Origin of the sequence: Methyloversatilis universalis EHg5, from assembly GCF_000378945.1 — a bacterium.
In the GTDB taxonomy this organism is placed as follows: domain Bacteria; phylum Pseudomonadota; class Gammaproteobacteria; order Burkholderiales; family Rhodocyclaceae; genus Methyloversatilis; species Methyloversatilis universalis_A.
The window spans coordinates 3112122-3167424 of sequence record NZ_KB900539.1 but is presented as its reverse complement, the minus strand read 5'-3'; the positions used below and the strand labels follow the sequence as shown (position 1 = coordinate 3167424).

54 protein-coding genes (1 of these 54 running past the window's edge) are annotated in these 55303 nt (G+C 65.3%); 32 read left to right on the top strand and 22 right to left on the bottom strand.

The window, feature by feature from the left end:
- The 6 genes from METUNV2_RS0114515 to METUNV2_RS0114490 all read left to right on the top strand — a co-directional run.
- Positions 1–1164, top strand: partial view of a CHASE2 domain-containing protein gene (locus tag METUNV2_RS0114515; protein WP_018230197.1) — the 3' portion only. It extends 1074 nt beyond the left edge of the window; 1164 of the gene's 2238 nt are visible here — the last part of the coding sequence; its start codon lies off the left edge, out of view; the stop codon is at positions 1162–1164.
- 26 nt (positions 1165–1190) lie between these two features.
- A complete protein-coding gene (locus METUNV2_RS0114510; RefSeq protein ID WP_018230196.1) occupies positions 1191–1958 on the top strand; it encodes an MBL fold metallo-hydrolase in 768 nt (255 codons plus the stop codon).
- A 54-nt stretch (positions 1959–2012) separates the two neighbouring features.
- Positions 2013–4388: a GspE/PulE family protein gene (locus tag METUNV2_RS0114505; RefSeq protein WP_026188186.1), complete on the top strand. Its 2376-nt coding sequence runs from the start codon at positions 2013–2015 to the stop codon at positions 4386–4388.
- A gap of 11 nt (positions 4389–4399) precedes the next feature.
- Positions 4400–6034 carry an HD family phosphohydrolase gene (locus METUNV2_RS0114500; protein WP_018230194.1) on the top strand — a complete coding sequence of 545 codons (1635 nt, stop codon included), beginning with the start codon at positions 4400–4402 and terminating at the stop codon, positions 6032–6034.
- A 191-nt stretch (positions 6035–6225) separates the two neighbouring features.
- Complete coding sequence (locus tag METUNV2_RS0114495; protein ID WP_036271385.1) at positions 6226–6681, top strand: pilin; 456 nt, start codon at positions 6226–6228, stop codon at positions 6679–6681.
- Between the two features lie 51 nt (positions 6682–6732).
- A complete protein-coding gene (locus tag METUNV2_RS0114490; RefSeq protein WP_198288862.1) occupies positions 6733–8082 on the top strand; it encodes an O-antigen ligase family protein in 1350 nt (449 codons plus the stop codon).
- Here METUNV2_RS0114490 and METUNV2_RS0114485 read toward each other — a convergent pair.
- From METUNV2_RS0114485 to METUNV2_RS0114470, 4 genes are all read right to left on the bottom strand, one after another.
- Complete coding sequence (locus METUNV2_RS0114485; RefSeq protein WP_018230191.1) at positions 8069–8527, bottom strand: SixA phosphatase family protein; 459 nt, start codon at positions 8525–8527, stop codon at positions 8069–8071. The genes METUNV2_RS0114490 and METUNV2_RS0114485 overlap by 14 nt on opposite strands.
- Positions 8528–8605: 78 nt before the next feature.
- The gene (locus METUNV2_RS0114480; protein WP_018230190.1) at positions 8606–10093 is read right to left on the bottom strand and encodes a CYTH and CHAD domain-containing protein; all 1488 of its coding nucleotides are present in this window, start codon (positions 10091–10093) and stop codon (positions 8606–8608) included.
- Between the two features lie 128 nt (positions 10094–10221).
- Entirely contained in the window at positions 10222–10707 is a 486-nt protein-coding gene (gene moaC, locus METUNV2_RS0114475) for a cyclic pyranopterin monophosphate synthase MoaC (protein ID WP_018230189.1), read from the bottom strand.
- The gene (locus METUNV2_RS0114470; protein WP_018230188.1) at positions 10704–11174 is read right to left on the bottom strand and encodes a response regulator; all 471 of its coding nucleotides are present in this window, start codon (positions 11172–11174) and stop codon (positions 10704–10706) included. Before METUNV2_RS0114470 ends, moaC begins: the two co-directional genes overlap by 4 nt.
- Positions 11175–11345: 171 nt before the next feature.
- Between METUNV2_RS0114470 and METUNV2_RS0114465 the strand changes: the two genes are divergently transcribed.
- The 3 genes from METUNV2_RS0114465 (at position 11346) to METUNV2_RS0114455 (ending at position 13852) form a co-directional block, all read left to right on the top strand.
- Complete coding sequence (locus tag METUNV2_RS0114465) at positions 11346–12821, top strand: M48 family metalloprotease (RefSeq protein ID WP_018230187.1); 1476 nt, start codon at positions 11346–11348, stop codon at positions 12819–12821.
- A gap of 65 nt (positions 12822–12886) precedes the next feature.
- Positions 12887–13114 (top strand): sulfurtransferase TusA family protein, encoded by a 228-nt coding sequence (locus METUNV2_RS0114460; RefSeq protein WP_008062065.1) that lies wholly within the window; start codon positions 12887–12889, stop codon positions 13112–13114.
- A 36-nt stretch (positions 13115–13150) separates the two neighbouring features.
- The gene (locus METUNV2_RS0114455) at positions 13151–13852 is read left to right on the top strand and encodes a glutathione S-transferase family protein (protein ID WP_018230186.1); all 702 of its coding nucleotides are present in this window, start codon (positions 13151–13153) and stop codon (positions 13850–13852) included.
- Between the two features lie 90 nt (positions 13853–13942).
- On the opposite strand, the gene METUNV2_RS0114450 is transcribed toward METUNV2_RS0114455, so the two are convergent.
- From METUNV2_RS0114450 to METUNV2_RS0114435, 4 genes are read right to left on the bottom strand one after another with little or no spacing between them, the layout of a single operon-like run.
- Positions 13943–16885 carry a valine--tRNA ligase gene (locus METUNV2_RS0114450; protein WP_018230185.1) on the bottom strand — a complete coding sequence of 981 codons (2943 nt, stop codon included), beginning with the start codon at positions 16883–16885 and terminating at the stop codon, positions 13943–13945.
- 30 nt (positions 16886–16915) lie between these two features.
- On the bottom strand, positions 16916–17578 hold the full coding sequence (locus METUNV2_RS0114445; protein ID WP_018230184.1) for a hypothetical protein: 663 nt from the start codon (positions 17576–17578) through the stop codon (positions 16916–16918).
- Positions 17575–17994 (bottom strand): DNA polymerase III subunit chi, encoded by a 420-nt coding sequence (locus METUNV2_RS0114440; protein WP_018230183.1) that lies wholly within the window; start codon positions 17992–17994, stop codon positions 17575–17577. The genes METUNV2_RS0114445 and METUNV2_RS0114440 overlap by 4 nt, the downstream gene beginning before the upstream one ends.
- 7 nt (positions 17995–18001) lie before the next feature.
- Entirely contained in the window at positions 18002–19495 is a 1494-nt protein-coding gene (locus tag METUNV2_RS0114435) for a leucyl aminopeptidase (RefSeq protein WP_018230182.1), read from the bottom strand.
- A 126-nt stretch (positions 19496–19621) separates the two neighbouring features.
- Between METUNV2_RS0114435 and lptF the strand changes: the two genes are divergently transcribed.
- Together lptF and lptG are read left to right on the top strand one after the other, a co-directional pair.
- Positions 19622–20704 (top strand): LPS export ABC transporter permease LptF, encoded by a 1083-nt coding sequence (lptF, locus tag METUNV2_RS0114430; RefSeq protein ID WP_018230181.1) that lies wholly within the window; start codon positions 19622–19624, stop codon positions 20702–20704.
- Between the two features lie 2 nt (positions 20705–20706).
- Entirely contained in the window at positions 20707–21780 is a 1074-nt protein-coding gene (gene lptG, locus METUNV2_RS0114425) for an LPS export ABC transporter permease LptG (protein ID WP_026188184.1), read from the top strand.
- A gap of 7 nt (positions 21781–21787) precedes the next feature.
- On the opposite strand, the gene METUNV2_RS0114420 is transcribed toward lptG, so the two are convergent.
- From METUNV2_RS0114420 to METUNV2_RS0114405, 4 genes are read right to left on the bottom strand one after another with little or no spacing between them, the layout of a single operon-like run.
- Positions 21788–22219: an RDD family protein gene (locus tag METUNV2_RS0114420; RefSeq protein ID WP_018230179.1), complete on the bottom strand. Its 432-nt coding sequence runs from the start codon at positions 22217–22219 to the stop codon at positions 21788–21790.
- Between the two features lie 48 nt (positions 22220–22267).
- Complete coding sequence (locus METUNV2_RS0114415) at positions 22268–22720, bottom strand: DUF3106 domain-containing protein (protein WP_018230178.1); 453 nt, start codon at positions 22718–22720, stop codon at positions 22268–22270.
- Complete coding sequence (locus METUNV2_RS0114410) at positions 22720–23145, bottom strand: DUF3619 family protein (RefSeq protein ID WP_018230177.1); 426 nt, start codon at positions 23143–23145, stop codon at positions 22720–22722. The genes METUNV2_RS0114415 and METUNV2_RS0114410 overlap by 1 nt, the downstream gene beginning before the upstream one ends.
- The gene (locus METUNV2_RS0114405; protein ID WP_026188183.1) at positions 23142–23708 is read right to left on the bottom strand and encodes an RNA polymerase sigma factor; all 567 of its coding nucleotides are present in this window, start codon (positions 23706–23708) and stop codon (positions 23142–23144) included. Before METUNV2_RS0114405 ends, METUNV2_RS0114410 begins: the two co-directional genes overlap by 4 nt.
- A gap of 151 nt (positions 23709–23859) precedes the next feature.
- On the opposite strand from METUNV2_RS0114405, the gene METUNV2_RS0114400 reads away from it, so the two are divergent.
- The 5 genes from METUNV2_RS0114400 to METUNV2_RS0114380 all read left to right on the top strand — a co-directional run bounded on the left by METUNV2_RS0114400 (position 23860) and on the right by METUNV2_RS0114380 (position 29997).
- Positions 23860–25569, top strand: coding sequence for an acetolactate synthase 3 catalytic subunit (locus METUNV2_RS0114400; RefSeq protein WP_026188182.1), 1710 nt, complete (start codon positions 23860–23862; stop codon positions 25567–25569).
- Positions 25570–25723: 154 nt separating this feature from the next.
- Positions 25724–26215: an acetolactate synthase small subunit gene (ilvN, locus tag METUNV2_RS0114395; protein WP_018230174.1), complete on the top strand. Its 492-nt coding sequence runs from the start codon at positions 25724–25726 to the stop codon at positions 26213–26215.
- Positions 26216–26282: 67 nt separating this feature from the next.
- The gene (gene ilvC / locus METUNV2_RS0114390; protein WP_018230173.1) at positions 26283–27299 is read left to right on the top strand and encodes a ketol-acid reductoisomerase; all 1017 of its coding nucleotides are present in this window, start codon (positions 26283–26285) and stop codon (positions 27297–27299) included.
- 225 nt (positions 27300–27524) lie between these two features.
- Positions 27525–28310 carry a CDP-diacylglycerol--serine O-phosphatidyltransferase gene (gene pssA, locus METUNV2_RS0114385; RefSeq protein ID WP_036271211.1) on the top strand — a complete coding sequence of 262 codons (786 nt, stop codon included), beginning with the start codon at positions 27525–27527 and terminating at the stop codon, positions 28308–28310.
- A gap of 139 nt (positions 28311–28449) precedes the next feature.
- Positions 28450–29997, top strand: coding sequence for a 2-isopropylmalate synthase (locus METUNV2_RS0114380; protein ID WP_018230171.1), 1548 nt, complete (start codon positions 28450–28452; stop codon positions 29995–29997).
- Positions 29998–30047: 50 nt separating this feature from the next.
- Here METUNV2_RS0114380 and METUNV2_RS0114375 read toward each other — a convergent pair whose 3' ends face one another.
- Together METUNV2_RS0114375 and wrbA are read right to left on the bottom strand one after the other, a co-directional pair.
- Positions 30048–30419: a DUF2069 domain-containing protein gene (locus tag METUNV2_RS0114375; protein ID WP_018230170.1), complete on the bottom strand. Its 372-nt coding sequence runs from the start codon at positions 30417–30419 to the stop codon at positions 30048–30050.
- A 1-nt stretch (position 30420) separates the two neighbouring features.
- Positions 30421–31014 carry an NAD(P)H:quinone oxidoreductase gene (wrbA, locus tag METUNV2_RS0114370; RefSeq protein ID WP_018230169.1) on the bottom strand — a complete coding sequence of 198 codons (594 nt, stop codon included), beginning with the start codon at positions 31012–31014 and terminating at the stop codon, positions 30421–30423.
- Positions 31015–31101: 87 nt separating this feature from the next.
- Here wrbA and METUNV2_RS0114365 point away from each other — a divergent pair, with 87 nt between their 5' ends.
- Positions 31102–31932, top strand: coding sequence for a YihY/virulence factor BrkB family protein (locus METUNV2_RS0114365; RefSeq protein WP_232415682.1), 831 nt, complete (start codon positions 31102–31104; stop codon positions 31930–31932).
- Between the two features lie 12 nt (positions 31933–31944).
- On the opposite strand, the gene METUNV2_RS0114360 is transcribed toward METUNV2_RS0114365, so the two are convergent.
- Positions 31945–33471 (bottom strand): hypothetical protein, encoded by a 1527-nt coding sequence (locus METUNV2_RS0114360; RefSeq protein WP_081618547.1) that lies wholly within the window; start codon positions 33469–33471, stop codon positions 31945–31947.
- A 170-nt stretch (positions 33472–33641) separates the two neighbouring features.
- Here METUNV2_RS0114360 and pyrF point away from each other — a divergent pair, with 170 nt between their 5' ends.
- The 7 genes from pyrF to rplS all read left to right on the top strand — a co-directional run bounded on the left by pyrF (position 33642) and on the right by rplS (position 39508).
- Positions 33642–34373: an orotidine-5'-phosphate decarboxylase gene (gene pyrF / locus METUNV2_RS0114355; protein ID WP_018230166.1), complete on the top strand. Its 732-nt coding sequence runs from the start codon at positions 33642–33644 to the stop codon at positions 34371–34373.
- A 229-nt stretch (positions 34374–34602) separates the two neighbouring features.
- Positions 34603–35442 carry an ABC transporter substrate-binding protein gene (locus tag METUNV2_RS0114350; protein WP_198288861.1) on the top strand — a complete coding sequence of 280 codons (840 nt, stop codon included), beginning with the start codon at positions 34603–34605 and terminating at the stop codon, positions 35440–35442.
- Positions 35439–37364 (top strand): ATP-binding response regulator, encoded by a 1926-nt coding sequence (locus tag METUNV2_RS0114345; protein WP_018230164.1) that lies wholly within the window; start codon positions 35439–35441, stop codon positions 37362–37364. Before METUNV2_RS0114350 ends, METUNV2_RS0114345 begins: the two co-directional genes overlap by 4 nt.
- Positions 37365–37473: 109 nt before the next feature.
- The gene (rpsP, locus tag METUNV2_RS0114340) at positions 37474–37722 is read left to right on the top strand and encodes a 30S ribosomal protein S16 (RefSeq protein ID WP_018230163.1); all 249 of its coding nucleotides are present in this window, start codon (positions 37474–37476) and stop codon (positions 37720–37722) included.
- A 35-nt stretch (positions 37723–37757) separates the two neighbouring features.
- Entirely contained in the window at positions 37758–38282 is a 525-nt protein-coding gene (rimM, locus tag METUNV2_RS0114335; protein ID WP_018230162.1) for a ribosome maturation factor RimM, read from the top strand.
- The gene (gene trmD, locus METUNV2_RS0114330; protein ID WP_018230161.1) at positions 38276–39004 is read left to right on the top strand and encodes a tRNA (guanosine(37)-N1)-methyltransferase TrmD; all 729 of its coding nucleotides are present in this window, start codon (positions 38276–38278) and stop codon (positions 39002–39004) included. Before rimM ends, trmD begins: the two co-directional genes overlap by 7 nt.
- A gap of 123 nt (positions 39005–39127) precedes the next feature.
- Positions 39128–39508 (top strand): 50S ribosomal protein L19, encoded by a 381-nt coding sequence (gene rplS / locus METUNV2_RS0114325; RefSeq protein WP_018230160.1) that lies wholly within the window; start codon positions 39128–39130, stop codon positions 39506–39508.
- A gap of 96 nt (positions 39509–39604) precedes the next feature.
- Here the strand turns inward: rplS and folE2 are convergent, their stop codons facing one another.
- From folE2 to METUNV2_RS0114305, 4 genes are all read right to left on the bottom strand, one after another.
- Positions 39605–40417 (bottom strand): GTP cyclohydrolase FolE2, encoded by an 813-nt coding sequence (folE2, locus tag METUNV2_RS0114320; RefSeq protein WP_018230159.1) that lies wholly within the window; start codon positions 40415–40417, stop codon positions 39605–39607.
- A gap of 130 nt (positions 40418–40547) precedes the next feature.
- Positions 40548–42425 carry a 1-deoxy-D-xylulose-5-phosphate synthase gene (gene dxs / locus METUNV2_RS0114315; RefSeq protein ID WP_198288860.1) on the bottom strand — a complete coding sequence of 626 codons (1878 nt, stop codon included), beginning with the start codon at positions 42423–42425 and terminating at the stop codon, positions 40548–40550.
- A 4-nt stretch (positions 42426–42429) separates the two neighbouring features.
- Complete coding sequence (locus METUNV2_RS0114310) at positions 42430–43326, bottom strand: polyprenyl synthetase family protein (protein ID WP_018230157.1); 897 nt, start codon at positions 43324–43326, stop codon at positions 42430–42432.
- 13 nt (positions 43327–43339) lie between these two features.
- Positions 43340–43588 carry an exodeoxyribonuclease VII small subunit gene (locus METUNV2_RS0114305; protein ID WP_018230156.1) on the bottom strand — a complete coding sequence of 83 codons (249 nt, stop codon included), beginning with the start codon at positions 43586–43588 and terminating at the stop codon, positions 43340–43342.
- Between the two features lie 186 nt (positions 43589–43774).
- On the opposite strand from METUNV2_RS0114305, the gene METUNV2_RS0114300 reads away from it, so the two are divergent.
- From METUNV2_RS0114300 to METUNV2_RS0114280, 5 genes are all read left to right on the top strand, one after another.
- Positions 43775–44878 (top strand): aromatic ring-hydroxylating oxygenase subunit alpha, encoded by a 1104-nt coding sequence (locus METUNV2_RS0114300; RefSeq protein ID WP_018230155.1) that lies wholly within the window; start codon positions 43775–43777, stop codon positions 44876–44878.
- Positions 44879–44969: 91 nt separating this feature from the next.
- Positions 44970–45818 (top strand): DMT family transporter, encoded by an 849-nt coding sequence (locus METUNV2_RS0114295; RefSeq protein WP_018230154.1) that lies wholly within the window; start codon positions 44970–44972, stop codon positions 45816–45818.
- A gap of 59 nt (positions 45819–45877) precedes the next feature.
- Complete coding sequence (locus METUNV2_RS0114290; RefSeq protein WP_018230153.1) at positions 45878–46231, top strand: STAS/SEC14 domain-containing protein; 354 nt, start codon at positions 45878–45880, stop codon at positions 46229–46231.
- Positions 46228–47064 (top strand): sulfurtransferase, encoded by an 837-nt coding sequence (locus METUNV2_RS0114285; RefSeq protein WP_018230152.1) that lies wholly within the window; start codon positions 46228–46230, stop codon positions 47062–47064. The genes METUNV2_RS0114290 and METUNV2_RS0114285 overlap by 4 nt, the downstream gene beginning before the upstream one ends.
- Positions 47031–47330 (top strand): DUF3253 domain-containing protein, encoded by a 300-nt coding sequence (locus METUNV2_RS0114280; RefSeq protein ID WP_018230151.1) that lies wholly within the window; start codon positions 47031–47033, stop codon positions 47328–47330. The genes METUNV2_RS0114285 and METUNV2_RS0114280 overlap by 34 nt, the downstream gene beginning before the upstream one ends.
- Here the strand turns inward: METUNV2_RS0114280 and METUNV2_RS0114275 are convergent.
- Positions 47294–48229 (bottom strand): LysR family transcriptional regulator, encoded by a 936-nt coding sequence (locus METUNV2_RS0114275; protein ID WP_018230150.1) that lies wholly within the window; start codon positions 48227–48229, stop codon positions 47294–47296. The two genes, METUNV2_RS0114280 and METUNV2_RS0114275, sit on opposite strands and share 37 nt — an antisense overlap.
- Positions 48230–48333: 104 nt before the next feature.
- Here METUNV2_RS0114275 and METUNV2_RS0114270 point away from each other — a divergent pair, with 104 nt between their 5' ends.
- Both METUNV2_RS0114270 and METUNV2_RS0114265 read left to right on the top strand, forming a co-directional pair.
- Positions 48334–49341 carry a zinc-binding alcohol dehydrogenase family protein gene (locus METUNV2_RS0114270; RefSeq protein WP_018230149.1) on the top strand — a complete coding sequence of 336 codons (1008 nt, stop codon included), beginning with the start codon at positions 48334–48336 and terminating at the stop codon, positions 49339–49341.
- A 48-nt stretch (positions 49342–49389) separates the two neighbouring features.
- Positions 49390–50478, top strand: coding sequence for an alkene reductase (locus METUNV2_RS0114265; RefSeq protein WP_018230148.1), 1089 nt, complete (start codon positions 49390–49392; stop codon positions 50476–50478).
- On the opposite strand, the gene METUNV2_RS19200 is transcribed toward METUNV2_RS0114265, so the two are convergent.
- Together METUNV2_RS19200 and METUNV2_RS0114255 are read right to left on the bottom strand one after the other, a co-directional pair.
- Complete coding sequence (locus tag METUNV2_RS19200) at positions 50460–50846, bottom strand: YbaN family protein (RefSeq protein WP_018230147.1); 387 nt, start codon at positions 50844–50846, stop codon at positions 50460–50462. The two genes, METUNV2_RS0114265 and METUNV2_RS19200, sit on opposite strands and share 19 nt — an antisense overlap.
- A 140-nt stretch (positions 50847–50986) precedes the next feature.
- Complete coding sequence (locus METUNV2_RS0114255; RefSeq protein WP_018230146.1) at positions 50987–54379, bottom strand: transglutaminase family protein; 3393 nt, start codon at positions 54377–54379, stop codon at positions 50987–50989.
- Positions 54380–54786: 407 nt separating this feature from the next.
- Between METUNV2_RS0114255 and METUNV2_RS20030 the strand changes: the two genes are divergently transcribed.
- A partial coding sequence (locus METUNV2_RS20030) for a hypothetical protein (protein WP_036271210.1) occupies positions 54787–55303 on the top strand: 517 nt, incomplete at its 3' end.

Genomic DNA, 55303 nt, shown 5'->3' with positions numbered 1-55303 from the left:
GCCGGCATGCTGGATGGCCGGATCAAGCATCGCCCGCAGTACGTGACCGGCTTCGACGTGGTCGTGCTGCTGCTGGTCGGTGGCCTGCTGCTCTGGCTGCTGCCGCGGCTGTCTCCGCTTAATGCCACGCTGCTGTCTGGTGGCATGCTGGTGCTGCTGGTCGGCATGAACTTCGCGTTCTGGCAGTACGCTGATTTCGTGCTGCCGGTGGCCGCCGGCCTGTTGCTGGTGATCGGGCTGTACGCGCTGAACATGTCCTACGGCTATTTCTTCGAATCGCGCTCCAAGCGCCAGTTCGCCCGCATGTTCGGCCAGTACGTGCCGCCCGAGCTGGTCGAGGAGATGAGCCGCAATCCGGAGAACTACAGCATGGAGGGTCGCAATGCGGATCTGACCATCCTGTTTTCCGACATCCGGGGGTTTACCAGCATTTCGGAAGGGCTGGAGCCGAAGGAATTGACCCAGCTCATGAACGAATACCTGGGCGCAATGACTTTCGTCATTCAGGATCAGCGCGGAACGCTCGACAAATACATCGGCGACGCGATCATGGCTTTCTGGGGAGCGCCGGTGGCTGACGCCGAACACGCCAGTCATGGCGTGGTGGCCGCGTTGAAAATGCAGGCCCAGCTTGAGGAGCTGAACCGTTCGCTGACCGCGCGCGGCTGGCCGGAACTGAAGACAGGCATCGGTTTGAACACCGGTACGGTCACCGTGGGCGACATGGGGTCGCCGGTACGCAAGGCCTATACTGTGATGGGCGATGCGGTGAATCTGGCGTCACGGCTTGAAGGGCTGACCAAGCAGTATGGTGTGGGCATACTGGTCGGTGACGATACCCGGCGCGCCACGAAGGGCGTCGTGTTCCGGGAAATCGACCGTGTCCGGGTGAAGGGCAAGGATGAACCGGTGTCCATCCACGAACCGCTGGCGCTGGAGGCGGAATTCGACCGGGGCCGGGTGGAGGAGCTGAAGCTCTGGAACCAGGCTTTGCGGCAGTTCAGGGCGCAGGAGTGGGATCAGGCAGAACTGACTCTGTTCAATCTGCAACGCCTGGCCCCGGACTGCCTGCTCTACAGTGCGTACGCGGAACAGATCGGTTATTACCGTCGTTCTCCGCCGGGTCGGGACTGGGACGGTGTGAGAACCTTCGAAACGAAGTGATCAGGAACTGAGGTACGGGAACACAGATGAGGATACGGGTACTCGGCTGCAGCGGCGGCATCGGTGGGTCGCATCTGCGCACCACCTCGCTGCTTGTCGACGACGACATCCTGATCGACGCCGGTACCGGTGTCGGCGACCTGTCGATCGCCGAACTGGCCCGCATCGACCATGTGTTCGTGACCCACAGTCATCTCGATCACATCGCCTGCCTGCCGCTGATGATCGACACGGTGGGCGAACTGCGTACGCGGCCGCTGACCGTGTGGACGTCTGCGCCGACGCTCGAGGTGCTGCGGCGACACATTTTCAACTGGTCGATCTGGCCGGATTTCACCGAGATTCCGTCGGTCGAGCGGCCGTTCATGTGTTTCCGTGAACTGCGTGTCGGCGACGAGATCGACATGGGCAACCGCGCCATCCGCGTGCTGCCGGCCCAGCACACGGTGCCGGCAGTCGGTTACGCAGTGCGGGGCCCCGGCGGTACGCTGGCTTTCTCCGGCGACACCACGGTGTGCGACGAATTCTGGGATGCAGTCAATGCGCTGCCCGATCTGCGTCACCTGATCATCGAGACCGCCTTCCCGGATCGTGACCGCCAGCTGGCGGTGATGTCGCGTCACCTGTGCCCTGACATGCTGGCCGGTGAGCTGGAGAAACTGCGTCATCAGGCCGATATCTACATCACCCATCTGAAGCCCAGCCAGATGGAGATGACCATGCGTGAGATTGCCGAAACGCTGGGTTCACGCAGTCCGCGCATGTTGCGCAACAATCATGTATTCGACTTCTGACCGGGTGGAGCACGGCTGCGCAGCCGGGCCGGTCGGCAGTGACGGGGTGACGGAATGAGTGCAGTGGTGCCGCCGGCCAGCGATCTGGGCGCGATGAGCGATGTGTCGAGCCGGCTGGCCTTCTTCAAGAACCTGCAGGGCGTGACCACCAAGATTCACGCCACCACCAACATCGACGAAATCATGCTTGAACTGTCGCAGGAAATTTCTGCGCTGTTCAACGCGGACCGGCTCACCATCTACGTGATGGGCGAGGACCGTTCGACCATCGTTTCGAAGGTGAAGACCGGGCTCAATTCCTTCAAGGATCTGCGTCTTCCTCTGACCGAACAGTCGATTGCCGGCTTCGTGGGCATGAGCCGCAAGCTGCTCAATCTGCGCGATGTCTATGACGAAGCCGAACTGAAGGCCCATTCGGCCAGCCTGAAATTCCTCGATGGTGTCGACAAGAAGACTGGCTACCGCACCAAGCAGATGCTGGTGGCGCCGATTCTCGATCCGGAGAAGAAGGATCTGCTGGGCGTGGTCCAGCTGATCAACAACAAGTCGGGCCAGCCCTTCTCCGCACTGGCGGAAGAGGGCCTGCAGAGCATGGCGCATACGCTGGCGGTGGCTTTCCAGCAGCGCACCAAGCCGGCACATGTGGTCAAGTCCAAATACGACTATCTGGTGGTCGATGGCGTCATGTCGGCGCAGGAGTTCGATCTGGCTTCGCGCGCCGCCCGGCGCAAGGGCGTCGATGTCGAGGACGTGCTGGCTCGCGACTTCCAGGTGAAACAGCCGGCTATCGGTGCTTCTTTGTCGAAGTTCTTCGGCGTGGCTTACGAGCCGTTCAAGCCGGAGCGGGTCAAGCCTTTCGACCTGATCAAGAACCTCAAGCGCGAGTACCTTGAGGAACAGCAGTGGGTGCCGGTGGAAGAGGGTTCCGAAGGCATCGTGATCGCCGCGCTCGATCCGGAGAAGGTGAAGGGATCGCGCGTCGTCAACAACATCTTCCCGAAGTCGAAGCTGCTCTACCGGGTCACGACCACGCGCGAATTCGTGCAGACCCTCGACCAGTTCTACGGCGGCACGATGGATGACACCAGTGTCGGTGATCTGCTGTCGGACATGCTGGGCGAGGAAGACGAGGCGATCGACAGCGGTGGCGATGATGTGACCGCGGCTGCCGACAACGAGCTGGTGCGTCTGGTCAACAAGATCATCATCGACGCATACCAGCAAGGCGCCTCAGATATCCACATCGAGCCGCGACCGGGCAAGGACAAGACCCAGGTTCGTTTCCGCAAGGACGGTTCGCTTCACCCCTACATTGAGGTGCCGGCCAGCTATCGCAGTTCGCTGGTCACCCGGCTGAAGATCATGTGCGACCTCGACATTTCCGAGCGCCGCAAGCCGCAGGACGGCAAGATCAAGTTCCGCAAGTTCGGTCCGCTGGACATCGAACTGCGGGTGGCCACCATTCCGTCCGCCGGCGGTGTCGAGGACGTGGTGATGCGTATCCTCGCCGCCGGCGAGCCGATACCGATCGACAAGCTGGGCGTACTGCCGCACAACCTTTCGCGGCTGAAGGACGCGGTGGGCAAGCCCTACGGCCTGTTCTTCGTGTGCGGTCCGACCGGCTCCGGCAAGACCACCACGCTGCACTCCATCCTCAGCTACATCAACACGCCGGAAACCAAGATCTGGACCGCCGAAGATCCGGTCGAAATCACCCAGAAGGGTCTGCGTCAGGTCCAGATCAACAAGAAGGCGGGGCTTGATTTTGCGGCCATCATGCGCGCCTTCCTGCGGGCCGATCCGGACGTGATCATGGTCGGTGAAATGCGCGACAAGGAAACGGTGGCCATCGGCATCGAGGCCTCGCTGACCGGCCACCTGGTGTTCTCGACGCTGCACACCAACAGCGCGCCGGAATCCATCATCCGCCTGCTCGACATGGGCATGGATCCGTTCAACTTCGCCGATGCGCTGCTCGGCATCCTGGCCCAGCGACTGGCGAAGCGGCTGTGCCCGAGCTGCAAGGAGGCCTATCACCCGGAAGCGGCGGAAATGAAGCACTTCCTCGACGAGTACTGCGAGGAGCTGCGCAACACCACCGACTTCAAGGTGGATGCAGAAGGCGCGATGGACCGCATTTTCAAGGCCTGGGCGAAGGCCTATGCCGATGACAAGGGCCGTTTCACACTGTACCGGCCCAAGGGCTGCGCCGAGTGCAGCAACACTGGCTACCGTGGCCGGCTCGGTCTGCACGAACTGATGATCGGTACCGATCGGGTGAAGAAGAACATCCAGGAGCGCGACCGCGTTGCCACACTGTTGGCGACCGCGCTGGAAGAAGGCATGCGCACGCTCAAGATGGACGGCATGGAAAAGGTGCTGTCCGGCCTGACCGACATGAAGCAGGTTCGCGCGGTCTGCATCAAGTAGGCCGCCGCAGCATGGACAAGCTCCAGGATCTGCTGCGCCGGCTCGAAGATCTCAACGAGATCGGTGCAGCGCTGTCCAACGAGCGAAATATCGACGCCCTGCTCGAGAAGATACTGCTCGCCGCCAAGGCGATCACCCATGCGGACGGCGGCACGCTTTACCGCACCGACGACAGCGCGACCCACCTGCGCTTCGAAATCATGCGCACCGATTCCATCGGCATCGCGATGGGCGGCACCAGTGGCAAGCGCATCGTGTTCCCGCCGCTGCCGCTGCATCTCGCTGATGGCGCGCCCAATCTGTCCATGGTCGCGGCCTATGCCGCGCTGAATCGGCAGACGGTGAACATCGCCGACGCCTATACCGCGGAAGGTTTCGATTTTTCCGGCACCCGTGCCTTCGACTCACGTACCGGCTATCGCTCGACCAGCTTCCTCACCGTGCCCATGATGAATCATGAAGGCAGAGTGATCGGCGTACTGCAGCTGATCAACGCGGTGAACCCGGTGACCGGCGCCGTCGGTGTCTTTTCCGATTCGGATCGCAAGCTGGCTGAATCGCTGGCGTCTCAGGCCGCGATCGCACTGACCAACCGCCTGCTGGTCAGCCAGCTCGAAGCGCTGTTCGAATCCTTCATCACGCTGATCAATAACGCGATCGACGAGAAATCGCCCTACACCGGCGGTCACTGCCAGCGGGTGCCCACGCTCACCATGATGCTGGCGGAGGCGGTGAACGACACCACCGAAGGGCCGCTGTCCGATTTCACGATGTCGGACAACGACCGTTACGAGCTCAAGATTGCGGGCCTGCTGCACGACTGTGGCAAGGTGACCACACCGGTACACGTGGTTGATAAGGCGACCAAGCTGCAGACCATTTTCGATCGTATCGCGCTGGTCGACACCCGTTTTGAACTGATACGCCGCGACCTCGAACTGGCCACGCTGCGCAGTCGCGTGTCCGCCGGCCCCAGCGCTTCGCCGGTGGTGCTGGCGCAGATCGAGCGACATGGTGAAGACCGGCTGCGCGAGCTGGATGCCGACCGCGCCTTCCTGCATCACGCCAATATCGGTTCCGAGCGCATGAACGATGCCGATGTCGAGCGTGTGCATGCCATCTCCCGCCGCTGGTCATGGAGCGACACGCTGGGCCAGACTCATGCCTGCCTGACCGATGATGAGATCGAGAACCTCACGATACGTGCCGGCACCCTTACCGCTGCCGAGCGGGAAATCATCAACAATCACATCGTATCGACGATACGGATGCTGGAGTCGCTGCCCTGGCCGCGTCATCTGTCCAATGTGCCCGAATACGCCGGGGGTCACCATGAACGCATGGACGGCAAGGGCTACCCGCGCGGATTGACCCGCGACCAGATGAGCGTACAGGCGCGCGTGATGGGCATCGCCGACATCTTCGAGGCACTCACTGCCAAGGACAGGCCCTACAAGCGGCCTATGAAGCTGTCCGAGGCGCTGCACATCCTCGGCAAGTTTCGTCTCAACGGTCACATCGACCCGGATCTGTTCGACGTATTCGTGCGTAAGCAGGTCTATCTGCGCTACGCCGAAACCTTCCTCGATCCGGAGCAGATCGATGATGTGGACCTGTCTGCCATCCCCGGTTACGCGGTGAACTGACGTTTTTCGTCACATTCTGTCGGTACCTGTCACGACGCGGGCATGTGTGACGAAAGGTGTCTTGACCGCATTTTTCGGCAAGTCATTGAATCCGCGGGAAACGTAAAATTCTGCTAAAGCTGGCACCCGCCTTGCTCGATAACACCCTGAGCGCATCGGCGCCCGTACCGTTCAATACAGGAGACTGAATGATGAAGAAGGTCCAGCAAGGTTTTACCCTGATCGAACTGATGATCGTCGTGGCGATCATCGGCATCCTGGCGGCGATCGCGATCCCGCAGTATCAGGACTATGTGACCCGTGCCAAGTGGTCCGATGCGATCCGCTCCCTTGATTCAACCAAGACCGCGACCGCGCTGTGCGTCCAAAACAATGCGGGCGATCCCACCCAGTGCAACACCGATGCGGCAATCGGTACCACGATGCCTGGCAATGCTTCCAGCGGTGCTGTAACCGTCGCTCGCGGTACTTTCACTGCTGGCACTGGCGGTATCGGCGGTACGGCAGTGTTCACTCTCACCGGCAATCCTTCGCTCGGCTCGTGTGTCGTAACGGTAACCGGCACTGTCGGCGCTTCCCAAATTGCATGGGGATATGCCAACTCCGGCACGGGTTGCTCCAAGAACAAGACTGGCGTCGGTACCTAAGTCACTGTGCATTTCGCGACGGAAAAGCTCCCGCTTGTCGGGAGCTTTTTTTTGTTCTTCGTTGGCGCATCGCTGCTCCCAATCGTACCGGGTGATATGCACGCCCACGACCAGCAGCGCTTCGCACAGTGGATAGTGCTGCTCGTTTCGGCATGCGTGCTTCGTCCGAAAGCGACAGGCGCCATGGTTTATGCTATTTGTATTTCTTTGGGCGCGACCCTTTGGGGTGCTGGTGCTGGCCGGTGGGGGATGCTTGAGGCTCTGCATCTTTCGGGACTGGGCATGTTGGCGTGTCTATGGGGAGCCCAACTGTCTATGCGACGGGAGGCCTTGCTCCTTCCTGCGGTTGTTTTGCCGGTGTTGTTGTATGTGTTGATGTTGATGCCTCGTATTGCAGCGCTTGTCTTCGAGGAACTTGCTTTTCACGTCAGGGAGTTTTTTCCGTCTTTTTCGAATCCAAGGTTTTTTGGCTATTGGGTTACGTTGACCCTGCCCGTTATCGCATCGATCGAGCGCGGGGAGGTTCTGGGCGATCGTGCCGTTTGGGTGCGGTATGTGCTGGGCAGTATCTGGTTCTTCTTCTTGCTCATGTCGGGAACGCGGGGTTCTTTGATCGCACTTGTCTGCGTGGCTCTGCTGTCAACGTGCTGCGGTGTTCAAGGTAGAACCTTGACAGGTCGGTTGCTGAAAATGGCCTGCGGAGGACTTGTTCTTTACGCGATGGCTCTTTGCGTGCTGCCGCAGGCGGCGACAGAAGGCATGGCGCACTCAGGCGCGGGGCGCGTTCTGGAAGGACCGCAACTTTCCTCCAGGGATCAGCTCTGGTCGCTTGCGCTTGAAGGGATCGCCATCCACCCCCTCTTGGGTAATGGCCCGATGATGTTTGCAGCGGCGGCTAACCGCGTCGCGTCGCATCCTCATAACCTGATGCTTCAATTGGCTTATGAATGGGGGATTCCGGTTGCCTTGGCCTGCATGTCGATGCTGGCTCTCTTCTTGTATCGTCGTGCGCGATACGCGAGCGAAAGCTGTGACTTACGCCCAATTGCAATTGTTGCAGGTCTCGCCGGTGGTCTGATTCAGGCGCAACTTGATGGTGTGCTGGTTATGCCGTTTTCCCAGACGTATTTCGTGCTGCTGCTTGCATGGCTGATCTCGATTTTCTCGCGAGACACGAATCAAGGCATTCCAGTCAAGCAGTCCGGACGATTAGCTAAGACCTTCTGCGCAGTACTTTTTCTCAATGTGTGCGCTCAAGTGGTGTTGAGCAATCCAGAGTGGAGTGATCTTTCTCAATGGGAACAGAGAACACTCCGGTTTTATGAAATGGATGTCTATCAACCGCGTTTCTGGGTGCAGGGCGTGATTCCGGGCGCCGACGCGGGGACTAGCAATCGATAAGATCGCAACCGACGCATGCCCGCAGTACCGTCTGCGTCTCACCGTCGCGCACCCGGTTGGTGAACCACCAGACGGCGCCCTTCTTGACCGTCCATTCCGCCTCCTGACCGGACAGCAGCAGCGCTGCCAGGCGGCCCAGCGTGGGCTGGTGACCGACCACCAGTACCGCGCCGCCTGCGGTGGGCCATTCGGTGGCGGCGATGAGATCGGCCACCGATGCATCGGTGCTGAGCAGGCGGGATGTTTCGAACTCCAGCCCGAGCGCGTGTACGGTCTGCTGGCAGCGGGTGGCCGGACTGGCCAGGATGCGGGTCTGCCGCGGCAGACGCGGCTTGAGCCAGGCGGCCATCTGGCGGGCCTGCTTCTCGCCGCGCGCCGACAGTTTGCGGGTCGCGTCCGGCACGGTGTCGAGCGCTTCGGCGTGGCGCCACAGGATCAGGTCCATGCAATGTCTCCTCGTATTCTTCTGGCGGCGGCAGTGTCGTGAACTGCGGTGACAGGGGCATGACGCCCCGCCGGTGATTCAGAGAGGGGGCGGCAGCCGTTCCAGCCTGCGCAGCAGGCGAGGTGCGGCGTCAACCGCAGCGCGATAGCGCGGCATGTGATGGGCGGCGATCCGTGATACCGCTGACAGCAGCGCATCGCTGTCGCCGGCCGCCGCCAGCAGGCGCGGGCCGGCCTGGCTCAGATCGTTGATGAAGCCGAGCGATTCCTGCGCTTCCGACAGCGTGTCCAGCGCCTGACGGACGTGTTCCGTATCCAGCAGGGGCAGGAAAAACTCGAGTGCATAGCGCAGTCGCTTCACGTCGATGCGCAGTGCGTGCAGCGCCTCGATGTCGCCGCTGCGTGCGCGGCGCACCGCGCGGATCATGCGCTGGTGCGCTCCCGCGAGTCGCCTGCGCGCGAGCTTGCGCAGCGAGGGCGCATCGTCGCTGTCAGGTTGCTGCAGCAGAGACAGCAGCGCGATCATGAGCCGTGCCTGGCGTCCGTCCTGCAACGCGGCAAGCACGCGGTCGCGGCTGGCTGCGCGCGCGCTGCGCAAGACGCGTTCCAGATCCAGCAGCGCGACGTCCGGTTCGCCAGCGATGACCGGCGCCAGCAGTTCTGTCTGCAGCACGTCACGATCACGCAATTCGCCCAGTTCCCCGGCCAGCGCACGCAGATGTGTGGCCAGCGTACTGGCGGCGCCGGCCGGCAGCGCCGGGGCGAACACCCGCAGCGCGCTGCGCAGGCGGCGCAGTGCGACCCGCATCTGGTGGATGAATTCCGGGGCGTCCGCATGCAGGGCGCCGTGTTCGTTGGCCTGATAGTGGGCGACGCAGTCCAGCGTGACGGCGCGGAAGGCGTCCATCGCGGAGCCCTGAGGGTCGATGGGCGAGCGTCCTGCGCGCACGGGTGCCGGTTCTGCGCCGGCCATCAGGTCATAGCCGCGCTGCGCCTTGCTGCGCGACTCGGCGCGCAGTGGCAGGGTTTCGGCCAGCCGGGCGGCCAGTTCGAGCAGGGCCTCCACCGGCGCACCGGCCAGTTCGAGCTCGATTTCGGAAATGCTTTCGCGCCGGCCTCCAGCGAGGATGTGACCGCGGTCGGCCATCAGCAGCAATTCACCACCACCGACGTTGAACCGCCATTCGCGGCGTTCGAAGTCGGTGTCGAACACGGTGCTCAGTGCACCGCGGTCGCGCAGCGCTTCCAGTTCGCCGCGCAGCGCGGCATCTTCGATCTGCGAAAAGTCGAAATGTCCGGAAAAGGGTTGTTCCCACTCCGGTCGCGACGACAGGCCCGCGCGCGCCGAGCTGGCGCATTTCACCGTCTGCAGCCAGACACGTCCGGCGCGGCGCAGACGCAGCGCCACACGCTGGCGACGCAGCGCCAGGTCGGCGGTATCGAAATAGAGATTGCGCAGCGTCTGGGTGCGGGGAGCGGCCACCGCATCACGCAGTGCCGGGTGGCGCGAGAAAGACCGCCAGCCGTGTTCGGCCAGCGCGAGCTTGAGTTCGATTTCCTGAGCCATCGTGTCGGCGCGAGAGCGGACCGGGCGTCCGCAACCGGCCGGATGGTAGACCGAAAGTGGTGCTGTCCGTCACCTTGCGCTGCGCCAGACGGCGCTGATGCCCACGGTGAAGGCGCCGGTGCGCTGACCTAGGCGGCCGTCCAGTGCCCGGACTTGCCGCCCGCCTTCTCCAGAAGGCGTATGCCGTCTATGCGCATGCCGCGGTCGACCGCCTTGCACATGTCGTAGACGGTGAGCAGAGCGACGCTGACTGCGGTCAGTGCTTCCATTTCGACCCCGGTCTGACCGGTGGTACGGGCGGTGACTTCGCAGTCGATCCGGCCCTGTGTTTCATCCAGCGTGAACTCGACGCTCACCTTGGTCAGTGCGATCGGGTGGCACAGCGGGATCAGATCCGAGGTGCGTTTCGACGCCTGTATGCCGGCGATGCGCGCCACGCCCAGTACGTCGCCCTTTTTGGCGTTGCCGTCGCGCACCAGCGCGAACGTTGCCGGCAGCATGGTGATCGAACCTGCTGCGCGTGCGACGCGCGCAGTGTGTGCCTTGTCGCCGACGTCCACCATATGGGCCTGACCCTGGGCGTCGAAGTGGGTGAGGGGGTTGTCTGCGCTCATCGAACCATCGCTGAAGGGTGGGGGGGCGGAATGTTCAGTTCCAGCCAGTAGCGGGCCAGCAGTGTCAGCGTTTCGGAAAAGCTCACGAAATCGAGCGACTTGCGCACGAAGCTGTTGGCACCGAGCTGGGCGGCCAGCTTCACGTCGCGCTGCTGGCTCGACGCCGACACGATGACCACCGGCAGTACATGGGTCTGCGCTTCGGCGCGGATCTGCCTCAGCACTTCCAGACCGTCGATGCGGGGCAGCGTCAGGTCGAGCATGACCAGTGCCGGCTGGTAGCGGGTATCGCGCCCGGCATAGGCGCCGCGACCGAACAGGTAGTCAAGGCCTTCCTCGCCGGACGCCACCACCTGTATCTGGTCCGCCGGCACGATGGCCCGCAGCGCGGTGGTGATCAGCTTGACGTCTTCGGGAACGTCTTCAATCAGCAGCAGGGCGTGCGAACCAACCGGGATGGACGACATCGGAGGCGTGGAGATGAGTAACGTTGGGGGCCGGCCTTCTGTGCAGCGCTGTGATGCGGCGGCGTGTCCGCGCGACGATGCCTGTCGTCACATCTGCTTACCCATCGCGCGCGCCGCCTTTCACCTGCGACCGAACGATCGTTCACGCCTGCCGGCTATCATAGCATTGCCATGACCTTCTTCCCCTCTGCCGGCCTGTGCTGCCGCGCCCGGCGACTGCGTGCGGCGCTCGCGATCGTGCTGATGATGCCGCCGGTGCTGCCGGCCAACAATCTGCCTGACCTCGGCGACGTGGCGCAGGCCGATCTGCCGCCGTCGCTGGAACGACGCATCGGCGAGTCGCTGTGGCGCGAAACCCGGGTGCGTGAGCGCAGCTACATCAACGATCCGGAAATCAACGGTTATCTGAACCAGCTGGCCGACCGGCTGATCGCCAAGCTGCCGGATTCGCGTCAGGACTTCGAACTGTTCGCGCTGCGCGACCCGACGCTGAACGCCTTCGCCTGGCCTGGCGGCTTCATCGGCGTGCATTCCGGGCTCATCGTTGCGGCGCAGAGCGAATCGGAACTGGCTTCGGTGATCGCGCATGAAATCTCTCACGTGACCCAGCGCCATATCGCCCGGCTGTACGCCAAGCGCGGCGAAATGAGTGTGATCGCCATCGCCTCGCTCATCATTGCGGCGCTGGCGGCGCGTGGCAACGGTCAGGCCGCGCAGGCGGCAGTGGTCGGCGGCCAGGCTGCCACCGTGGCAAGCCAGCTCGCCTACACCCGCGACTTCGAGCGAGAAGCCGACCGCATCGGCATCCAGATGCTGGATGGCGCAGGTTTTGACACCCGCGGCATGGCGGCTTTCTTCGAGCGCATGCAGCGCTCGGTCCGCTTCTACGAATCGAATTCGCCGGCCTATCTGCGCACCCACCCGCTGACCACCGAGCGGATCGCCGACGCCTCCGCCCGCATCCAGGAAACCGCCTACCGTCAGGTGCCGGACAGCATCGATTTCCTGCTGGTGCGCGCCAAGCTGCGCGCCTACGACGGCGAGGCGCGCGAAGCCTTGGCCGAATTCGAGACCCGGCTGCGCGACGTGCAGGGCAATGCCCGCATCGCGGCGCGTTTCGGTCTGGCGCACGCCGCGCTGCGCAAACGCGATTTCGTCCGCGCGCAGAAGGAGGCCGACGGGCTGCGCTCCGACGGATTCTCGTCGCCCATGCTGGACAACCTCGCCGGCCGCATCAGCCTCGACGCCGGTCGGCCGGCGGAAGCGGTGAGCCGTTTCCGGGAAGGGCTGCAGCGCAGCGGCCTGCGCCCCCGCGCCATCGTGTATGGCCTGATCGAGGCGCTGATCGCCGACAACCGCCCGGAAGAGGCGCTCGCGGTCGCGACCGATGAAATCAGCCTCACCACCCAGGACCCGCAGCTTTACCAGTATCAGGCCCGCACCAGTGCGCTGCTCGGCAAGCGGCTGGCACAGCACCGCGCACAGGCCGAGGCCTATGTGCTGAACGGCCAGTACCAGGCCGCGATCGAACAGCTGGAACTGGCGCAGCGGGCGGCCGACGGCGATTTCTATCAGCAGTCGACGGTTGATGCGCGGCTGCGTGAGCTGCGCGAGCGGCTGGCGGAGCAGCGCCGGGACGGCCTGTAATCGCGGCAGCGTTGCGCAGCGGCGGTGGCTGCAGGTATAAACGGCGCTCCGCACTGGAGTGAATCATGGAATTCGACAAGGAACTCGACGCCCGCGGGCTGAACTGCCCGCTGCCCATCCTGCGTACCAAGAAGGCGCTGTCCGAACTGAGCAGCGGTCAGGTACTGCGCGTGGTGGCGACCGACCCGGGCGCGGTGCGCGATTTCGAGGCCTTCACCCGTCAGACCGGCCACACGCTGCTCGAGGCCACTGAAGCGGACAAGGAATTCGTGTTCCTGCTGCGCCGCAAGTAAGCGGCCACCACCCCATCACCACCGGGAGACTGCAACATGATCAGGCTGTTCCAGTTTCCCCCGGCGATGGGGCTGCCCAACGCCAGCGGTTTCTGCCTCAAGCTCGAAACCTGGCTGCGCATGGCGGGCCTGCCGTACGAGAACGTCTACACGATGAATCTGGGGCGGGCGCCCAAGGGCAAGCTGCCTTTCGTCATTGACGACGGCACGACCCTGGCCGACAGCAGCTTCATCATCGATCACCTGACGAAGCGCCACGGCGTGACGCTGGACGATCATCTCGATCGTGCCCGACGTGCGCAGTCGCTGCTGCTGCAGCGCACGCTGGAAGAGCACGCCTACTGGTGTGTGCTGTACTTCCGCTGGGCGGACGACCGCTTCTGGCCGGCCACGCACGAGGCCTTTTTCTCCCGCATGGGCGCGCCCTACAAGTGGTTCGTGCCTAAGCTGGCGCGCCAGGGCATGGTGAAGCAGGTGAAGGCGGCCGGCATCGGCCGCCACTCGGCGGAAGAGATCACCGCGCTTGGCATGCGCGACATCGACGCCATCGCCACCGTGCTGGGCGACAAGCCCTTCCTGTTCGGCGAACCGTCCACCGTCGATGCCAGCGCCTACGGCATGCTGGCCAACGTGGTGTTCGTCGATCTCGATCTGCCGTTCAAGACGCTGATCGAGCGTGATTACCCGTCCATCGTTCGCTACTGCGAGCGGATGAAGAACGTTTACTGGAGGAGCTAGTGGCTAGGATGTAGGGGCTAGAAAAGTTTCCGGGCGGCTTCGCCGCCCGCAATCCGCTAGCCCCAAATCCCTAGCCCCCAGCCCCTCGCGTCACCCCAGCCGCCCCAGCTGTTCTTCCAGCTTGACCAGCAGGTCGCCGAAATCGGCCAGGCGCTTGCGCTCCTGATCGACCACTGCGGCGGGCGCGCGGCCGACGAAGCTTTCGTTGCCCAGCTTGCCTTCGCACTTGGCGATTTCGCCCTTCACCCGCGCGACTTCCTTGCCCACGCGCTCGCGCTCGGCGGCGACGTCGATCTCGATCTTGAGCATCAGGCGGAAGTCACCCACCACCTGCACCGGCGCCGGCGAATCCGGCAGCGCGTCGCCGACCGCCTGCACCTCGCTGAGCTTGGCCAGCGCGGCGAGGTAGGGCGCGTAGCCGCGGATCGCCTCGGCCTTGCCGGCTGCCAGCAGCGGCACCTTGGTGGCCGGCGATACGCCCATCTCGCCACGCAGGCTGCGGCAGGCGTCGATCATGGTTTTCAGTTCCGCCACCCAGGCGTCCGCCGTCGCGTCAATGCGCGTCGGGTTGGCCTGCGGGTAGCGCACGAGCTGGATCGAGTCCCCCTCCTTGCGTTCGGCCAGCGGCGCGACGGTCTGCCACAGTTCTTCGGTGATGAAGGGAATGAGCGGGTGCGCCAGACGCAGCACTGTTTCCAGCACGCGCAGCAGCGTGCGCCGGGTGGCGCGCTGCTGGGCCGGCGTGCCGTTCTGGATCTGCACCTTGGCCAGTTCGAGGTACCAGTCGCAGTACTCGTCCCACACGAAGCGATAAATGGCCTGCGCCACCAGATCGAAGCGGTAGTCGCCGAACTGCTTCTCGACTTCGGCTTCGACGCGCTGCAGCTCGCTGACGATCCACAGGTCGGGCGCCTGGAAGTGCAGCGGGCCGTCCGGGCCGCAGTCGTCGTTGCACGGCGCCATGCCGCAGTCCTGGCCTTCGCAGTTCATCAGCACGAAGCGGGTGGCGTTCCACAGCTTGTTGCAGAAGTTGCGGTAGCCCTCGCAGCGCTGCATGTCGAACTTGATGTCACGGCCCGGGCTGGCGAGCGAGGCGAAGGTGAAGCGCAGCGCGTCGGTGCCGAAGGCGGGAATGCCGTCCGGGAATTCCTTGCGCGTGCGCTTCTCGATCTGCTCCGCCTGCTTAGGATTCATCAGGCCGGTGGTGCGCTTCTTCACCAGATCGTCGAGCGCGATGCCGTCGATCAGGTCGATCGGGTCCAGCACATTGCCCTTGGACTTCGACATCTTCTGGCCTTCTGCGTCGCGGATCAGGCCGTGCACATAGACGTCGCGGAAGGGGATGCGACCGGTGATGTGCGTGGTCATCATGACCATGCGCGCCACCCAGAAGAAGATGATGTCGAAGCCGGTCACCAGCACCGACGACGGCAGGTAGAGGTCGAGCGCCGGGTTGCTCTTTTCCGGGTTGCCCGGCTCCCAGTCCGGCGTCCAGTCCAGCGTCGAGAAGGGCCACAGCGCCGACGAATACCAGGTGTCGAGCACGTCCTCGTCGCGCTTGAGCAGCGGCAGGTTTTCCTTGATCGCGTAGTTGCGGCCGACCTCGGGCAGCGTGTCGCCCGACATTTCGCGTGCCATCGCGGTGGCGATCGCCAGGCGCTTCAGGTCGGGGTTGGCCTTCGCCAGATGTTCGAAGTAGCGCTGGTAGGCCTCGGCTTCGGAATGCGCGACGAACACATTGCCCTGGTCGTCGTACCAGGCCGGAATCTGGTGGCCCCACCACAGCTGGCGCGAAATGCACCAGTCCTGGATGTTGTTCAGCCACTGGTTGTAGGTATTCACCCAGTTTTCCGGATGGAAGCGGATCTCGCCGCTGGCCACCACGTCGAGCGCCTTCTGCGTGATGCTCTTGCCGTCCGGGCCGGGCTTGCTCATGGCGACGAACCACTGGTCGGTCAGCATGGGCTCGATCACCGCATTGGTGCGGTCACCGCGCGGCACCTTGAGCGTGTGCTTGTCGGTCTTTTCCAGCAGACCGGCGGCTTCGAGGTCGGCCACGATGGCCTTGCGCGCGGCGAAGCGGTCGAGACCGCGGTATTTTTCCGGCGCGTTGTCGTTGATCTTCGCATCCAGCGTCAGGATGGAAATCATGGTCAGACCATGGCGTTGGCCGACCGCGTAGTCGTTGAAGTCGTGCGCCGGGGTGACCTTCACCACACCGGTACCGAATTCGCGATCGACGTAGGCGTCGGCGATGACCGGAATCTCCCGGTCGGTCAGCGGCAGCTTCACCGTCTTGCCGATCAGCGCGCTGTAGCGCTCGTCCTCCGGATGCACCATGACCGCGACGTCGCCCAGCATGGTTTCCGGACGCGTCGTGGCGACGGTCAGGGAACCCGAGCCGTCGGCCAGCGGGTAGCGGATGTGCCACAGCGAGCCGGCTTCTTCCTCCTGCACCACTTCGAGGTCGGACACCGCAGTGCCCAGCACCGGGTCCCAGTTCACCAGGCGCTTGCCGCGGTAGATCAGGCCTTCCGCATGCAGGCGGACGAAGGTTTCGGTGACGATTTTCGACAGGCCTTCGTCCATCGTGAAGCGCTCGCGCGTCCAGTCGGGCGAAGTGCCGAGGCGGCGCATCTGGCGGGTGATGGTGGAGCCTGAGTACTCCTTCCACTCCCACACCTTCTTCACGAACTCATCGCGGCCGAGGTCGTGGCGCGACACGCCCTTCGCGTCGAGCTGGCGCTCGACCACGATCTGGGTCGCGATGCCCGCGTGGTCGGTGCCCGGCTGCCACAGCGTGTTGTCGCCGCGCATCCGGTGGTAACGGGTGAGCGCATCCATCAGGGTCTGGTTGAAACCGTGACCCATGTGCAGCGTGCCGGTGACGTTCGGCGGCGGCAGCAGGATGCAGAAGTTGGGCTTGTTCGGGGTGTCGGTGTCGAGGCCGGCAGCGAAATAGCCGCGCGATTCCCACTCGGGGTACCAGCGGCGTTCGATGTCGGCCGGTTCGAAGCTCTTGGCCAGCGTCATGACGGGTCTGCGTGGATGCAAAACCCGCGATTATAGAGGCTGGTCGGGCTGGTCCGAAGGTGGGTTCGTGGCGTGCAGCACGGCCTGGCTGCGCTTTTCGATCTCGGCGGCGATCTGTTCGCGCAGATCCAGCGTGGCCTGGGCGCGGATGCGGCCTGCGGCGCTCTCCAGTGCTGCGCCCAGCGCCGCCTCGAAGGCGGCCTGCATTTCTATGCTGACCAGCGCCGGCAGCGCGCTGGCGCACCATTCGTCGATGCGCAGCTGCACCTGCGAGGGCAGGTCGGCGAACTCCCGGTCCAGCGCGTCCGAAGCGCGCAGCAGGAGGTTCTCGCTCACCTCACTGCCGACCGACCGGCTCACCTGCTCGGTGACCTGCGCACTCACCTCCGCGCGGACCCGCTCGGTGACTTCGGCCGTGACTTCAGCGGTGACGCGTTCGGTCACCTCGGCCGTCACTCTTTCGGTCACCTGCTCGGTCACTTCCCGGGTGACCCGCTCGGTGACTTCGGCCGTCACCGCCTCGGTGATTTCGGCAGTGCGGTCTTCCGGCTCTGGCGCCAGCGTTTCGAGGTCGACCGCCTCGGTGAGCAGCGGAATGCCGTCGTCCACCACCGCCGGCGCGACCCGGCCGGCAACGAAACTGCGGCCGCGCCGCATCAGGGAATCGGCGCGACCGATCAGATCCTCGCTCATGCTTCAGCCTTTCGTGTCTGCATGTCGAAACCGCGCTCCCGGTAGTGCATGAAACGCGCCCGCGCTGCCTCGCGGTCAGCCGGGTCGCGGCTCACGATTTCGACAATGTGTTCGCGCTGTTCGAAGCCGGCCGGCAGCGATTGCGCCATATTGAGCACGATGGCGTCCACCGGCGCGGCGGCCGGGTCGCGGCCGATGGTCACCGGTGTCGCCTCGCTCAGCCGGTGACCGTCTCGCACGTGCGGAACGAAGGCCAGCGGCTCAAACACCCACAGCATCTGGTCCAGCCGGGCGGCCAGCGGCTCGCTGTCGCAGTGGATCCAGACGCGACGCCCGTCCCGGTACCACTGCGCCACCAGCGTGCAGGCGTGGCGCAGCTTGTCCTGGGCGTCGTGATGGAATTCGGCAACCGCCATGCCTGCCTCAGAGCTTGCCGGCGCGTTCGAGCAGGAAGTGGGTGAGCAGCGGCACCGGACGGCCGGTGCCACCCTTGTCCTTGCCGCTCTTCCAGGCGGTACCCGCGATGTCCAGGTGCGCCCACTTGTACTTCTTCGCGAAGCGCGCGAGGAAGCATGCGGCGGTGATCGAACCCGCCGGCCGGCCGCCGATATTGCCCATGTCGGCGAAATTGCTCTTCAGCTGCTCCTGATAATCGTCCCAGATCGGCAGGCGCCAGGCGCGGTCCCACGAGGACTGCCCCGCCGCCAGCAGTTCGTCGGCGAGCGCATCGTCGTTGGCCATCAGGCCGCTGGTAACGTGGCCCAGCGCGATGATGCAGGCGCCGGTCAGCGTGGCGATGTCGACCACGCAGGCCGGGTCATAGCGCTCGGCGTAGGTGAGCGCATCGCACAGGATGAGCCGGCCTTCGGCGTCGGTGTTCAGGATTTCGATGGTCTGGCCGGACATGGACTTCACCACGTCGCCCGGCCGGGTGGCGGCGCCGCCCGGCATGTTCTCGGTGGTCGGAATGAGGCCGACCACGTTCAGCGACAGCTTCATCGCGGCCAGCGCCTGGAAGGTGCCCAGCACGCTGGCGGCGCCGCACATGTCGTACTTCATTTCGTCCATGCCTTCGCCCGGCTTCAGCGAAATGCCGCCGGTGTCGAAGGTAATGCCCTTGCCGACCAGCACCACCGGCGCGTCGTTCTTCTTGCCGCCGCGGTACTCCATCACGATGAACTTGGGCGGCTGGCGCGAGCCGTCGGACACCGACAGGAAGGAGCCCATGCCCAGCTTTTCCAGTTCCGGGCGGTCGAGCACGGTGACCTTGATGCCGCTGCGCGTGCCCAGTTCCAGCGCCTGTTCGGCCAGATAGGTAGGCGTGCAGATGTTGGGCGGCAGATTACCCAGCGTGCGGGTGAGCGACATGCCGTGGCCGATGGCCTCACCCTGCTTCAGCGCTTCAGCCGCTGCGGAGGCGCTGCCCTTCTTGGGCACGGTGAAGCCAAGGGCGGCCAGTGCGCGGCTGGATTCCTTCGCCTCGCCGACCGGCGACGCATAGCGATAGAGCACCTCCAGCGCGACGATGGCCGACTGGCGCAGCGCGCCAGCGTTGCCCAGCTTGCGCGGGGCCTGTTCGGCCAGCGTGATCACCGCGTCGGCGGCGCCGGTGTCGCGCAAGGCGCGGACGCTGGCGGCGACCGCGTCGCGGAATTCCTTCAGGCCGAAATCCTTTTCCTTGCCCAGGCCAACCAGCAGGATGCGGTCTGCCGCCACGCCCGGCAGCTTGTGCAGCAGCAGCGTACTGCCTGCCTTGCCGTCCAGGTCGCCGCTGGCGAGCACTTCGGCGATGCGGCCCTTGCTGGCGGCATCGAGGGCCGCTGCGCTGGCGCCCGGCTTGCGTGACTCGAATACGCCCACGACCAGGGCGCCGGTACGCAGCTTTTCGGGGCTGCCGCTCTTTATGCTAAATTCCACCCGCTTCTCCTCTATCAGTACGCGCTGAGTCAGTCGCGCCGATTATCGGCTCGACGCTGCGCGCGAGTCAAAAAAGAACGGCCTGACGCGCGATTGCGCGGAGGCGTTCCGCACGGAGCCCCAGGCTTGATCTTCCAGCGCGCCGCCCTGCGCGAATTCGCCAGCACTGCACTGACCGTTTTCGTCGCGCTGTTCGCCATCGTGCTGTCCACCCAGCTGGTGCGCCTGCTCGGACAGGCGGCAGGCGGAAAAGTGGCGTCCGAAGCGGTGATGGCATTGCTCGGATTCGGCGCGCTGCGCTATCTGGGCGTGATCCTGTCGCTCACGCTGTTCATTTCGGTACTGCTGGCAATGTCGCGCACCTGGCGCGATTCAGAAATGGTGGTGTGGTTCGCCACCGGTCTGCCGCTGTCCGCGTGGGTGCGTCCGGTGGTGCTGTTCGCGCTGCCCATGGTGGTTGCGGTGGCGGTGCTGTCCATCTATCTGTCGCCGTGGTCGCAGGTGAAGAGCGCCGAGTTCCGGACTCGCATGAGCAATCGTGACGACGTGGCGCAGATGTCGCCCGGCAGTTTCCGCGAGTCCTCTCAGGCCAACCGCGTGTTTTTCGTCGAGAGCGGTGACGGCAGCGACGGTGCGGTCAAGAACATCTTCGTCAGTTCGACCGACAAGGGGCGGGTCGGCGTGACCGTCGCGGCCGATGGGTACACGCAGACGCTGGCCAGCGGCGACCGTTTCGTCGTGCTGCTGCACGGTCGCCGATACGAAGGACTGCCCGGTACGCCGGAATTCCGGGTGATGGAATTCGAGCGCTACGCGGTGCGGATCGAAACCAGGGAATCGCAGGGTGTGGAAGAACGCCCCAACCTGCTTACGGTGCAGGAACTGCTGGCAGATCCTTCTCCGCCCAATATGGGTGAACTGGCGTTCCGCATCGGTCTGCCGATCGCGGCGCTCAATCTGGCGCTGCTCGCCATCCCGCTTTCTTTCGTGAATCCGCGGGCAGGGCGAGCAAACAATCTGCTGATGGCGCTGCTCATCTACCTCGTGTACTCCAATCTGCTGAGCATTACCCAGGCCATGGTGGCGCAGGGCAAGCTGTCTTTCGGCGGCGTCATGTGGGCGCTGCACGGCGGCATGTTCGTGCTGCTGTCGGCCATGTTCGCGTGGCGCATGTACGGCCATCTGCCGCGCGCCTGGCGGAGCCGCTGACCATGCTGATCCACGAGCGTTATGTCCGCCGCGAAATCGCCTTCGCCACCTTGCTGGTTCTGACCGCCTTTCTCGGTCTGTTCGGCTTCTTCGACCTGATCAACGAACTGGACAACCTCGGGCGCGGCAATTACGGGCTGGAGCACGCGGTGATGTATACCGTGCTGACGCTGCCGGGACGGGCCTATGAAACGCTGCCGATCTCGGTGCTGATCGGCGCGCTGTATGCGCTGACCACGCTGTCGCGGCATTCGGAAATCACGGTGCTGCGTGCGTCCGGCCTGTCCACCTCGCGCATCCTGAAACTGCTGGGTCGAATCGGTCTGCCTTTCGTGCTGCTCACCTTCGTGACCGGCGAATTCATCGCGCCGCCGGCCGAACGTGCGGCGCAGGAACTGAAACTGGCCGCCCGTTCGCAACTGCTCACCAGCGAATTCCGCAGCGGCTTCTGGGTCAAGGACGGCCGCAATTTCATCAATATCGGCAGCGTCACGCCGGACGGCGAGCTGCGCCAGGTGCGTATCTTCGAATTCAACGAGCGGCGGGAACTGCTGTCCATCCTTGAGGCAGGGCGGGGCGCCTACCGGCAGGCTGAAGGCTGGGTGCTGGCCGAGGTGGCGCGGACCGACTTCTCGACCGATGGCGCCCGGGTGGCGCGTGCCGAAACGCTGGTGTGGGATTCGGACCTGAGCCCGGACGTGATGAGCGTGATGCTGGTGGTGCCGGAGCGCATGTCGGCCTGGAAGCTGTGGCACTACATCCAGCATCTGGCGGACAACCACCAGGACACCGGCCGCTACGAAATTGCGTTGTGGAAGAAGTTCACCTATCCGCTGGCCTGTCTGGTCATGCTGGCGCTGGCACTGCCCTTTGCCTACATGCACAACCGCAACGCCGCGGTCAGCATCAAGGTGTTCGCCGGCGTCATGATAGGCGTGCTGTTCCACATGCTGAACGGCCTGTTTTCCAATCTTGGTGCGATCAATTCGTGGCCGCCCTACGCGGCGGCGCTCACTCCGGGTGTTCTTTTCATGTTTGCTGCGGCGGCCATGCTGTGGTGGGAAGACCGCCGCTGACCGGGCATCACTTGATGCGAATGACCCGGGTGCCGGCCAGCCTGTCGTGCAGGAACTGGCGTTCGCGATCGAACAGGGCCCAGATCAGCCCGGCACCGCCGAAACACAGCGAAAGCCAGCTCAGCAGGTAGCGCAGCTGTGCCTGCCGTAAGCCGGGCGGGTGGTCGTTCCGCGCATCCACTACCCGGATGCCCCATGTCTGCATGGCCAGCGTCTGGCCGCCCTTGCGCCAGTAGTGCACGAAGTACACGCCCAGCAGCAGGAAAATGTGCAGCCAGGCAAACCAGCCTTGCGGCGCTACGTCCAGCGTCAGGCCTATCACCAGATAGGGCAGCATGAAACCGGCCGCCAGCACGCCGAGCAGCAGCAGCGCTTCGTAAGACAGGGATGCGAGCCGGCGGCGCAGGCCGGCGGCCGGAAAGCGGGTGACTTCGGACATCGTCTGGATGCGGCGGAAGGACGCCGCGAGAAAGAAAGGGTGCGCAGTCTACTTGCGAACCGGAGACGCTGCTGGCGCGCCCGGTGTCTTGCTGCCGCTTCTGCCCGCCTCCTGCAGGCGCTTGCGTTCTTCCGGAGACAGGCTTTCGTAGGCTTCCCATTGCCGGCGCAGGGTTTCGCGCTGGTCCGGCGGCATGGTCTGCAGTCGCCGATAGCGTTCGCGTGCCTCGATCCGTTCCTTGGGGCTGAGGCTGCCCCAGTAGGCCATGCGCGCGCGCATGCGTGACTGTTCCTGCACCGTCATCGACGGATAGCGTGCGGCCAGATCCAGCCACTTGCGCCGGCGTTCCGGCTCGAAGCTGTCCCAGTCTTCCGCCAGCGGCGACAGGATGGCCTGTTCAGCGGGTTTGAGCTGATACCACGCGGGCGTCCGGGGCTGGGCGAGCGCGGGGGCACACGACAGCGACGCTGCAAGCAGCGCGCCGGCCAGGAAAACGCGCATCAGCGTTCGCCCTGGCTGTCCAGCCAGTTGCCGAAACCACGGTCAAGATAGGCGTCGATCGGCAGATCGTCGGTCAGCAGCGCGGTGTCGATGTCCATCGACTCATTGAAACGTTCGTCCTGCGACTGCTGGCTGGCAAAAGCAGCAATCAGCGCGAGCAGCACGACGCCGGTGGCCGACACCAGGTTCTGGCGCAGCCAGTCGCCACCGCCCAGCGTGCCAGCCATGCCTGCCAGCCGCGGCAGCAGCGCCAGACGTCTGCGGGGCTGGGCGGCCGCGATGGCACGCTCGCGAGACTGACGCAGCCGGAACACGATGTCCGGCGGCAGTTCGCTACAGGTGGCTTCGAGAGCGGCATGGGCGCGGCGGCCGATCGCAGCTTCGTCGAGGTTGCTCGAGGGAGGCGGTAGGTGAGTCCGGTTCATAGTTTGATGCCACGCAGTTTGAGGGCGGCCGCGAGGGCGTGTGTCGCGCGCGAACAATGGGTCTTGACGCTGCCTTCGGAACAGCCCATGACCGACGCGGTCTCGGCGATATCCAGTTCCTCCCAGTAACGCATCAGGAAGGCTTCGCGTTGACGCGCCGGAAGACGGGAAATTTCGCGCTCGATCAAGGCCATCACTTCGGACTGTTCGAGGTTCTGTTCGGGTGTGCGACCCAGTTCCGACGGGTTGTCGACCACCAGGGTATCCAGCGGGTCGTAGTCGTCATCGTCGTCCTGGCCGGTCAGTGCCGACAGCAGGGTGGTCCAGGTCGAGCGCACCTTGCGCCGCCGGAACGCATCGCGGATCACGTTCTGCAGGATGCGCTGGAACAGCAGCGGAAGTTCGTCCGCCGGCCGGTCGGCGTACTTCTCGGCCAGCTTCATCATCGCGTCCTGTACCGCGTCCAGCGCCGATTCGTCGTTGCGCAGCGCGAACGCAGCCTGCTTGAAGGCGCGTCGTTCGACGGCGGCAAGAAAGGCGGACAGTTCTTCGCGGGAAGCCAGGGTTCGGTCTTTCGGTGGGTCGGTGCAGTGGTATGCCACAGGCGGCGCACGGGCGGCAACATGCCTGCTGAACGCCGACAAATGCCTTGACCGACAAGAGTGCCAAAGCTACCCTTTGCGGCTTTTCCGGAATTTTTTTACAGGTGTGGCGATGCTTTTGACCGGAGCGGAAATTGTAGTCAGGTGCCTTGCGGAAGAAAAGGTCGAGTATGTTTTCGGGTATCCCGGCGGCGCCGTGCTCTACCTGTATGACGAGCTTTTCAAGCAGGACAAGGTACGGCACGTACTCGTCCGCCACGAACAGGCTGCGCTGCATGCTGCCGATGCGTATTCGCGTTCGACCGAGCGCGTAGGCGTCGCGCTGGTGACATCCGGCCCGGGTGTGACCAATGCCGTGACCGGCATTGCGACTGCCTACATGGATTCGATTCCGATGGTGATCATCACCGGTCAGGTGCCGACCGCTGCCATCGGTCAGGACGCCTTCCAGGAGTGCGACACGGTCGGCATCACCCGACCCTGCGTGAAGCACAACTTCCTGGTCAAGGACGTGAAGGACATCGCTCCGACCATCAAGAAAGCCTTCTTCATCGCCAAGACCGGCCGTCCGGGCCCTGTTCTGGTCGATATTCCGAAGGACATCACGATGGCCAAGGCCGAATTCGACTATCCGAAGTCGGTCACCATGCGCTCCTACAACCCGATCACCAAGGGTCACCAGGGCCAGATCAAGAAGGCGGTCCAGCTGCTGCTGGAAGCCAAGCGCCCGATGATCTACGCCGGCGGTGGCGTCGTCCTGTCGGATGCATCGGACAAGCTGACCAAGCTGGTGCGCACGCTGGGCGCGCCCTGCACCAACACGCTGATGGGCCTGGGTGCCTATCCGGCGACCGACAAGCAGTTCGTCGGCATGCTGGGCATGCACGGCAACTACGAAGCCAATATGGCGATGCAGTACTGCGACGTGCTGATCGCGGTCGGCGCCCGCTTCGATGACCGCGTGATCGGCAATCCGGCCGACTTCGCCCGGGTGGCGCGCAAGATCATTCATATCGACATCGACCCGTCGTCGATTTCCAAGCGCGTGAAGGTGGATGTGCCCATCGTCGGCAACCTGCCGGACGTGCTGGACGACATCCTGCGCCTGCTGGAAGCGTCGGGCGACCGCCCGGACAAGGAATCGCTGGCCGAATGGTGGAAGCAGATCGAGGAATGGCGCAGCCGCGACTGCCTGAAGTACAAGAACAGCGACGAGGTGATCAAGCCGCAGTTCGTGGTCGAGAAGCTGTGGGAAGTCACCAAGGGTGAAGCCTTCGTGACTTCGGACGTCGGCCAGCACCAGATGTGGGCTGCCCAGTACTACAAGTTCGACAAGCCGCGCCGCTGGCTCAATTCCGGCGGTCTGGGCACCATGGGCGTGGGCATCCCCTACGGCATCGGCGTGCAGCTGGCGCACCCGGGTTCGCAGGTGGCGGTGGTCACCGGTGAAGGTTCGGTGCAGATGAACATCCAGGAACTGTCGACCTGTAAGCAGTACCGGATTCCGCTGAAGATCTGCAGCCTGAACAACCGCTATCTGGGCATGGTCCGCCAGTGGCAGGAATTCATCCACGGCAACCGCTACTCCGAGTCCTACATGGATTCGCTGCCCGATTTCGCCAAGCTGGCCGAGGCCTATGGTCACGTCGGCCTGCGCGTCGAGAAGCCGGGCGACGTGGAAGGCGCGCTGCGCGAGGCGTTCAAGCGCAAGAATGATCTGGTGTTCATCGACTTCCAGGTCGATCCGACCGAAAACGTGTATCCGATGGTGATGGGCGGCAAGGGTCTGACCGACATGATCCTGTCCGCCGAGGACCTGTAACGCAGCAACCTGACACTGTCGCGCGCGGCCCCCGGCATCCACGCGTCGCCGGGGTCGCCGGACCGGCTTACCGGCCGATCCGGCAGCGGGTACCGGCCTCCGGCAGCCCGCACCGTCGCGGCGGTTCTCCGTTTTGAAGAAAGAGGCGCTCGCAATGAGGCATGTCATTTCCGTACTGATCGAGAACGAAGCCGGTGCGCTGTCGCGCGTTTCGGGGCTGTTCTCGGCGCGTGGCTACAACATCGAATCGCTTACCGTGGCACCGACCGAAGACGGTTCGCTGTCGCGTATGACCATCATTTCCACAGGCTCGGACGACATCATCGAGCAGATCACCAAGCAGCTGAACAAGCTGATCGAGGTGGTGAAGGTGGTCGATCTGTCCGAAGCCGCGCACATCGAGCGCGAACTGATGCTCATCAAGGTGCGCGCCACCGGCAAGGACCGCGAGGAGCTGAAGCGGGTTGCCGACATCTTCCGCGGCCGCATCATCGACGTGACCGACTCGACCTATGTGATCGAACTGACCGGCAACACCGCCAAGATCGATTCCTTCGTCGGCGCGATCGACAGTTCGCTGATCCTGGAAACCGTGCGCACCGGCGTCGCCGGCATCGGCCGCGGCGACCGCATCCTGCGCCTCTGATTCGCACACCGCATTCCGCACCAGCCCGCAGCACCGCATAAACCAACACAGCACACAAGGGAAACCCATGAAAGTCTTCTACGACAAGGACGCAGACCTGTCGCTCGTCAAGGGCAAGAAAGTCACCATCGTCGGCTACGGCTCACAAGGCCATGCTCACGCCCAGAACCTGTCGGATTCCGGCGTCAAGGTCACGGTTGGCCTGCGCAAGGGCGGCGCGTCGTGGAAGAAGGCCGAAGCCGCTGGCCTGAAGGTGAAGGAAGTGGCGGATGCGGTGAAGGGTGCCGATCTGGTCATGATCCTGCTGCCGGACGAGAACATTCCGCAGGTGTACTACGGTGACGTCGAGCCGAACATCAAGAAGGGCGCCACCCTTGCATTCGCCCACGGCTTCAACATCCACTACAACCAGGTCATCCCGCGCGAAGATCTCGATGTCGTGATGGTCGCCCCGAAGGGCCCGGGCCACACCGTGCGTTCCGAGTACCTACGCGGAGGCGGCGTGCCGTCGCTGATCGCCGTGTATCAGGACAAGTCGGGCAAGGCGCGTGACCTCGCGCTGTCGTACGCGGCTGCCAACGGCGGCACCAAGGGTGGCGTGATCGAAACCTCGTTCCGCGAAGAGACCGAGACCGATCTGTTCGGCGAACAGGCCGTGCTGTGCGGCGGTGTGGTCGAACTGATCAAGGCCGGCTACGAAACGCTGACCGAAGCCGGCTACGCGCCGGAAATGGCCTACTTCGAGTGCCTGCACGAAGTGAAGCTCATCGTCGACCTGATCTTCGAGGGCGGCATCGCCAACATGAACTACTCGATCTCGAACAACGCGGAATACGGTGAGTACGTGACCGGCCCGCGCGTGATCGCCGGCGAAGCCCGCGCTGCGATGAAGGAATGCCTGGCCAACATCCAGAATGGCAACTACGCCAAGAACTTCATCCTGGAAGGCCGGACCAACTATCCGGAAATGACCGCGCGTCGTCGCCTGACCGCCGCTCACGAAATCGAGAAGGTCGGTGAGCAGCTGCGCGGTATGATGCCGTGGATCACCAAGAACAAGCTGGTCGACCAGTCGAAGAACTGATCCGCCTCTTGTGCCGCCCGGCGGTTTCCGCACGACCTGTGCCGGAGCCGCCGGGCTTTTTGCATTCTGGGCTGCGCAGCCCGACTGTGCTACGTTCGGCGTGAAGCCGAGCGACTGGTCGCCTCCGGGCGGTCAGTGAGGCCAGCGCAGCAGGGGCCGGACCGGCCCGCGATGCAAGAAAGCCGTGCGACGGTGATCCCGCGCGCGGACCATCGGAGTGAATGCATGTCCGAGTACGACCCGCAGTACGTCAAACCCGCCGATCCGGTGAAACGCCGGCGCGGCATCTACATCCTTCCCAACCTGTTCACCACCGCCTCGCTGTTCGCTGGCTTCTACGCCATCGTGCAGGCGATGAACGGGCGCTACGAATATTCCGCTGTGGCCATTTTCATCGCCATGGTGCTGGATGGTCTCGACGGCCGGGTGGCGCGGCTCACCCACACCCAGTCGGCCTTCGGTGCCGAGTACGATTCGCTGTCCGACATGGTGTCCTTCGGTGCGGCGCCGGCGCTGATCGCCTACGAATGGGCGATGCGCGGCCTTGGCAAGTGGGGCTGGATCGCCGCCTTCATCTACTGTGCCGGTGCGGCGCTGCGGCTGGCCCGTTTCAATACCAACCTCGGCACGGTGGACAAGCGCTACTTCCAGGGGCTGCCTAGCCCGGCTGCGGCGGCGCTGGTCGCGGGGCTGGTGTGGGTGGCGACCGACAACGGCTACACCGGGCCGGACATGCGCTGGGCCGCTTTCGCGATCACGCTGTTCGGTGGTCTCACCATGGTGAGCAACGTGAAATTCTGGAGCGGCAAGGACATCAATCTGCGTCGCAGCGTGCCCTTCATCGTCATCTTCGGCTTCGTGCTGGCTTTCGTTGCGGTGTCGCTGAATCCTCCGGTGGTGCTGTTCAGCCTGTTCGTCGCCTACGGCCTGTCCGGCTATGTGATGTGGCTGATCAGGCGCGCCGGCCGCGCACCGGCTCCGTCTCCGACGCTGCCGCCGCCCGAAGCCTGATCCTGAGTGTCGTGCGCCGTTGTCCGGCGCCGGCCGTCGACTTATATTCCCGGGCCTGCGCGGCCTTGCCGCGCGTTCCGGCCACCACCGCCTGCATGACCCGCGTCGCCGAGCAATGCGACGCGCAACGGAGATCATCATGACCGACCGCCTCATCATTTTCGACACCACGCTGCGCGACGGAGAACAGAGCCCGGGCGCCTCGATGACACGCGACGAGAAGCTGCGCATCGCCCGCCAGCTCGAGAAAATGCGGGTGGATGTGATCGAGGCCGGTTTCGCCGCCGCTTCCAACGGCGACTTCGAATCGGTGCGCGCGGTGGCTGAAACCATCCGCGAATCCACCGTCTGTTCGCTGGCGCGCGCCAGCGAGAACGACATCCGTCGCGCCGGCGAGGCGATCAGGCCGGCTGCCAGCGGGCGCATCCACACCTTCATCGCGACCAGCCCCATCCACATGGAGAAGAAGCTGCGCATGAGCCCCGACCAGGTGGTCGAACAGGCGATCAAGGCGATCGGCTGGGCGCGGCAGTACACCGAGGACGTCGAGTTTTCGGCCGAAGACGCGGTGCGCTCCGACATCGACTTCCTGGTGCGCGTCTTCACCGAGGTGATCAAGGCCGGCGCGAAGACCATCAATGTGCCGGATACCGTGGGCTACTCGGTGCCGGCGCAGTGGGCCGAGCGCATGCGTACGCTGATCGAGCGGGTGCCGGGCGCGGACAGGGTGGTGTGGTCCACGCACTGCCACAACGACCTCGGCATGGCGGTCGCCAATTCGCTGGCTGCGGTGATGGCCGGCGCCCGTCAGGTCGAATGCACGATCAACGGCCTGGGCGAGCGCGCCGGTAATGCGTCGCTGGAAGAGGTGGTCATGTCGGTGCGTACCCGGCGCGACGTGTTCGGTGTCGAGACGCGCATCGACGCTTCGCAGATCGTGCCGGCATCGCGTCTGGTGTCCACCATCACCGGCTATCCGGTGCAGCCGAACAAGGCCATCGTCGGCGCCAACGCCTTTGCGCACGAGTCGGGCATCCACCAGGACGGCGTGCTCAAGCACCGCGAAACCTATGAAATCATGCGTGCCGAGGACGTGGGCTGGAACACCAACAAGCTGGTGCTCGGCAAGCACTCCGGCCGCAACGCCTTTCGCGCGCGGCTGACCGAACTGGGCATCGTCGTGGAGTCGGAAGAGCAGCTCAACGTGGCCTTCGCCGCGTTCAAGGAGCTCGCCGACAAGAAGCACGAAATCTTCGACGAGGACATCCAGGCGCTGATGAGCGACGAAGCGGTCACGCCGGAGGACGAGCTGTACAAGCTGGTCGCGATGAGCGTGCGCTCGGAAACCGGCGAACCGCCGCAGGCGGCGGTGACGCTGACCGCGGGTGGCCGCGAGGTGAAGGTGGAGTCGCAGGGCAGCGGCCCGGTCGATGCGTCTTTCCGTGCTATCGAATCAGTGGCGAAAAGCGGCTCCGAACTGCTGCTCTATTCGGTCAATGCCATCACCACCGGCACCGACGCCCAGGGCGAGGTGACGGTGCGGCTGGCGCTGGGCGGCCGCATCGTGAACGGCCAGGGCGCCGATACCGACATCATCGTCGCCTCGGCCAAGGCCTACATCAATGCGCTGAACAAGCTGCAGGGTGCGCAGAAGCTCAACCCGCAGGGCGACGAAAGCCCGATCTGACGCTGACCGCTGCTGAGATGGATGAGGGGGCCGGCGATCGCCGGCCTTTTTCATTGCGTGTCGGGTGCCGGCGCAGCCAGTCGGCTGGGCGCGGTGTATTTCGAGTAGAAGGTGCTGCCGAGAAAGAGCAGCACCGACAGCACGGTGTAGACGACGGCGATCTGCGCCGACAGCCCGCTGTCCGAGGTCGCGCGCACGATGCCTTCGGTGAAATAGGCCAGGCTGAGCAGCGACATCCACTGGTGGGTATAGCGCCGGCCGCGCAGGATGCCGAACAGGCTGCCCAGCAGCGGCAGGATTTTCAGCACCAGCCAGGAGCCGCCCGGGCGCAGCGGCGCCAACCAGAGCTCCCAGGCGAGGCCCAGCAGGATGAGGGCGATCAGGCTGGCGGCGGTCAGCAGGTTCCAGCGTCGGGCATTCATGTCAGTCGGCGAGCTTGAGAGCGGTGAGGGCGAGGCGGCGGCCGAGCGCGAAGGCGAGCTTCGCTTCCGGTTCCGACAGGGCGGTGAGGGCGTCGGCACCGGTCACGTGACTGGCGCCATAGGGCGTGCCACCGTCCGGCGTGTGGGCGAGTTCGGGCTCGGCATAGGGCAGGCCGACGATCACCATGCCATGGTGCAGCAGCGGCAGCATCATCGACAGCAGCGTGCTTTCCTGGCCGCCGTGCTGCGAGGCGGTCGAGGTGAATACCGCAGCTGGCTTGCCGGTCAGTGCGCCGGACAGCCACTGCGGGCTGGTGCCATCGAGAAAGTACTTGAGCGGGGCGGCCATGTTGCCGAAGCGGGTCGGGCTGCCAAGCGCCAGCCCGGCGCACTCCTCGAGGTCGATCGCCTCGGCGTAGGGGGCACCGCTGTCGGGCACGGCCGGCGCGCTGGCTTCGCAGACCGTGGACACCGGCGGCACGGTGCGCAGCCGGGCGGCCGCGCCGTCCACAGAATCAATGCCGCGGACGATCTGCCGCGCCAGGTTCAGCGTGGAACCGTGGCGGCTGTAATAGAGCACGAGGATTTCTTTCAATGCGGGCCATCCAGCACAATGAGGGCCGGAGTGTACAGTGTCGCGGGCCGCGCCCCGGCGGTTTCCCGGTTCGTATCCAGCCTTTCGATGTCTTCTTCCCTGACTGATTTCGTGCTGCGCCCCTTCCGCGTGGTCAGCGGTGCGGTGCGTCGTCACCGCGACGGTCGTGCCGCACAGTCCGCCGCCGCGCTGGCGCTGGCGCTGCTGTTCGCGCTGGTGCCTCTGGTGGTGCTGGCGCGCCAGCTCACCGCCTGGCTGCCCGACGCGCTGCAGTTCGGCGCGCCGCTGCAGGCCTATCTGACCGGAACGCTGCTGCCGGACGAAGCGGGCAGCAGCGTGGTGCGCCACGCGTCGCGTTTCGTGGCCAAGGCGCGCCGGCTGTCACTGGCCGACCTGCTGCTTCTGCTGGGCAGCGCCTGGGTTTGGGTGCGCACGGCCGACCATGCACTCAATGCCATGTGGTCGCAGCGCCCGCACCGCAAGGTGCGTCGTACTGCGCTGATCTATCTCGCGCTGCCGGTGCTCGCGCCGGTGGCGCTCGGGGTCGGTGCCGGCCTCACGCTGTATCTGGTGACCGCTTCGCTCGGTCTGGTGGACGAGCCGCCGTGGCTCAAGGTGCTGCTGCTGCGCGCGGCGGCTGGTGTGGTGACCGCCGGTTTCCTGGTGCTGCTGTATCGCACGCTGCCGCGGGCGGCCGTAAGCTGGGGAGAGGCGATCTGCGGTGCGCTGGTGGCCACCGGCCTGCTGTCGCTGATGCAGAAGGGGCTCAGCATCTACGCCGGCCACATGCCGGCCTACGCGGTGGTGTATGGCGCGCTGGCGACGCTGCCGGTATTTCTGATGTGGCTGTATCTGTTCTGGGCCATCGTGCTGTTCGGCGCCGCACTGACCGCTGAACTGAACGACCGCGCGCGCTGATCGCCCATTTTTTCAGCTGCGGCCGGACGCCGCACTCAGTTCGTCCAGTTCGTACAGTTCGAAAGCCTGGGTCTGCAGGTCGAGGTCAGACAGCCGTGCCTCGCCCAGCCGGCAGCCGGGGCCGGACATGTGGGCGATCAGCAGTTCCCGCCCCCGGGCCTCGCCGCTCGCCAGCATCAGGGCAGGGTGTGCACGCTGGCGCGGCAGCGGCGGCAGACGCAGCGCGTGCACGGTGGCCCGCGGTTCGGCGTCACTGAATACCACCGTGGCAGCCTGTGCGCCGTGGCTGAGCAGTTCCACACCCACGTCGACCGCACCGGCGCTGGCGCTGCGCGCCCAGCGCACAACGCAGATCATCCAGGTGCGGCTGCTGCTGCCCTTGATCAGCACCGGCATGCCCGGACGGATGAGCCCGGTCGGGCCGCTGTCCATGCGTAGCGCGAAGCCGTTGGCGCTGTCATTGAGCAAAGTCCAGCCGGTGGTCTGGTTGCCCCATTCGGCGGCCGGGTCGCGCCGGTCCAGCAGTTGCCAGATGGCGTCGAAGCCGATCAGCATGCGCACCGCCATGCCGCGTTCGCGCCGCGCGAACTGGCGTCGCGGCATGGCCATCCAGCGCGCCTGCAGCCGGCGCAGCAGGCGGCGCGTGCGGACCTGTCCAAGGCAACCGGGCAGATAGAGGTCGGCGGCGCTGCCGCCTTCGTCTATCAGATCCAGATGGTGGGCCAGCACCTGGCCCAGCCGCTGGCAGGAGCAGTACAGGACGTGGCTGCCGCGCTCGGCATCGGAGGGCGCCCGCAGCAGCGGCACCGGCCCGCAGTCGCTTTCATCGTCCAGCCAGAACCACGAGTCAAGATCACGGTGCGGTGCATTGACCTGGATCTGTACCGCGCCCGAATAGCTGCGCACGTAGTCGGCGATGTTGAAGAAATCGGCCGGCGCAAGATGCAGCGGCTGGGCCAGCGCGAGCGCGATCAGTTCGCGGTACAGCTGTTCCGCATCGGCCGAGCCGGCAACCTGGGTCGCCGGCATCGCCATGGTGCGGGTGTGCATCAGCAGGGCATGTGCGGTGGCCCAGAAGCCGGCCGGCAGATCGGCCGCGATCAGCGTGGCCAGCGCGTAGGCGTCGAGGACGCACAGCATGGCGTGGCCGGCCGTCCGCGACGGTTTGTGGGCGATCCGGCCGCGCAACGCGTCGAGATAGCCATGCGCCACCTGCATCAGTACGCCACCGAGGCTGTCCGCGGCGGTGCGCAGCGCGTCCGGCACCGGCAGCGCGCTGGCGGCCAGTTCGGGCTTCAGCGCGATCGAGCAGGACAGCGCACGGTCATGGAAGATATCGAGCACCCGCACCCGGGCCTGCGCTTCGAGGTCGGCCTGGGCGAACAGCGCCAGGCAGCCGGCCAGCAGCGGTGCTTCGCGCTCGGGGTCGCCACTGGTCGGGCGCGCCAGCCAGTCGAGCACCGCCTGCAGCGGCCCGTCGCTCCGGGCGTTCTGCAGCAACGCGTCGAGCTCGGGCGGAGCGGTTGGGGCGGCAGACATCGGCAGATCGGACGTGTCGGAAGCGGGTGAAGTGCCGATTCTAGTAAACTCGGGTTTTGCCGGCGCAGGCCAAATGCCTCATTCGGTGTCGATCCGGCCCCGCTCGGGCGCGAGGTTGGCTGCCAACCCGGCTGGTGGCACTTCCGTATCCCTTTCCTCCAGGTCCGTCCATGAACACTTCCTCCGCTTCCGCCAAGATCATCGACCCGGCCGACCGTCTTATCGTGGCCCTCGACGTGCCCTCCGCCGACCAGGCCCGAGCCATCGTGAACCAGCTGGGCGACGCGGTCCGCTTCTACAAGATCGGCCTTGAACTGTTCATGAGCGGCAATTACTTCGAGCTGCTGGACTGGCTGATCGCGCGCAACAAGAAGGTGTTCGTCGATCTGAAGTTTTTCGACGTGCCGGAAACCGTGCGTTCGGCGGTGCGCGCGCTGGCGTCCAGCGGCGCCACCTTCGCCACCATCCACGGCAATCAGGCCATCATGGAAGCGGCAGGTGCCGACAAGGGCGCGCTGAAGATTCTTGCGGTGACCGTGCTCACCAGCCTGGACCGCGGCGACCTCGACGATCTGGGCTTCGCCTGCGACGTCGACGCGCTGGTGCTGTCGCGTGCGCGCCGTGCGCTGGCTGCCGGCTGCGACGGCGTGGTGTCGTCCGGGCTGGAGGCGCCGCACATTCGCGCCGAACTGGGCGAACGCATCCTGGTGGTGACGCCGGGCATCCGCCCGGTCGAGAACCGACCGGCTGACGACCAGAAGCGTACGGTGGATGTGGCGCAGGCGCTGGGCAATGGCGCCGACTACCTGGTGGTGGGCCGTCCCATCCGCAACGCGGCTGACCCGGTTGCGGCAGCGTGGGCGATGCAGGCCCAGATTGCCCAGGCGCTGGGTGTGAGCTAGAGCCTATGCGGCGCGCATCATCATCCGAAGGGCTGATGATGCGCGGCATCGGCATGTTGCATACTCGAATCGTTTTCCGTCCTTTCCGGGTCTGCCCCGGGCGCGAGTGTTCGCGTCACACCATCCGATGTCCTTCCTGAACCGTCGCAGATTTCCCGTCCCGGGCCTGCGTGCGGTCGTCTTCCTTGTCGCCTGTCTGTTGCTGCCCGGCGCGGCCTGGGCGGCGTCGGTGCTCGTCCTGCTGAGCGAGGCTGGCGGGGCGTATGGTGAATTTTCCGAGGCGCTGAAGAGCGAGCGTGCAGCCCGCGGCGGCTTTGCGCTGACTGTACTGAACCGGGCCGAATTCGGCCCCGCCGATCTCGGCGGTCACGATGCGGTGGTGGCTGTGGGCGCAGGCGCACTGCGTGCGCTGGCCCAGATCGATGCGCAGACTCCGGTGCTGTCGGTGCTGGTGCCGCAGTCGGCCTTCGAGGCGCTCAACAACAGCGACAACGCGCGCCGCTGGACCGCCATCCATATCGATCAGCCCTTTTCCCGGCAGGTAGAACTGATACGGCTGGCACTTCCAGAGGCACGACGGATAGGCACCCTGATCGATGCCGCGCACCCTGAGCGCCTGCAGCCGCTGCGGGCGGCGCTGTCAGGCACCCAGCTGCAGCTGTCGGCGGGCAGTTTTACCGGTGAAGCGGCGTTGTTCAGCGCGCTGTCCCAGGTGCTGGAAAAATCAGACGTCTTTCTGGCCATGCCCGATCCGCAAGTGCATAACGCGGGTACGGTGCGCAATCTGCTGCTTACGTCCTTCCGGGCGCGGGTGCCGGTGGTCGGTTTTTCAGCTGCCTATGTGAGGGCCGGCGCGGTCATGTCACTGTATTCGACGCCTGAACAGATCGCCCGTCAGGCCGCCGATGCGCTGGTCGGCTGGATCCGCGAGCGAAGCTGGCCGTCGCCCCGGCATCCGCGGCATTTCACCGTGTCGGTCAATCCGCATGTGGCGCGCTCGCTTGGCTTGCGCATCGACGACGGCGACGTGCTGCGTGACCGTCTGATCCGCCAGGAGCGCCAGCCATGAAGCGCTGGGGCATTCGTCTGCGCGTGCTGCTGGTGGCGCTGGCACCGGTGATGGCGTTCGGCATTGCCGGTGGCGTCTGGATGGTGCTGCACCGGCTGGCCGAACTGGAGAACAGCCTGGTCGAGCGCGGGCGCGCCACCGCGCGTCAGGTGGCGGCCACCGCTGACTACGGCATCTTTTCCGGCAATACCGATTCGCTGGTGTCGCTGATCGAGGCGGCGCGACGCGAGCCGGACGTGAGCGGCATCATGGTGTCGAGCCGCGACGGCGATCTGGCGGTGTCCGGTGGCGTGCTCAGCCCGGAAGCCTATCTGCCGGGGCGCCGCGCCGCCGGGCTGGCCCTGGTCGAACTCGACCATGCGCTGATGTTCGTAGAGCCCATCGTGCGCAGCGCGGTGCTGGACGAAGCCGACGTGTTCGACGGGCTGGGCGAGCCGGTGACCGACCGCCAGCCGATCGGCTGGGTGCTGGTGGAAGTGAGCCGGGCGCGGGTCGAGGCGATGAAGGTGGATTTCATCCTGACCAGTGCCGGCGTGATTGCAGCCGCGCTGATGCTGGCCAGCGTGTTCGCCTTCCGCATCAGCCGCACCGTGACCGGGCCGGTGCGCGAGGTGTCGCAGGCGGTGCGCCGGATCGGCGATGGCGACCTGTCGGTGCGCATTCCCGCCTCCGGCGGCGGGTCGCTGCGGGTGCTGGCCGAAGGGGTCAATGGCATGGCCGAGCGGCTGCTGCGGGCGCGTGACGAGCTGGAGGCGCGCATCGCAGATGCCACCCGGCAGCTGCGCAGCCGTACTGACGAGGCGGAGCGGGCCAACCACGCCAAGTCGCGCTTCCTCGCGGCGGCCAGCCACGACCTGAGGCAGCCGATGCACGCACTCGGACTGTTCGTCGCCGAACTGGCCGAACGTCTGCGCGGCTCGGAACATCGCACCCTGATCCGCCAGATCGAGGAGTCGGTCGGTGCGATGGAAGACCTGCTGGATGCGCTGCTCGACATGTCCAAGCTGGATGCTGGCGGCGTCACCGTCCGGCGTTCCCGCTTTCCGCTGCAGCCCATGCTGTCGCGCATCGTCGACGATTTCGCGGCCGATGCACTGCAGCGCGGCCTGCGCCTGAAGCTGCGGGCGACGCCGCTGTGGGTGGAATCTGATCCGCTTCTGCTCGAACGCATCATGATCAATCTGCTGTCCAACGCGGTGCGCTATACCCAGCGCGGCGGCGTACTCGTATGCGTGCGTCGGCGCGGCCAGGACGCGGTGATCGAGATACGCGATTCCGGCCCGGGCATTCCGGTCGAGGCGCACGACATGATTTTCGAGGAGTTCTATCAGCTGCAGAACCCGGCGCGTGCGCGCGGACAGGGTCTGGGGCTGGGGCTGGCCATCGTGCGCCGGCTGGCCGGGCTGCTCGGTCACGATGTCGCGATACGGTCTCAGGCGCAGCGCGGCTCGGTGTTCTCGGTCTGCGTGCCCAGCGTGGCGGTACCGACCGGGGATGTGACCGAGATGGAGCCGGTGGTGCTGCCGGCCAGCCTGTCGCTGTTCGTGATCGTGATCGACGACGATCCGGGCTCGCGCAACAGCATCGCCGGTCTGCTCCAGTCCTGGGGTTGCGACGTGCTGTGTGCGCCCAATCTGTCCGAGGCGAGAGACGCCATCCGTTTGCGAGAGCGCTCGCCAGCCCTCATTCTGTGCGACTTCCGGCTGGCCGCGGTGGCCAGCGGCATTGACGTGCTTGATGCCTTGCTGGCCGAGCAGGGCAGCGACATCGCCGGCGCGCTGGTGACCGGCGACACCGACCCGCAGGTCAGGCGCATGGCGGCGGCCCGAGGTTATCCGGTGCTGCACAAGCCGGTGCGCCCGGCACGTCTGCGGGCGCTGGTGCAGCAGGTGGTGGCGCGCCAGCAGAACCCGGTGAGCTGATCGTCCGTGGCGAAGGTTGCGGCAAAACCTGAGCGATGCTCGCCTTACCTTGCGGATCGCGCAAGTCTTCGTTAATATCGTTGGTTTTCCTCGTTTTGAAGGAAGTGTAATGGTCGTCATTCGCCTCGCGCGTGGGGGTGCCAAGAAGCGCCCGTTCTTCAACATCATCGCCACCGATTCCCGCAATCGTCGCGACGGTCGTTTCATCGAGCGCGTGGGTTTCTACAACCCGGTCGCGCCGGAAGGCACGCCCGGTCGCCTGACCGTGAATGCCGAGCGCCTGGCCTACTGGGAAGGTGTCGGTGCCCAGCTGAGCCCGACGGTTGCCCGTCTGGTCAAGACGCAGAAGGCCGCCTGATCAGCGGTTCAGCCATCAGTACGCCTTCCGGTTCCATGATTGTTCTGGGACGGCTGGCTGCGCCCTTCGGCATTCAGGGCTGGTTGCACCTGCAGGTGTTCGGGGATGATCCGCAGTCCTGGAAAGTGATCGAGCGCTGGTACGCCAGCAGCGATCCGGACGCCGGGTCAGCCGGCTGGCACGCGCTGAAGCCCGACGGTTTCAAGCTTCAGGCGAAAGGTCCGGTGGTGCGCTTCGAAGGCGTATCTGACCGTACTGCAGCCGAAAAGCTGGTCGGCCTGTATGTCGGTGTACCGCGGCACGAACTGCCTGATACCGGGGACGACGAGTTCTACTGGGGTGATCTGGTCGGGCTTGAAGTCGTGAATCTGTCAGGCGAACGGCTGGGCCGTATCGAGCGCCTGATGGAAACCGGTGCCAACGACGTGCTGGTTGTGCTCGACGATGCGCAAGGTGGTGACAAGCCGGTAGAACGGCTCATTCCTTTCGTGTCGGCAGTAGTGAAGGACGTGGATCGCGCAGCAGCGCGGGTGCTCGCAGACTGGGACGCACAGTGGTAGATACTGCCGCGGGCGGCGTGTCCGGACCGCGCATCACTTTCGAGGTGGTGTCGCTGTTTCCGGAAATGTTCGCGGCGATCGAGCGCAGTGGCATCACCCGGCGCGCGCTGGAGCGCGGGCTGTGGGATGTGAGGCACACCAGCCCGCGCGATTTCGCGGCTGACGTGCATCGCACCGTGGACGACCGGCCTTACGGCGGTGGTCCGGGCATGGTGATGCTGGCCGAGCCGCTGGCGCAGGCCGTTTCGGTGTGCCGTGCCCGCCACGCTCAGCCGGTCAAAGTGGTTCATTTTTCGCCGTCCGGCGAGCGCATGACGCACCGGAAGGTGATGGAACTGGTGGCGGAGCCGGCGTTGATCCTGCTCTGCGGCCGGTATGAAGGGATGGACCAGCGTCTGATCGACAGGGATGTCGATCTGGAGCTGTCGCTGGGGGATTTCGTGCTGTCGGGCGGCGAACTGCCGGCGATGGCACTGATGGACGCGATCATCCGGCAGTTGCCGGGGGCGCTGAACGACGCGTCGTCCGCGGTCGAGGATTCGTTCGTGAGCGGTCTGCTGGACTGCCCGCACTACACCCGTCCCGAAGTATGGGATGGCCGGCCGGTGCCGGAGGTGCTGCTGTCCGGCGATCACGCGCGGATCCGTCGCTGGCGAGCCGAACAGGCGCTGGCGATTACGCGCAGCAGGCGGCCCGACCTGCTGATGCCGGATGAGCAGTGACAGTTTCTGCAGCAGTGTTTTTTGCAGTAAGCGGATGACTGAATACCGTCATCCACCAATAAATGCGCGCATCACGGAACAAGTGCTCTGCGGCAAGGCAATGCCATAGACCAGGAGTCAAGCATGAATCTGATCCAGCAACTCGAGCAGGAAGAAATCGCCCGTCTGGGCAAGAACATCCCCGAATTCGCGCCCGGTGACACGGTCATCGTGAACGTGAATGTGGTCGAAGGCGACCGCAAGCGTGTCCAGGCCTACGAAGGCGTGGTGATCGCCAAGCGCAACCGCGGTCTGAACTCGAACTTCATCGTTCGCAAGATTTCCAGCGGCGAAGGCGTCGAGCGTACCTTCCAGACCTACTCGCCGCTGATCGCGTCGGTCGAGGTGAAGCGTCGTGGTGACGTGCGTCGCGCCAAGCTGTACTACCTGCGCGAGCGTTCGGGCAAGTCGGCACGCATCAAGGAAAAGCTGGCCAAGCGCGTGGTTGCTCCGGCAGCCAAGTAAGCGCCTGCTGCGGCGGATGTCTCAGGGCATCCGCGCAGACCGGAATGAAAAAGGGACCTTCGCGGTCCCTTTTTCATTTCCGCTGCTGTTGCGTGCTCAGCGCTTGTCGGCGCGGATCTGCGCCCAGGCGGAGTGATTGTGGATGGATTCGAAGTTCTCGACTTCCAGCACATAGGCGCGCACGCGCTGTTCCGCATTCAGTCGCGCGGCAATGTCGCGCACCATGTCCTCGACGAACTTGGGGTTCTCGTAGGCGCGCTCGGTCACGAATTTCTCGTCTGGCCGCTTCAGCAGCCCGTACAGATCACAGGACGCTTCCTGCTCGGCGATGTCGATCAGGTCGTCGATGGCCAGATCGCCCTCGATGTCTGCCTCGATGGTGACGTGTGAGCGCTGGTTGTGCGCGCCGTACTGCGAAATCTTCTTCGAGCACGGGCACAGGCTGGTGACCGGGATCTGCACCCGCAGCGTGAAGCTGTGCTGTCCGTCCGCGTCCGTCCGTGCGGTGTAGCCCACCTCGTAGTCGAGCAGGCTTTCGGTGCCGGACACCGGCGCGGTCTTGCGGCGGAAGTAGGGGAAGCGCAGGGTGATTTCGCCGCTGTCCGCTTCCAGCCGGACCAGCATGGTGCGCATCAGTGGCGCGAACGATGCCGGCGACAGCGGCGTGTTCAGCTCGTGCAGCAGCTCCACGAAGCGCGACATGTGGGTGCCCTTCAGATGGGCGGGCAGACTCACGAACAGGCCGCACTCGGCCACGGTACCCTGCACCCAGCCGTCACGGCCGCGCACGCTGATCGGATGCCGTATGCCGCGTATGCCCACCTTCTCGATCGGCAGTTCGCGCCGGTCCGGCGAGTTCTGCACGTCGGGCATGCTGAGCGGGGTGGCGTGCAGATCGCGGGCATTCATGCTGGACCTCTGGTTTCTCTACATGATCATTTGTTGCATGTAGATTAACACCGGGTTCAGGCCGACTCAAGCCGCGGTGCACGAAAAAGGCCCGGCATCGCCGGGCCCTTTTCTGCCGGAACGGAGGTGATCAGCGCTGCAGCGCGGCGGCCACCTGGGCGCGGACGCCGGGGGTATCCAGACCGACCTCGGCATACAGCTGGGACGGGTCGCCGTGGTCGACGAAGCGGTCGGGCAGGCCGATACGCAGCACGCGACAGGACAGGCCTGCGTTGTGGATCACCCGCTCGACTTCGCTGCCGGCGCCGCCGATCAGCGCGTTCTCTTCCAGCGTGACGATGATTTTGTGCTTGCTCGCCAGTTCCAGCACCAGCGCTTCGTCCAGCGGTTTGGCGAAACGCATGTTGGCCACGCTGGCGTCGAATTCTTCGGCCACTGCCAGCGCCGGCGTCAGCATGGCGCCAAAGGCGAGCAGGGCGGTGTCGCCCTCGCCGGCGCGACGCAGTTCGCCACGGCCGATCTCGATTGCGGTCATGTCCTTCTGCGGCGCCACGCCCGGGCCGCTGCCGCGCGGATAGCGCACCGCGCTTGGTCCTTCGTGCAGATAGGCGGTGTACAGCATCTGACGGCACTCGTTCTCGTCGCTCGGCGTCATCACGACGATGTTCGGCAGGCAGAGCAGGTAGGACAGATCGAAGGCGCCGTGATGGGTGGCACCGTCTGCACCCACCAAACCGGCGCGATCGAGCGCCATCATGACCGGCAGGTTCTGCAGGCATACGTCGTGAATGAGCTGGTCGTAGGCGCGCTGCAGGAAGGTCGAATAGATCGCCACCACCGGCTTCACGCCTTCGCAGGCCAGGCCGGCGGCGAAGGTAAGCGCGTGCTGTTCGGCGATGCCGACGTCGAAGTAGCGCTTCGGGTATTCCTCGGCGAAGCGCACCATGCCGGAGCCTTCGCGCATCGCCGGCGTGATCGCCATCAGCTTGTCGCAGCGGGCGGCCATGTCGCACAGCCAGTCGCCGAACACCTGGGTGTAGGTGAGCTTGCCGCCGCCCTTGCCGGTCTGGATGCCGGCCACGTGATCGAACTTGCCGACGCCGTGGTACAGGATAGGGTCGGCTTCGGCCAGCTTGTAGCCATAGCCTTTCTTCGTGATCACGTGCAGGAATTTCGGGCCCGGCAGTTCGCGCAGGTTTTCCAGCGTCGGAATCAGCGCGTCGAGGTCGTGCCCGTCGATCGGGCCGTAATAGTGGAAGCCGAATTCCTCGAACAGCGTGCCGGGCGTGATCATGCCCTTCACGTGCTCCTCGGCCCGCTTGGCGAATTCGCGCAGCGATGGCGCAATCTCCAGCACCTTGGCGCCGGCTCGACGCGCGGCGTTGTAGGTGTGGCCGGACAGCAGGCGCGTGAGGTATTTGTTGAGCGCGCCGACCGGCGGCGAGATCGACATGTCGTTGTCGTTGAGAATGACCAGCAGGTCGGCATCCTCGACGCCGGCGTTGTTCAGCGCCTCGAACGCCATGCCGGCGGTCATCGCGCCGTCACCGATCACTGCGATGCTGTGCCGGCGATGGCCGAGCGCGCGCGCGGCGATGGCCATGCCCAGTGCGGCCGAGATCGAGGTAGACGAGTGGGCGGTGCCGAAGGTGTCGTACTCGCTCTCGCAACGACGCGGGAAGCCGCTCACGCCCTTGTACTGGCGCAGTGTGGCCATGCCTTCGCGACGGCCGGTCAGCACCTTGTGGGCGTAGGTCTGGTGGCCCACGTCCCACACAATGCGGTCGTGCGGCGTGTTGTAGACATGGTGCAGCGCGACCGTCAGTTCCACCGTGCCGAGATTGGACGACAGGTGGCCGCCGGTGCGCGATACCGATTCCAGCAGGAAGGCCCGCAGTTCGGTGGCCAGCTGGGCCAGCTGGCGGCTGTCCAGCGCGCGTACGTCGGCCGGTGAGTCGATCGTTTCCAGCAGCGGGTAGGCGCTCATCGTGTGCAGGGATCGGTCCATTGTTTCAGTGTTTCCGGGTCAGCACGAAATCTGCCAGCTCACGCAGGCGACGGGCTGCATCGCCGAACGGCGACAGGCTTTCGATCGCCTCGGCGTGCAGTTCGCGCGCCCGTTCGCGGGCGCGGGCCAGGCTCAGCGTGCTGACATAGGTCGGCTTGTTCGCCGCGGCGTCCTTGCCGGCGGTCTTGCCCAGTTCTTCGGTGCTGGCTTCGCAGTCCAGCACATCGTCCACCACCTGGAACAGCAGGCCGACCGTACCTGCATAGTGGTCCAGACGGCGGTGCGCGTCCACATCGAGCTGGCCGCAGGCCGCGCCCATGCGCACCGCGCAGCGGATCAGCGCACCGGTCTTGTGGATGTGCATGAATTCCAGTTCTTCCACCCCCAGTGGCAGGCCGACCGAAGCGAGGTCTATCGCCTGCCCCCCAGCCATGCCGCGGGAACCGGAGGCGATGGCCAGCTGGCTCACCAGCGCGGCGCGGGTTTCCGCCGGCACCGGGCAGTGTTCGGACAGCAGCAGGAAGGCCAGCGACTGCAGGCTGTCGCCGACCAGCAGTGCGGTGGCGTCGTCGTACTGCACATGCACGGTGGGTTTGCCCCGGCGCAGCACGTCGTCGTCCATGCAGGGCATGTCGTCGTGCACCAGCGAATAGGCGTGGATCATTTCGACCGCGCAGGCGGCCGCGTCCAGGGCCTCCGGCGTGGCGCCGGACAGCGTGCCGGCCGCGTGACACAGCAGCGGGCGCACCCGCTTGCCGCCGCCCAGCACCGCATAGCGCATGGCGTCGTGCAGGCGTGCCGGAGCAATGGTCGCCTGCGGAAGGAAGCGGTCCAGCGCGGCCTCGGTGCGGTTCTGCACTGAGGACACCCAGTCGGCGAAAGATCCGGTCGGGTCGCTCATCGGTGTGCTCGCCTCACTCATCGCGTGCATCGCCCGGGCGGAATTCGCGCAGCAGTCCGTCTTCCAGGATCTGCACCTTCTGTTCGGCCGCATCCAGTGCCGACTGGCAGTGGCGTATCAGTTCCACGCCGCGCTGATAGCGTTCGAGCGCGCCTTCGAGCGGCAGCTTGCCATCTTCCATCGCACGCACGATGGCCTCCAGTTCTTCGATCGCCTGCTCGAAGCTGGCGGGCGCGGAAGCCGCGTCTGCTTGTCGTGTCATGCTGGATTGTTGGTGCGCAAGGCAAACGCTGGAAAATAACTGATCCAAAACAGGCGGTCAAACGCTCAAGCAGATATACTGCCCGGCTTTGTCACGCGTCGGCGTACCTTGGCGACGGGCTTATGGTCCGAAGCGGAGATTCTGGATCGCACGCGGTTTTCCAACTTTGACTTCGAGGGTTGGGGAATGTCCGATATACAGTCCATTACCCGTCTGGAACCGGCACAGTCGCAGTTCCCTGTGTCCTGGTATTTCGATGAGCAGCTGTTCGAACTCGAAAAGCGCGTGCTCTTCGACAACGGGCCGGGCTATGCAGGCCATGAGCTGATGGTGCCGAATGTCGGCGACTATCACACCCTGGGATGGGCCGACGATGCGCTGATGCTGGTGCGCAGCGAAGCCGGCATCGAAATGCTGTCGAACGTGTGCCGTCACCGGCAGGCGCTGATGATGAAGGGCCGTGGCAACACGCCCAACATCGTGTGCCCGGTGCATCGCTGGACCTATGACACCCGTGGCGAGCTGCTGGGGGCGCCGCATTTTCCGAACACGCCCTGCCTGAACCTGAAGCGTCAGCCGCTGCAGAACTGGAAGGGGCTGCTGTTCTCGGGCAAGCGCGACGTCGCCGCCGATCTGGCGAGCATGGAGGTCGCGTCCGCACTCGATTTCTCGGGCTACATGCTCGACCACGTCGAGATGCATCAGTGCAACTACAACTGGAAAACCTTCATCGAGGTCTATCTCGAGGACTACCACGTCGAGCCCTTCCATCCGGGGCTGGGCAAGTTCGTCACCTGCGAGGACCTCAGCTGGCAGTTCGCGCAGCAGTATTCGGTGCAGCGGGTCGGTCTGAACAACCGTCTGGCGCGTCCGGGTTCGCCCACCTACGAGCGCTGGCACCGCGCGGTGCTTGATTACTACCGCGGTGAGCTGCCGCCGCACGGCGCGATCTGGCTCACCTACTACCCGAACATCATGGTCGAGTGGTATCCGCACGTGCTGGTGGTGAGCACGCTGTATCCGCAGGGAGTGGACCGCACGCTGAACGTGGTGGAGTTCTACTACCCGGAAGACATTGTGCTGTTCGAGCGCGAATTCATCGAGGCCGAACGGGCGGCGTACATGGAAACCGCGCGCGAGGACGATGAGATCGCCGAGCGCATGGATGCGGGCCGGCGGGCGCTGATGAAGCAGGGGCGGTCTGAGATCGGCCCCTATCAGTCGCCGATGGAAGACGGCATGCAGCACTTCCACGAGTGGTTCCGGCGCGAACTGGCGGACTATCTGTGACGGCCCATGCGGCAACCGGTCAGGACAGGGCACTTCGGTGCCCTGTTTCGTTTCGTCCGATCGCGGCCCGGCCAATGTGCGGAGCGGCGCGATGAAGTCGCTGTGGATGGTGGCGGCCAGCCTGCTGTTCGCCTCGATGGGCGTCTGCGTGAAACTGGCCAGTGAAGCGCTGCCGGCGTCTGAAATCGCCTTCTACCGTGCCTTCATTTCGCTGTTGCTGATCGCCGCCATCATGCGGCTGCGCGGTGCGCAGTTCTCCACGCCTCACGCGCTGACCCATCTGAAGCGCGGGGTGTCGGGCGCCATTTCGCTCATCCTCTATTTCCAGGCCATCGCGCTGCTGCCGCTGCCGACCGCGGTCACGCTGAACTACACCTCGCCGCTGTTCATGGCGGCCTGGCTGGGTTTCACCGTCAGCGGCGAGCTGTCGCGTCCGATCGTGCTGGCGCTGGCGCTCGGTTTCGCCGGCGTGGTGCTGGTGCTGCAGCCCACCCTCGGCAGCGAACAGTGGGCTGGCGGGCTGTGCGGTCTGGGCTCGGGCCTGATCGCCACCATGGCCTATCTGAGCGTGCGCGATCTGGGCCGGCTGGGCGAGCCGGAATGGCGCACGGTGCTGTATTTCTCGCTCTGTTCGTCAGTGTTCGGCGCGGTGTGGGCGCTGGTCGACGGCGGCTTTCATGTGCCGGATCTGCGTACCTGCGCGCTGCTGCTGGGTGTGGGCGTGTTCGGCGCCGCCGCCCAGCTGTGCATGACCACCGCCTACAAGGGCGGCCGTACACTGGTGTCCGCCAGTCTTGCCTACACGACAGTGGCCTTTTCCACGCTCTACGGTGTGCTGCTGTGGAACGATGTGCCGTCGGCCGCGGTCTGGCTGGGTATGGTGCTCATCGTCGCCAGTGGCGTGCTGGCCATGCTCAATCCGCCGCCGGCGAAGCTATAGTCGAAGTGCGGGGCGCGCGTTTTTCGCCCCGGTTCCGGCAGACACTGGAGGTAAGAAAAATGATCACAAGCGAATACAGCGGCAATCTGGTGACGGTGACGGCTTTCGGCGAATTCACGCTGGCCGACTATCGCGAGTTCGAAGATCTGGTGAATTACCGGATCAAGTTCGAGGGCATCGTGAATCTGCTGATCGACCTGCGGCAGATGACCGACTTCACGCTGGACATGGCGCTGGAAGAACTGCGTTTCGCGCGTGCCCACAGCCATGACTTCGGCCGCGTCGCGGTGATCGCCGGCACGCCCTGGGTGGCCTGGACCGCCTGGCTGTCGCAGGTGTTCGTCGATGCCGACGTGACCGTGTTCGACGACGAAGCGGCCGCCCGTGACTGGCTGGCGGAGGCGACTGCATGAGTGCAGCACTGGTTTCCGCGGCCGCCCTGGCCGACGCGATGTCGGACGCCCGGGTGGTCGTGGTGGATTGCAGGCACGATCTGGCCAATCCGGAGGCCGGCGAAACGGCCTGGCGTGCCGGCCACATCCCGGGCGCGCTGTTCATGCATCTCGATCGCGACCTGTCGGCGGCCAAGACCGGCTGCAATGGCCGTCACCCGCTGCCGACACCGGAAGCGTTCGTTGCGCTGCTGGGTGAGCGCGGCATTTCGCCGGCGCACCGGGTGGTGGCCTATGACGACGCGGGTGGCATGTTCGCCGCCCGGCTGTGGTGGATGCTGCGCTGGGTCGGTCACCGCGACGTGTCGGTGCTCGATGGCGGCCTGTCCGCCTGGAAGGCTGCTGGTGGTGCGCTCGACACCTCGGTGCGTCCGCTGCAGTCCGTGTCCTATCCCTTGGGCGAAGTGCTGCCGGTCGCCGATGCCGATGCGGTGCAGGCCAATCTGGCGTCTGCCGAGCGGCTGCTGGTCGATGCCCGCGCGCCGGACCGCTTCCGCGGCGAGAACGAAACGCTGGACCCGGTCGGCGGCCATATTCCGGGCGCGGTGAACCGTTTCTTCAAGCTCAATCTGGCCGACGACGGACGCTTCAAGCCGGCCGACGCGCTGCGTGAGGAGTGGCGGGCGCTGATCGGTGACCGCGCACCGGGCGAAATGGTCATGCAGTGCGGCAGCGGGGTGACTGCCTGTCATAACCTGCTGGCGCTCGAAGTGGCCGGCCTGGGGGGCGCGCAGCTGTATCCGGGATCGTGGAGCGAGTGGTGCAGCGACCCGGCGCGGCCGATGACGCGCTGAGCGATGAAGGTATCGCGGCGATCCTGCTCGCTCAGGTCGCCGCGCGCGGAGCAGGGCGCTCGATTTGCCCGTCGGAAGTTGCCCGTGCGCTGACGCCGGACTGGCGGCCGCTGATGGACCGCGTGCGTCAGGTGGCGCGTGGCCTGGCGCGCGACGGGCGGGTGCTGATCACCCAGCGCGGCGTGGTGCGCGATCCCGATGCGGTGCTGCGCGGCCCGTGGCGCCTCGCTCAGCCGCCGGAAGGGGGCAGGTCGGGTTCCACCTGAGCGAACTGTTCGCCAAGAAAGTCCAGCAGGCGCCGCACGCGCAGCGGCATGTGGCGTCCGGCCGGCAGCATGGCGTGCAGAGGAAAGTCCTCGCCTCGCCAGTCGGTCAGCAGTTCGACCAGACGACCGGATCGCAGGTCGTCCACTACGTCCAGCCGGGCCTTGGTGGCGATGCCCAGCCCCTGCAGTGCCCACTGTCTGACGATGGCTCCGTCCCAGGCCATGCGGTTGCCCTGCACCCGGACCCGGGTTTCCACGCCGCCACGCATGAAGCGCCAGGTCAAGTGCGGGCGTCCGCTGCGGTATTGCGCGATGCAGTTGTGCCGCGCCAGATCGGACGGTTGCTGTGGCGCGCCATGCCGCGCGATGTAGTCCGGCGAGGCCACCGCCACGCGCCGGGTGACGTGCAGCCGGCGCGCCACCAGCGACGAATCCGGCAGTTCGCCATAGCGCACCGCCAGATCGACCCGCTCGCGCACCAGATCCTGCACCGTGTCCGACAGATAGAGCGTGAGCCGCACGCCCGGATGCTGTTCGATGAAGCGGTCCAGCATGGCGGACAGCGCGCCGCGACCGAGGTCGGACGGCGCGGCCAGATGGATGTCGCCGCTCAGTGTTTCGCGGCCTGCGCCGAGCTGGGCGCGCGCGTCGTCCAGTTCGCCCAGCGCACGACGCGCGTGGTCGCGCAGCAGTTCGCCTTCGGCGGTAAGCCGCATCGAACGGGTCGAGCGCTCGATCAGCCGTGCGCCGAAGGCCGCCTCCAGCCGTTTCAGGGCCGCGCTGGCGGCGGCCGGCGTCAGCTGAAGCTGGCGTGCGGCCGCACTCAGCGAGCCGGCATCGGCGATGCGCACGAACAGTTCGAGCTGGGACAAGGTCAGATCAGGTGCGTGCATCGCCATTCGATTTTCAAAAATCGTTTGAATATGTATTGATCGATGGGTGGATTATCAATCGATCAGGCGGTCGGTAGCATGCATCCGGTACAGAGTGCAGGAGCCACATCATGAAAGCCGTCGCCTTCAGGCAGAACCTTCCGGTCGAACATCCGGACAGTCTGGTCGATATCGATCTCGCGCGACCGGAAGTCCGTGAACACGATCTGCTGGTGCGGATTGAGGCGGTCGCGGTGAATCCGGTCGATACCAAGGTGCGCCGCTTCCATGCGCCGCCGGCCGACGGCAGCTGGCGGGTGCCCGGCTGGGACGCCGCCGGCGTGGTCGAGGCGGTGGGCGATCAGGTAAGCCGCTTCCGGCCGGGTGACCGCGTCTGGTATGCCGGTGACCTCACGCGGCAGGGCAGCCACGCCGAATACCAGGCGGTGGATGAGCGTCTGGTCGGCCGCATGCCTGAGTCGCTCGGCTTTGCCGAGGCGGCGGCGCTGCCGCTGACCGCGATCACCGCCTGGGAGCTGCTGTTCGACCGGCTGCAGCTGCGCGATGCCGAAGGCCGCCTGCTCGTCGTCGGCGCGGCCGGCGGCGTGGGCTCCATCATGATCCAGCTGGCCCGCGCGCTGAGCCGCGTTACGGTAATCGGTACGGCGTCGCGCCCGGATACGGCGGCATGGGTGCGCGAACTGGGCGCCCATCACGTGATCGATCACCGCCGTCCGCTGGCCGAGGCGCTGCGCGAAGCCGGCATCGAATCGGTCACCCACGCGGCCAGCCTCACGCACACCGACCAGCACTACGCGCAGATCGTCGAGGCGCTCGCGCCGCAGGGCCGGCTCGGCCTGATCGACGATCCGGCGCATCCGCTCGACGTACTGGCGCTCAAGCGCAAGAGCCTGTCGCTGCACTGGGAACTGATGTTCACCCGCTCGCTCTACCGGACCGACGACATGGCCGAACAGGGCCGGCTGCTCGATCAGGTGGCCGACCTGGTCGATGCCGGCCGGCTGCGCAGCACGCTGGGCGAACATTACGGCATCATCAACGCCGCCAACCTGAAACGTGCGCACGCCCTGCTGGAAAGCGGCCGTGCGCGCGGCAAGATCGTGCTGCAGGGCTTCTGATCCGCCTGTCCCCGCAGTGCCCTGTCCGAAACACAACTGGAGAACCGGATGACCACGCTGTTCGAACCGACCCGTCTGGGCGACATCGCCCTCGCCAACCGCATCGTCATGGCACCGCTCACCCGCAACCGCGCCCTGGCTGGCAACGTGCCCGGGCCGCTCACGGTCGAGTACTACCGCCAGCGCGCCAGCGCCGGCCTCATCATCGCCGAGGCGACGCAGATTTCGCCGATGGGCCAGGGCTATCTCGACACCCCGGGCATTCATTCGGCCGAACAGGTCGCCGGCTGGCGTGCGGTGACCGACGCGGTGCATGCCGCTGGCGGTCGCATCGTGCTGCAGCTGTGGCATGTCGGACGCATTTCGCACAGTTCGCTGCTGCCGGACGGCGCTGCTCCGGTGTCCTCCACCGCCCGCCGGCCGAACGCCAAGACCTTCACCCGTGAAGGTTTCGTCGATACCTCCGCGCCGCGCGCGCTGCGCGACGACGAAATCCCGGCGCTGGTCGAGGACTACCGCCGTGCCGCACGCAACGCGATCGACGCCGGCTTCGACGGCGTCGAAGTGCATGCGGCCAACAACTATCTGCTGGACCAGTTCATGCGCGACAGCGTGAATGACCGCAGCGGTCCCTATGGCGGTGCCATCGACAACCGCATCCGCGTCGTGGTCGAGGTGATGGAGGCGGTCGCCAAGGAAATCGGCGGTGCGCGCACCGGCATCCGGCTGTCGCCGATCACCACCTTCAACGATACGCCGCATGACAGTGATCCGCAGGCGCTGTACGGCCGGCTGATCGAAAAGCTGGCACCGCTGGGGCTGGCTTTCGTGCACATGATCGAAGGTGAGACCGGCGGTGCGCGCGAGCCGGCCGATCTGGCGAAGCCCTTCGACTATGCGGCGCTGAAGAAGGCTTTCGGCGGCGGCTGGATCGTGAACAACGGCTTCGATCTGGACAGTGCGGCCACCCGCGTGGCCACGGGCGCCAGCGACACCGTGGCCTTCGGTCGCCCCTTCATCAGCAACCCGGATCTGGTGCGTCGGCTGAGGGAGCGCGCACCGCTCAATCCGCTGCGCGCCGAACTGCTCTATGGCGGTGGCGCCGAGGGCTACACCGACTATCCGGCGCTGGCCTGATTCCGCTCATCGGGTGGCGGAGCCGGTTCGGGCCGTCGCCACAGCCAGGTCGCCACCACGATGAGGGTGAACCAGACCGAGCCGCGTACCCAGGGCGGCACCGGGCTGAACCACAGCATCACCGCGCTGCAGCACATCATGATGCTGGCCAGCCACTTGGCACGGCGCGGCACCGCGCCCTGTTCGCGCCAGTGGATGATCATCGGCCCGTACTTCGGGTGGGCCAGCAGCTTCGCCTCCAGTTCCGGCCAGCCGCGTCCGGCCGCCCAGGCGGCCAGCAGCAGGAAAGGCACGGTGGGCAGCACCGGCAGGAAGGCGCCGATGACACCCAGCAGCACGGACAGCGCGGCGAGCAGTCGCCACAGCATCTGGCGGGTCCAGTGGATCAAGACGGAAGGTGCGTAGTGCGATGTCCGCATTGTGCCTGTGGCGCGCTGCGCCGGGGAAACCGTGATCGTCCGCGGGGCCGCCGGTCGCACCTGGCGAAAAGGGCCGGCGGCACGGACTTTCAGCGGCGCAGATCCAGCGTGAACGGGAAGTTCGGATTGCGTTCCTCCGGTGGCGCCGCGACCCGGCCCGGTGTGTGGCCCATGGCGAAGAAACGCGCCAGACGGCGGCCTTCGGCTTCGTAGGCGTTTACCGGGAAAGTTTCGAAATTGCGGCCGCCCGGATGCGCGACGTGATACTGGCAGCCGCCCATCGAACGCTGCATCCAGTCATCCACCAGATCGAATACCAGCGGGCTGTGCGGCGGAATCGTCGGGTGCAGGCAGGTGGGGGGCTGCCAGGCGCGGTAGCGCACGCCGGCGACGAATTCGCCCACCCGGCCGGTGGGAGCGAGCGGCACGCGTCGGCCATTCACCGTCAGCACGTGACGGTCGTCCACCAGCCCGCGCACCTTGACCTGCAGTCGCTCCACCGACGAATCGACATAGCGCACCGTGCCACCGGGCGCACCTTCTTCGCCCATCACGTGCCACGGTTCGAGTGCGCCGCGCAGTTCGACATGCACATTGCGCGCCGCGAACTCGCCGAACTTCGGGAAGCGGAACTCGAAATGCGGCGCGAACCACTCCAGCTCCATCGGATAGCCGAAGGCGCGCAGTTCATCGACCACGTCGCGCAGGTCGTCCCACACGAAGTGCGGCAGCATGTAGCGGTCGTGCAGTTCGGTGCCCCAGCGCTTCAGCCGCGACGGAGTGAAGGGCTGCTGCCAGAAGCGGGCGATCAGCGCGCGCAGCATGAGCTGTTGCGTGAGGCTCATGCGCGCATGCGGCGGCATTTCGAAGGCGCGCATTTCAAGCAGGCCCAGCCGGCCGGTCGGGCCGTCCGGCGAGAACAGCTTGTCGATGCAGAATTCGGTGCGGTGCGTGTTGCCGGTCGAATCGACCAGCAGATTGCGCAGGATGCGGTCGATCATCCATGGCGGCGTGTAGCCCATGTCGCGCGTGCGCCGCTCTATTTCGGCGAAGGCGATCTCGATTTCGTACACCGCGTCGTTGCGCGCCTCGTCGATGCGCGGTGCCTGGCTGGTCGGGCCGATGAACAGGCCGGAGAACAGGTAGGACAGCGACGGGTGGTTATGCCAGTAGCTGATCAGGCTGCGCAGCAGGTCGGGCCGGCGCAGGAAGGGCGAATCGGCCACGGTGGCGCCGCCGAGCACGAAGTGGTTGCCGCCGCCGGTGCCGCTGTGGCGGCCATCGATCATGAACTTTTCGGTGCCGAGTCGGCATGCGTGCGCCGCGTCGTACAGAAAGGCGGTGCCGGCCACCATGTCGTCCCAGGAGCGGCAGGGCTGGATGTTCACCTCGAGCACGCCGGGGTCGGGCGTGATGCGCAGCACCTCCAGTCGCGGGTCGCGCGGCGGCTCGTAGCCCTCCAGCACGACAGGATGGCCGCAGTCGGCCGCGGTGGCCTCGATCGCGGTCACCAGTTCCAGGTAGTGCTCCAGCGACGACAGCGGCGGCATGAACAGATACATGACGCCGTGGCGCACCTGGGCGCACAGTGCGGTGCGGGTGATCCAGCCGGCCGATTCGAAGGCACCGGGCTTGCGGTCGTTCGAGCGGGGGCCGTAGAAGCCGTTGCCCGGAGCGGCCGCGACATAGCCCAGCCGCTGCGCGCGGTCGCTGCCGAGATCGGTCAGCGGGGTCTGCATGCGGGTGGCGATGTCGCGCCAGGCCGGCAACGGTGCCTGCGGAGCCATCGGATCCGGCGCATGCACCCACGGGTAGTCGGTTGCGGTGCTCCAGGGCTGGGAATCCAGTGGCAGCCGGTAGCCGAGCGCCGAGTCGCCCGGCACCAGATAGCAGCGCTCGGCGCGCAGGAACCACGGGCCGCTCTGCCAGGCGCTGCCGTCCGGTGTGCGCGCCAGCGGCAGCACGTGGCCGATCACGCTGTCCAGGCCCTGTTCGAACACCCGGCGCACCCGCTCGCGTTCGAGCGGGTCGTCGAGCCGGGCGTCGAACGGATCGACGTTCACCGGCAGCCTGCGCTCACGCCACAGGTAGTACCACACGTCCTCGTAGGCGGGGAACACGTTGCTGCTGCCCACGCTGAGGCGCGACGACAGCAGTTCGAGGAAGCGGGCGCCGTCGGCCTCGCCCAGCGCGTAATCCACCGATTCGTCGGCGAACAGCCCGGGGTCGCTCCAGATCGCCTCGCCGTCGCGCCGCCAGAAGCAGGTGAGCGACCAGCGCGGCAGCTGTTCACCCGGATACCACTTGCCCTGGCCGTAGTGCAGCAGGCCGCCCGGGGCGTAGCGCGCCTTCAGTTTAGCCAGCAGTTCGGCGCCGAGCAGGCGCTTCGTCGGCTTGTCCGGCGGTGAATCGGCGGTGGTATTCCATTCGGCGCCGTCACGATCGTCCACCGACACGAAGGTGGGTTCGCCGCCCATGGTGAGCCGCACGTCGTGCGCATTCAGATCGAAGTCGATGCGCTGGCCCAGCGCTTCGATGCGCGACCACTGTTCGTCGCTGTAGGGCCGGGTGACGCGCGGCGCTTCCCACACGCGCTCCACCTTCATGTGATGCTCGAATTCGGATTCGCATTTTTCGCTGTAGCCGCTGACCGGTGCGGCGGACGAGGGCTCGGGCGAGCAGGCGAGCGGAATGTGGCCTTCGCCGGCGAACAGGCCGGAGGTCGGGTCCAGCCCGACCCAGCCGGCACCCGGCAGATACACCTCGCACCAGGCGTGCAGGTCGGTGAAATCCCGCTCAGGGCCGCTCGGGCCGTCCAGCGATTTCACGTCCGGCGTCAGCTGTATCAGGTAGCCGGACACGAAGCGCGCAGCCAGCCCGATGTGACGCAGCACCTGTACCAGCAGCCAGGCCGAATCGCGGCAGGAGCCACTGGCCTTCTGCAGCGTCTCTTCCGGCGCCTGCACGCCGGGCTCCATGCGGATCAAATAGCGGATGTCGTTCTGCAGCTGCTGGTTCAGCGCAACCAGAAAGTCGACGCTGGCGCGCCCGCCGGCACACAGCGCGCGCGCGTTGTCCACCCAGCGGGTGAACTTCGGTGCGTTGTCACGGCCCAGCGGCAGTCTGACCAGATAGGGGTAGAGCTCGTGGGTCTGCTCGTCGCTGTATCCGAAAGGTATCTTTTCCGCCTCGGGTTCGAGAAAGAAGTCGAACGGATTGATGACCGACATTTCGGCCACCAGATCAATCTCGATCCGCAGCTCGCGCGTGCGCTCCGGAAACACCAGCCGCGCCAGATAGTTCGACTGCGGATCCTGCTGCCAGTTGATGAAGTGCCCGCCGGGTTCGGCCTTCAGCGAATAGGACAGCACCGGCGTGCGCGCATGCGGCGCCGGCCGTAGCCGCACCACCTGAGGGCTCAGCATGACCGGGCGGTCGTAGCGGTAATGGGTGACGTGGTTCAGCGCGACATGGATGGACACGGAGGACTCCGGCGACAGGCGATAGGTATTGCTGCGCCGAAGCAATTTGCGTGCTTGTATTCAAGCTAATGTTTTTGAATTGTTTTTTTATCGTGTACTGGAACTTGGTCGAAGCTCGGCACCGCGCTGGTGCGTCGTTGCGCAGCCGGAGCGGCTTTTCGTGCGTACCCGCGAGACGGCGCTCCGCCGGCGCCTCTCAACCGTCGATTGTTTCCGACTGTGATGATTATTTGAGTCTGATCAGATGTTGATCAGTACAGACGTACGACCATCGTCGTAGGCATGGGACGGTGCGCAATGGGATTTGCGTCCCGTCCGTGAAAAAAACTGTGTCGCAGCAGCCGGTTCATGCCGTCTGGCTATACTCGGCCGCTTGCTAACGAAATGACGTTTGACAGGACCGCGCCGTGGCCACCATTACAACGCAGGACAGCAGCCTCTCCTTCCTTACGAACACTCTTGGCGGTTTCTCGTCGACCGCAGCCGCGAAGATGCCGGTGCTCGGTGATCGCTTGGCGGGATTCGTCGAAAACCTGTATGCCGCGGTCGAGTACGGATATCCCGATTACGTTTCGAACTCCCGCATCGTTCTCGAGACCTTCTATCCGACCTATGGTTACGTCACGATCAATGGTAGTGGCCTGACCGGAAATTCACCCACCATCACCCGCATGGCTTTCGATGGAGGCGGGTTCTCGATGGTGCTGAGTGGAAACATTCGGGCCACCTCTTCAGGAGCCATTTCCGGTTCGCTCTCCCGCATCAGCGTCGGCGACGGTGAGCAAACACTTCTCTACACCGGAAGCATGTCACTCACGACCGGCGCGGCCCGGTACACCTCCCTTACCTATACGGTTCAGGCCGTGCGTTACGCGCCCTATACCGAGACGACGTCATTTTCTTATTACGGCAGTTTCGTCGAAG

What these genes read in the sequence shown, in the direction of transcription:
- METUNV2_RS0114480 (WP_018230190.1), bottom strand. Translation starts at nt 10,093, where the DNA reads ATGGCTCAGGAAATCGAACTCAAGCTCGCGCTGGCCGAACACGGCTGG.
- METUNV2_RS0114420 (WP_018230179.1), bottom strand. Translation starts at nt 22,219, where the DNA reads ATGTCCGAAGTCACCCGCTTTCCGGCCGCCGGCCTGCGCCGCCGGCTC.
- METUNV2_RS0114295 (WP_018230154.1), top strand. Translation starts at nt 44,970, where the DNA reads ATGAAGTCGCTGTGGATGGTGGCGGCCAGCCTGCTGTTCGCCTCGATG.
- moaC (WP_018230189.1), bottom strand. Translation starts at nt 10,707, where the DNA reads ATGAGCGCAGACAACCCCCTCACCCACTTCGACGCCCAGGGTCAGGCC.
- METUNV2_RS0114270 (WP_018230149.1), top strand. Translation starts at nt 48,334, where the DNA reads ATGAAAGCCGTCGCCTTCAGGCAGAACCTTCCGGTCGAACATCCGGAC.
- METUNV2_RS0114400 (WP_026188182.1), top strand. Translation starts at nt 23,860, where the DNA reads ATGCTTTTGACCGGAGCGGAAATTGTAGTCAGGTGCCTTGCGGAAGAA.
- METUNV2_RS0114275 (WP_018230150.1), bottom strand. Translation starts at nt 48,229, where the DNA reads ATGGCGATGCACGCACCTGATCTGACCTTGTCCCAGCTCGAACTGTTC.
- METUNV2_RS0114310 (WP_018230157.1), bottom strand. Translation starts at nt 43,326, where the DNA reads ATGAGCGACCCGACCGGATCTTTCGCCGACTGGGTGTCCTCAGTGCAG.
- METUNV2_RS0114500 (WP_018230194.1), top strand. Translation starts at nt 4,400, where the DNA reads ATGGACAAGCTCCAGGATCTGCTGCGCCGGCTCGAAGATCTCAACGAG.
- METUNV2_RS0114440 (WP_018230183.1), bottom strand. Translation starts at nt 17,994, where the DNA reads ATGGCGGTTGCCGAATTCCATCACGACGCCCAGGACAAGCTGCGCCAC.
- METUNV2_RS0114495 (WP_036271385.1), top strand. Translation starts at nt 6,226, where the DNA reads ATGAAGAAGGTCCAGCAAGGTTTTACCCTGATCGAACTGATGATCGTC.
- METUNV2_RS0114465 (WP_018230187.1), top strand. Translation starts at nt 11,346, where the DNA reads ATGACCTTCTTCCCCTCTGCCGGCCTGTGCTGCCGCGCCCGGCGACTG.
- dxs (WP_198288860.1), bottom strand. Translation starts at nt 42,425, where the DNA reads ATGGACCGATCCCTGCACACGATGAGCGCCTACCCGCTGCTGGAAACG.
- METUNV2_RS0114265 (WP_018230148.1), top strand. Translation starts at nt 49,390, where the DNA reads ATGACCACGCTGTTCGAACCGACCCGTCTGGGCGACATCGCCCTCGCC.
- METUNV2_RS0114470 (WP_018230188.1), bottom strand. Translation starts at nt 11,174, where the DNA reads ATGTCGTCCATCCCGGTTGGTTCGCACGCCCTGCTGCTGATTGAAGAC.
- METUNV2_RS0114455 (WP_018230186.1), top strand. Translation starts at nt 13,151, where the DNA reads ATGATCAGGCTGTTCCAGTTTCCCCCGGCGATGGGGCTGCCCAACGCC.
- METUNV2_RS0114460 (WP_008062065.1), top strand. Translation starts at nt 12,887, where the DNA reads ATGGAATTCGACAAGGAACTCGACGCCCGCGGGCTGAACTGCCCGCTG.
- METUNV2_RS0114360 (WP_081618547.1), bottom strand. Translation starts at nt 33,471, where the DNA reads ATGTCTGCCGCCCCAACCGCTCCGCCCGAGCTCGACGCGTTGCTGCAG.
- METUNV2_RS0114345 (WP_018230164.1), top strand. Translation starts at nt 35,439, where the DNA reads ATGAAGCGCTGGGGCATTCGTCTGCGCGTGCTGCTGGTGGCGCTGGCA.
- METUNV2_RS19200 (WP_018230147.1), bottom strand. Translation starts at nt 50,846, where the DNA reads ATGCTGTGGCGACTGCTCGCCGCGCTGTCCGTGCTGCTGGGTGTCATC.
- METUNV2_RS0114380 (WP_018230171.1), top strand. Translation starts at nt 28,450, where the DNA reads ATGACCGACCGCCTCATCATTTTCGACACCACGCTGCGCGACGGAGAA.
- METUNV2_RS0114285 (WP_018230152.1), top strand. Translation starts at nt 46,228, where the DNA reads ATGAGTGCAGCACTGGTTTCCGCGGCCGCCCTGGCCGACGCGATGTCG.
- pssA (WP_036271211.1), top strand. Translation starts at nt 27,525, where the DNA reads ATGTCCGAGTACGACCCGCAGTACGTCAAACCCGCCGATCCGGTGAAA.
- METUNV2_RS0114510 (WP_018230196.1), top strand. Translation starts at nt 1,191, where the DNA reads ATGAGGATACGGGTACTCGGCTGCAGCGGCGGCATCGGTGGGTCGCAT.
- ilvN (WP_018230174.1), top strand. Translation starts at nt 25,724, where the DNA reads ATGAGGCATGTCATTTCCGTACTGATCGAGAACGAAGCCGGTGCGCTG.
- METUNV2_RS0114505 (WP_026188186.1), top strand. Translation starts at nt 2,013, where the DNA reads ATGAGTGCAGTGGTGCCGCCGGCCAGCGATCTGGGCGCGATGAGCGAT.
- METUNV2_RS0114300 (WP_018230155.1), top strand. Translation starts at nt 43,775, where the DNA reads ATGTCCGATATACAGTCCATTACCCGTCTGGAACCGGCACAGTCGCAG.
- METUNV2_RS0114445 (WP_018230184.1), bottom strand. Translation starts at nt 17,578, where the DNA reads ATGAGCGAGGATCTGATCGGTCGCGCCGATTCCCTGATGCGGCGCGGC.
- METUNV2_RS0114410 (WP_018230177.1), bottom strand. Translation starts at nt 23,145, where the DNA reads ATGAACCGGACTCACCTACCGCCTCCCTCGAGCAACCTCGACGAAGCT.
- METUNV2_RS0114375 (WP_018230170.1), bottom strand. Translation starts at nt 30,419, where the DNA reads ATGAATGCCCGACGCTGGAACCTGCTGACCGCCGCCAGCCTGATCGCC.
- pyrF (WP_018230166.1), top strand. Translation starts at nt 33,642, where the DNA reads ATGAACACTTCCTCCGCTTCCGCCAAGATCATCGACCCGGCCGACCGT.
- folE2 (WP_018230159.1), bottom strand. Translation starts at nt 40,417, where the DNA reads ATGAATGCCCGCGATCTGCACGCCACCCCGCTCAGCATGCCCGACGTG.
- lptG (WP_026188184.1), top strand. Translation starts at nt 20,707, where the DNA reads ATGCTGATCCACGAGCGTTATGTCCGCCGCGAAATCGCCTTCGCCACC.
- rplS (WP_018230160.1), top strand. Translation starts at nt 39,128, where the DNA reads ATGAATCTGATCCAGCAACTCGAGCAGGAAGAAATCGCCCGTCTGGGC.
- METUNV2_RS0114290 (WP_018230153.1), top strand. Translation starts at nt 45,878, where the DNA reads ATGATCACAAGCGAATACAGCGGCAATCTGGTGACGGTGACGGCTTTC.
- METUNV2_RS0114415 (WP_018230178.1), bottom strand. Translation starts at nt 22,720, where the DNA reads ATGCGCGTTTTCCTGGCCGGCGCGCTGCTTGCAGCGTCGCTGTCGTGT.
- METUNV2_RS0114450 (WP_018230185.1), bottom strand. Translation starts at nt 16,885, where the DNA reads ATGACGCTGGCCAAGAGCTTCGAACCGGCCGACATCGAACGCCGCTGG.
- METUNV2_RS0114485 (WP_018230191.1), bottom strand. Translation starts at nt 8,527, where the DNA reads ATGGACCTGATCCTGTGGCGCCACGCCGAAGCGCTCGACACCGTGCCG.
- METUNV2_RS0114365 (WP_232415682.1), top strand. Translation starts at nt 31,102, where the DNA reads ATGTCTTCTTCCCTGACTGATTTCGTGCTGCGCCCCTTCCGCGTGGTC.
- rpsP (WP_018230163.1), top strand. Translation starts at nt 37,474, where the DNA reads ATGGTCGTCATTCGCCTCGCGCGTGGGGGTGCCAAGAAGCGCCCGTTC.
- rimM (WP_018230162.1), top strand. Translation starts at nt 37,758, where the DNA reads ATGATTGTTCTGGGACGGCTGGCTGCGCCCTTCGGCATTCAGGGCTGG.
- METUNV2_RS0114305 (WP_018230156.1), bottom strand. Translation starts at nt 43,588, where the DNA reads ATGACACGACAAGCAGACGCGGCTTCCGCGCCCGCCAGCTTCGAGCAG.
- ilvC (WP_018230173.1), top strand. Translation starts at nt 26,283, where the DNA reads ATGAAAGTCTTCTACGACAAGGACGCAGACCTGTCGCTCGTCAAGGGC.